Here is a 57,671-nt window from a genome sequence, read left to right as displayed (position 1 = left end):
AACACGATGGGAACGGGAATTACCGTGAGAAGCACGCTGCGCACCGAAGTTATGGCGTTTAATCGTACCAGCGAAACCTTTACCTTTAGAGGTACCGGTTACATCCACCAACTGACCAGCTTCGAAAATAGCAACAGTTACTTCATCGCCAACTTTCAGCTCAGCCAATTTTTCTTCAGACAAAGCAAACTCGCGCAAACCGCGACCTGCCTCAACACCCGCTTTCGCAAAATGCCCGGCACCCGCCTTATTCACATGGCTTGCTTTTTTCTGACCAAAGGTAACCTGAACGGCAGCATAGCCGTCGGTATCTTTGGATTTTACCTGAGTGACGCGATTAGGAGACATTTCCAACACGGTTACCGGCACGGAAACACCTTGCCCGGTAAACACGCGGGTCATCCCCACTTTGCGCCCAACCAGACCTAAAGTCATGATTTTTCCTTATATAACAAGGGGTCAGCTACGATTGGCCGACCAATGGACAAAACAAAAAACTCGGCTTTAAATGCCAAGTTGCGAACTATACTACATTTTCACTAATCTTTTCAAGAAGAACTTCCGTTTTCCTCATACTCTTTCCCTTTGGCAGCAACATACGCAACATTAAACTTCTGCAACCACGCATTCCTGTTACCTGTTTTCAGGTAGCCAATTCCTAGCATCTATAAAGAGGCTACCTGAAAATACCAAGCCATCCATCAAACAAAAAGCCGAACAACAAAAGTCGTTCGGCTTTTAATCTGCAAGCAGCGATTACTGAACTTTAATTTCCACATCCACGCCGGCAGGCAGATCCAGCTTCATCAGCGCATCAGTAGTTTTGTCAGTCCAATCCACGATGTCCATCAGGCGCAAGTGGGTACGGATCTCCAACTGCTCACGGGAAGTTTTGTTCACGTGCGGAGAACGCAGGATGTTGAAACGCTCGATCTTGGTCGGCAACGGAATCGGGCCTTTTACCACGGCACCGGTACGTTTGGCGGTTTCAACGATTTCCTGAGCCGAACGGTCGATCAGACTGTAATCATAAGCTTTCAGACGGATACGGATTTTTTGGTTTGCCATTTATTCGTTATCCTTCTTAAGCAATCACAGAAGCAACCACACCGGCACCTACCGTACGGCCACCTTCGCGAATCGCAAAGCGCAGACCTTCTTCCATCGCAATCGGGGCAATCAGTTCTACGGTAATGGTTACGTTCTCACCAGGCATTACCATCTCTACGCCGGGTTCGAGCTCTACGGCACCAGTTACGTCGGTGGTGCGGAAGTAGAACTGCGGGCGGTAGTTAGCAAAGAACGGTGTGTGACGGCCGCCTTCTTCTTTGCTCAATACATACACTTCGGCTTTGAACTTGGTGTGCGGGGTGATGCTGCCGGGTTTGGCCAATACTTGGCCGCGCTCTACTTCTTCGCGTTTGGTGCCGCGCAACAGTACGCCTACGTTGTCGCCTGCCTGGCCTTCATCGAGCAGTTTGCGGAACATTTCGACGCCGGTGCAGGTAGTTTTCTGGGTGGGTTTCAAACCGACGATTTCGATTTCGTCGCCAACGTGGATGACGCCGCGTTCTACACGGCCGGTTACCACGGTGCCACGGCCGGAGATGGAGAATACGTCTTCAATCGGCAGCAGGAAGGGTTTGTCAATGGCGCGCTCGGGGGTGGGGATGTAACTGTCGAGGGCGGCGGCCAGTTCGAAGATTTTTTCTTTGTAGCCGGCATCGCCTTCGAGGGCTTTGAGGGCGGAACCTTGTATGATGGGGCAGTCATCGCCGGGGAAGTCGTAGCTGGAGAGCAGGTCGCGGATTTCCATTTCTACGAGTTCGAGCAGCTCGGCGTCATCTACCATGTCGCATTTGTTCATGAATACGAGGATGTAGGGTACGCCTACCTGACGGGCGAGCAGGATGTGTTCGCGGGTCTGGGGCATGGGGCCGTCGGCGGCGGATACAACGAGGATGGCACCGTCCATCTGGGCGGCACCGGTAATCATGTTTTTCACGTAGTCGGCGTGTCCGGGGCAGTCTACGTGAGCGTAGTGCCGGGTCTCGGTTTCGTATTCTACGTGGGCGGTGTTGATGGTGATGCCGCGGGCTTTTTCTTCCGGGGCGTTGTCAATCTGGTCGTAGGCTTTAGCCTGTCCGCCAAATTTCTCGGCCAAAATGGTGGTCAGCGCTGCGGTCAGCGTGGTCTTACCATGGTCAACGTGACCAATGGTGCCAACGTTTACGTGCGGCTTGCTACGTTCGAATTTTTCCTTAGCCATGAGCTAATTCCTTTTCATATAAAAGATCGATTAAAAGAACAAAAGGCCACCTGAAAATCTTCAATCCAAACCTGAAATATTTTTCAGGTAGCCCATAAAGACTGCCCGTTTTAACGGACAGCCGAGGTGCAAAGTTAGCCTTTGCGGTCTGCTACTACTTTTTCTGCCACATGAGCCGGAGCTTCTGCGTATTTCTTGAACTCCATGGTGTAGGTGGCGCGGCCTTGAGTGGCGGAACGCAGGTCGGTTGAGTAACCGAACATCTCGGCCAGCGGCACTTCGGCGCGAACTTTCTTACCGCCGATGCCGTCGTCATCCATACCCAGCACGATGCCGCGGCGGCGGTTCAGGTCGCCCATCACGTCGCCCATGTACTCTTCCGGCGTTTCCACTTCTACAGCCATAATCGGCTCGAGCAGAACCGGAGAGGCCTTACGCATACCGTCTTTGAAAGCCATGGAAGCGGCCAATTCAAACGCGATTTGCGAAGAGTCCACATCGTGGTAAGAACCGAAGGTCAGGCGTACGCGCACATCCACCACCGGATAACCGGCCACGATACCGTTTTGCAGCGTATCGCGGATACCTTTATCCACAGACGGGATGAATTCGCGCGGAATCACGCCGCCTTTGATTTCGTCGATAAACTCGTAACCCGCACCGCCCGGCTCCATCGGCTCCATTTTGATCACAACGTGACCGTACTGGCCTTTACCGCCGGACTGTTTAACGTGCTTGGCTTCGGACTCGACTTCTTTGCGGATAGTTTCGCGGTAGGCCACCTGCGGCGCACCCACGTTGGCTTCCACGCCGAATTCGCGTTTCATGCGGTCCACGATAATTTCCAAGTGCAACTCGCCCATACCGGAAATAATGGTTTGGCCGGATTCTTCGTCGGTACGCACGCGGAAAGAGGGGTCTTCCTTAGCCAAACGGTTCAGGGCGATACCCATTTTCTCTTGGTCGGCCTTGGTTTTCGGCTCAACGGCAATGTGGATTACAGGCTCAGGGAATTCCATACGCTCCAAGATAATCGGGGCGTTTTCGGCACACAGGGTTTCACCGGTGGTTACGTCTTTCAAACCGATGGCGGCGGCGATGTCGCCAGCGCGCACCTCTTCGATTTCGGTACGGTCAGCGGCAGTCATCTGCACCAAACGGCCGATACGCTCACGAGTACCTTTTACAGAGTTCAATACGGTATCACCGGATTTCACCACGCCGGAATAAACACGGATGAAGGTCAGCTGGCCAACGTATTTGTCGTTCAACATTTTGAACGCCAAAGCGGAGAATTTCTCGTCATCGCTGGCTTGGCGGCTGTCGGCCTCTTCGGTATCGGGATTCACGCCCTGCACCGGAGGAATATCGGTGGGCGCAGGCAGCAATTCCACCACCGCGTCCAGCATACGCTGAACACCTTTGTTTTTGAACGCAGAGCCGCACAGCATCGGCTGGATTTCGCCGGCCAAAGTACGCTGGCGCAAAGCACCGACGATTTCTTGTTCGGTCAGCTCTTCGCCGCCCAAGTATTTGTCCATCAGCTCTTCGTTAGCTTCGGCAGCAGCTTCAATCATGTTCTGACGCCACTCTTCGGCAGTAGCTACCAAATCGGCCGGAACATCGCCATATTCGAAAGTCACGCCTTTATCGGCTTCGTTCCAAATAATGGACTTCATCTTCAGCAGATCGACCACGCCTTCGAATTTATCCTCGGCACCCACCGGAATCACGATCGGCACAGGATTGGCGCGCAAGCGGTTTTTCATCTGCTCAACCACGCGGAAGAAGTTGGCGCCCTGGCGGTCCATTTTATTCACAAACGCCAAACGCGGCACTTGGTATTTGTTGGCCTGGCGCCATACGGTTTCAGACTGAGGCTGAACGCCGCCTACCGCGCAGTAAACCATTACCGCGCCGTCCAACACACGCATAGAACGCTCTACCTCTACGGTAAAGTCCACGTGTCCGGGGGTGTCAATGATGTTGAAGCGGTGCTCGGGGAACTGCTTCGCCATACCGGACCAATAGGAAGTCACGGCAGCGGAGGTAATGGTAATACCGCGCTCCTGCTCTTGCTCCATGTAGTCGGTAGTGGCCGCACCATCATGCACCTCGCCCAGCTTGTGAGTCAGGCCGGTGTAGAACAGAATACGTTCGGTAGTGGTGGTTTTGCCCGCATCAATGTGGGCGGAAATACCGATATTACGGTACAGATTAATCGGGGTTTTACGAGCCATGTTGGTCGCCTTTCAAAATTAGAAGCGGAAATGAGAGAAGGCTTTGTTGGCTTCGGCCATGCGGTGAACTTCTTCACGTTTCTTCAACGCACCGCCGCGGCCTTCGGCTGCATCCATCAACTCACCGGCCAAACGCAAATCCATGGATTTTTCGCCACGTTTGCGGGCCGCATCGCGCACCCAGCGCATCGCCAGCGCCAAACGGCGGGAAGGACGAACCTCAACAGGAACCTGGTAGTTGGCACCACCAACACGGCGGCTTTTCACTTCCACGATCGGTTTGGCATTATCGATGGCTTCGTTGAACACTTCGATGGCTTCTTTGCCCTGTACTTTCTTGGCAATCTGCTCCAGCGCGCCGTATACGATGCGCTCGGCAACGGATTTCTTACCGTCCACCATCAGAACGTTCATGAATTTGGTCAGTTCAACGCTGCCGAACTTCGGATCCGGCAATACGTCGCGCTTGGGGACTTCTCTACGTCTTGGCATTTCAATTTCCTTTAATCTATTCAGCTGGGATTCATTCCCGCGAATGCCCATAGCAAGCATTCACTTACTCGGCCGTTATATCAACAAGAGCGGCCGACGTGCCTGTATTAAAAAATTATTTCGGGCGTTTGGCACCGTATTTGGAGCGAGCCTGTTTACGGTCTTTCACGCCGGCGGTATCCAGAGAACCGCGAACGGTGTGGTAGCGCACACCCGGCAAGTCTTTCACACGACCGCCGCGAATCAGCACCACGCTGTGCTCTTGCAGGTTGTGGCCTTCGCCGCCGATGTATGAAATCACCTCAAAGCCGTTGGTGAGGCGCACTTTGCATACTTTACGCAAAGCGGAATTCGGTTTTTTCGGAGTGGTGGTGTACACACGGGTGCATACGCCGCGTTTCTGCGGGCAGGCTTCCAGTGCGGGCACCTTGTTTACGTACTCGGGCTTTTTGCGGCCCTTGCGTACTAACTGGTTAATAGTTGGCATATTTTCTCGTCCTGTTGAGTTAAATATTTGCCGACACCATGCCGGCAAGAGCGGAATTATAGTTCTTTTGCAAGCGGTGGGTCAATGGTGGTGGCGGAATATACCTTAGCTTTTCGTGGTTTACGGGCGGCTCTGTTGTTTTCCGCACAACGCCGCGCTGCTTGCGGGCATGGCGCACATGGCGTGCGGCAGGGCAACACAGCCTGCCGTATCCCGTATTCGCACGCGCTTGAGGCTACTTGAAAATATAGCGCGTTGCTGCGGAGTGGAATTTTTCAGGTAGCCTCTTGCAAACCATGAAGCGTGGCAACAAAGAACAACAAAAGGAAAAGGCTACCTGAAATTGCCGGGCACGGTTTTTCAGGTAGCCTCTTGCAGCTATATATAAAGCATCGCTTTCAGGTAGCCGCTATTTGATTGCGTTGCGGATCACGCCCATGATGCTGCGGGTGATGGTGCGCGTGATTTGCTTGTTTACCTGGCTGCCGAGCGAATCGGCCAGGTCGTAGCCGAGGCCCTGGTTGGCGCGTTTGCGGCTGCCAAACAGGCCGCCGAGGAAGCCGTCCACCACGCCGCCCTGGCTGCGTTCAGCTTTTTGCGCGCTCGCGGCGGCGCTGCTTTGGGCTTTGGCTTCGGCGGCCGCTTGGGCGGCTGCGGCCTGCTCCTGCTCCAACTGTTGCAGGGCTTCATAGGCGGAGAAGTTGTCCACCGCGTCTTTGTAGTGGCGGTAGAGGATGTCGTTTTGGAAGCGGCTGTCGCGCTCGGCGGCGGCAAGCGGGGCGAGCTGGGATTGCGGCGGCAACACGAAGGCGCGTTCCACCACGCCGGGCATGCCTTTTTCATCAAGGAAAGACACCAGCGCTTCGCCCACGCCCAATTCGGTAATCACTTGCGCCACGTCGAGCGTGGGGTTGCTGCGGAAGGTTTCGGCAGCGGCGCGCACGGCTTTTTGGTCGCGCGGAGTGAAGGCGCGCAGGGCGTGCTGCACGCGGTTGCCAAGCTGGCCGAGCACGGTATCGGGCAGGTCGAGCGGGTTTTGGGTGACAAAATACACGCCCACGCCTTTGGAGCGGATGAGGCGCACCACTTGCTCAACTTGTTTGAGTAGGCTGTCGGCGGCGCTGTCGAACAGCAGGTGGGCTTCGTCGAAAAACATAACGAATTTGGGCTTATCCAAATCGCCGACTTCGGGCAGGGTTTCAAACAGTTCGGCCAGGAACCACAGCAAAAAGGCGCTGTAGAGGCGGGGCGATCGCATGAGCTTTTCGGCGTTGAGGATGTTGATCACGCCTTGGCCGCCTTCGGTTTGCAGCCAGTCTTGCAAGTTGAGCTCGGGCTCGCCGAAAAACACGTCGCCGCCTTCGCTTTCCAGCTGCAGCAGCTGGCGCTGGATGGCGCCGACGCTGGCGGCGGAAACGTTGCCGTATTGGGTGCGGTATTCTTTGGCGTGTTCGGCCACGTATTGCAGCATGCCGTGCAGGTCTTTCAAATCGATCAGGTGCCAGCCTTGGTCGTCGGCGGCTTTGAATACGAGGTTAAGCAGGCCTTCCTGGGTGTCGTTCAGGTTCATCAAGCGGGAGAGCAGCATGGGGCCCATTTCGGAAATGGTAACGCGCACGGGGATGCCGGTTTCGCCGTACACGTCCCAAAAGCGCACGGGAAAACCTTTCAGGTAGCCTTCCGCATCCAGCCCGAATTGGGCGATGCGCTCGCCCACTTTGCCTTGGCCGTCGCCGGGATTGGCGATGCCGGAGAGGTCGCCTTTCACGTCGCTCATGAATACGGGGATGCCGGCGGCGCTGAAGCTTTCGGCCATTTTGCGCAGGGTGACGGTTTTGCCCGTGCCGGTGGCGCCGGCAATCAGGCCGTGGCGGTTGGCCATTTGGCCGAGCAGGAATAACTCGCGGCTGTCGGCGATGCTGTGGGCGATGTGGAATTGCGCCATCGTGCTTCTCCAAGGGGATTGATAACGGGCGATATTGTAGCGGAATCGCGGGGTTTGACGGCAAATTTGTTGGGAGCAGCGCGCCGGGATGGTTTTCAGGTAGCCTTATCCTCGATGGTTGAAAGGCTACCTGAAAACCGTTGGCCTGATTGCAGGCTGCCTGCCTGGTAGCTCCAGCCAAAAGGCTACCTGAAAAACAGAAGCCGAGCCCCGCCAGCATTTTTCAGGTAGCCTCCACACCCCAAACAGCGCATAATACGCCCGTTTGCACCCGCCCGGAGACCACCATGCCAAACCCGCTTTACGGCCAGCACATCATTTCCATCCCCGACCTGAGCAACGAGCAGCTCGAATGCCTGCTGGATACCGCCCTGCGCCTGAAGCAGGCGCCGCGGCACGACTTGCTCGAAGGCCGCCTCATCGGCTCCTGCTTCTTCGAGCCCTCCACCCGCACCCGCCTCTCTTTTGAAACCGCCGTGCAGCGCCTCGGCGGCAAAGTAATCGGCTTTTCCGACGGCGCCAACACCAGCGCCAAAAAAGGCGAAACCCTGGCCGACACCGCCCGCATCATCTCCAGCTACACCGACGCCATCATCATCCGCCACCCCAAAGACGGCGCCGCCCGCGTGCTGGCCGAATTCTCCGCCGTGCCCGTAATCAACGCTGGCGACGGCACCAACCAGCACCCCAGCCAAACCCTGCTCGACCTCGTTACTATCCAAGAAACCCAAGGCAGCCTCGCCAACCTCACCATCGCCATGGTCGGCGACCTCAAATACGGCCGCACCGTCCACTCCCTCGCCCAAGCCATGAAACGCTGGAACGCCGAATTCATTTTCGTATCCCCGCCCAGCCTCGCCATGCCCGACTACATCACCGAAGAGCTCGATGCCGCCGGCTGCCGCTACCAAACCCTGCCCAGCCTCGAAGCCGCCATCGAGCGCGCCGACATCCTCTACATGACCCGCGTGCAACGCGAACGCTTCGACGAGCAAGAATTCGCCAAAATCCAAGGCAAATTCAACCTCGAAGCCGCCATGCTCCAGCATGCCAAACCCAACCTGCGCGTGCTGCACCCCCTGCCCCGCGTAGACGAAATCCACCCCAACGTGGATGACACGGTTTATGCTTACTACTTCGAACAAGCCAAAAACGGCGTGTTCGCACGTATGGCCATGCTCTCATTGGTGCTCAACGAAACCGTATAAATATCCGGCACTTCAGGCTACCTGAAAAACACCCGGCCAAGCCAAAGCCGGGCTTCGGCAACATAAACAATCCAGCCGAAACCCACAGCCTCATGCATGCACACGTCATTGGTTTATATCTATAAAACATATTGTTTAACAAAGGGATCAAACAATGCATGCAAAAACCATTTTGATGCTGATGTGCCTGGGCGCGCTGGCCGGCTGCGGCGGCAGCAGTAAAAACGGCGAAGGCCAAAACATCACTTCCATCAAATTCGGCAGCGGTAGCAATTATAGGCAATCTTCGACCATGTCCGTCCGTATGCGTGAACAGCCACAATCGCAGCCGCAAACCGACAACAATACGCCAAACCCCAATCCGTCGCCCAACCCCAACCCGACACCGAATCCGACCCCCACACTGGATCCGACTCCGGACCCCAATCCCGATCCAACCCCCAACCCGCCGCCCACGCCGGAGCCGCCTAAACCCACTCCGACCAACGGTTGCGAAAAAGCCACCGACACGAATCCGGCCAGTGGAAAAGCTTGCGATGCTTTGAGTTTAAAGAATCTACCGTACCGCAAGACTGGGAAGTCAAAAATATTCCCAACCACTTGGGCGGCCACCTCTCCTACCTCAGGGGCAATGTGGAGTTTGTGGAAAACGACTATGTGAAGATCACTACCCGCCGCCATTGTGTGCGGCAGCAGGGCGATTCCCTCACCACCACCAATGCCACTACCGGTCCATGTGCAGCAAACCAAGTTGCACAATACGCCAGCGGCCGTTTCGAATCCAAACCCATCGTGGATGCCAGCAAACCCTTCCGTGCGGAAATCCGCGCCCGTATCAACTGGAACGGATCCCAAGGCATGCGCACCGCCCTTTGGATGCGCAACAGCGAAAACCTGCAAAACTGCGCCCGTAACCCCGCCGCCAACGACCCCTACGGCGAGCTGGATATCGTTGAATGGTATTCCTCCGCCCGCGAGTATGCCTGGTCGTCCTCCCATGCCCTCTGCTATTACAGCCCTCAGAAAAATCTTGGGCCACCCGCCTCTTTGTGCACCGTTTGGAATACCGCCTCAACAAACAAGCCACCCCGATCGACGGCGCTTGGCATGTATGGGCTGTTGAATTTGACGGCCAGAAAGTACGCTACTTCCTGGACGGCAAGCTGATTCCCGTGGCCACCTACCGGGCGAACGACAACACCCGCGTCAGTGTGATCAATGAGCACGATACCGATGCAGACGGCGGCTATCCCTCTACCATGCCGGATGAAGACTATACGAAACTCAACATCACCAAAGAGATGCTGAGGCAGACATTCGTAGAGAAAGGCCCTTGGTATTTCATTATCAACGACTATGCCGAATGGGAAGAGCAGCTGAAGCCACCCAAACCCACCGACCCCTTCCCCATCCAAACCACCCTGATCGACTACGTGCGGCTGTATCAGAAAAACTAACCCCGCTCTTGCAGGCTACCTGAAATTTCAGGTAGCCTTTACTCCGTCTGAACCACCCGAAATCCGGAAACCCAAATGGACAACAAAAAACTCAGCGTCGAAGCCATCGAACACGGCACCGTTATCGACCACATCCCCGCCGGCCTCGGCCTCGCCATCCTGCGCCAGTTCAAACTGCTGCACCACGGCCACGCCGTTACCGTCGGCTTCAACCTCCCCAGCAAACGCCACGGCCGCAAAGACATCATCAAAATCACCGGCATTCAGCTCGACGAAGCCGCCGCCAACCGCCTCGCCCTCTTCGCCCCTGAAGCCACCGTCAACATCATCGCCAATTTCCGCGTCGAGCAGAAAATGCCCCTGAAGCTGCCCGACACCATTAGCGAAGTATTCCGCTGCCCCAACCCCAACTGCGCCAGCCACGGCGAGCCCGTGGCCAGCCGCTTCTACGTGCGCCGCCGCGGCAAACCCCGCCTCAAATGCCACTACTGCGAAAAAACCTACGACCGCGACCTCGTGGCCGAAGCCTAACCCCATTATCCGCAGGCAAACAGGCTACCTGAAAACCGGAACACTCGTTTTCAGGTAGCCTTTACCCCATCCCACCACCACCCAAACCGCCATGCCCTACCAATACCGCCAAACCCTGCCCCGCACCCCCTTAGACATCATCGGCGACATCCACGGCGAATTCGCTGCCTTCAAGCCCTGCTGCACCACCTCGGCTACCGCGACAACGGCCACCACCCGCAAGGCCGGCGGCTCGTCTTCGTTGGCGACCTGTGCGACCGCGGCCCCGACAGCCCCGCCATGCTCGACTGGTTCCAACAAGCCCACAGCCAAGGCTTCGCCCAAATGGTGCTGGGCAACCACGAACTCAACCTGCTCGCCAACGACCCCAAAGACGGCGCCGGCTGGTTTTTCCACTCCCGCGCCCAACAAGACGCCGCCAACTACGCCCCCTGGCAACACCAAGCCGAACACCGCAAAGCCGCCCTCACCGCCTAGCTATCCGAACAACCCCTGCTGCTCGAACGCCCCGACCTGCGCATCGTCCACGCCGCCTGGCTGCCCCAACACATCGAACGCCTCGAAGCCGCCAAAGGCGAAAGCCTGGTGGCGCAATACCACCGCTTCGATGCCGAACAAGACCACCGCATCCAAAGCGCCCCCTGGTATGCCGACTATTGCTACGAACAAGAACATTACGCCGCATTGGCTCACAACCCCCACCAAGCCCCGCCGCCCATGCCCGCCACCGCCCAATACGACCTCGAACGCAGCCGGCTCAACCCCATCCGCGCCCTCATCAGCGGCGTTGAACGCCTCGCCGACGCACCCTTTTTTGCCGGCGGGCGCTGGCGCGGCACCACCCGCTGCCCCTGGTGGGACGACTATCATGCCGACACCCCCGTTATCATCGGCCACTACTGGCGCAGCTGGCAGCCCTCCCCCGCCGCCCTTCCCGCCGAACACGGCCTGCTGCCGCCCCAATCCGACGCCTGGCACGGCGCGCGGCACAACGTATTCTGCGTCGACTTCTCCATCGGCGGCAGCTGGCGTGCCAGAAAATTCCCGCAGCAATATCAGCCGGAACAATTCCGCCTCACCGCCCTGCGCTGGCCGGAAAAAGAACTGGTCTTCAACAACGGCGAGCGCGCACCCACCCGCTAGCTGAACAAAAAAGGCTACCTGAAAATTTCAGCAAACTTTTTTTTCAGCTAGCCTCCATCTATGCAAGAGGCTAGCTGAAAAGAAAATCTCCACACCGCAAAAAAGCAAGCACCCAAGCCCAGACGGTAATCAAGCCAAACAATCACCCAACAAAAAGGCTACCTGAACTTTTTCAGGTAGCCTTCATCAATCCGGCAGCTTATTCTTCGCTCATAAAGCCGCGCAGCTTTTGGATGGCTTTGGCTTCAATCTGGCGGATGCGCTCGGCGGATACGCCGTATTCGGCAGCCAGCTCGTGCAGAGTAAGCCCGCCGTCGTCTTGCAGCCAGCGGCTTTCCACAATGCGGCGGCTGCGGTCGTCGAGCTGCGCCAGTGCGTTTTGCAGGCCTTCGGTCTGCATGGCATAGCGGGCTTTCTGGGCGATTTGCTGGGTGGGCTCGTTGTGCGTATCGGCCAGCCAGTCGATGGGGGCGTAGCTGTCGCCTTCGCCGTCGCTGTTGTCGGCGAGGAGAGCGACGTCTTTGCCGGTCATGCGCTGTTCCATTTCCAGCACTTCGTCCATCTTCACGCCCAAGTCGTCGGCGATGCTCTGTGCTTCTTCGGGCGAGAGGGCGTTCATGCTTTTGCGCATGCTGCGCAGGTTGAAAAACAGTTTGCGCTGCGGCTTGGTGGTGGCCACGCGCACCATGCGCCAGTTGCGCAGGATGAATTCGTGAATTTCGGCCTTAATCCAGTGTACGGCAAAGGAAAACAGGCGGGCGCCGCGGTTGGGCTCGTAGCGCTTTACGGCTTTCATCAGGCCGATATTGCCTTCTTGGATGAGGTCGGCTTGGTTGAGGCCATAGCCGTCGTAGCCGCGGGCGATAGACACCACCACGCGCAGGTGCGACAAAATCAGTTTTTTGGCGGCTTCCAAGTCGCCTTGCAGCTGGCGCACGGCCAGATTGTGTTCTTCCTCGGGCGTGAGCAGCGGGATGCTGTTCACGGTGTGAATATATTGCTCCAAACTGCCGTGGCCGCTGGGAATGGGTAAGGCAAAAGCGGTATTCATTATTTCTTATTTCCTTTTTTAATTTGTTCTTTTTCTGCCGCCATCGGGCGGATTCTTTTTGCTCTATCTTTTCTCTGAAGATGCCATTAAACACCTTTTTGTGTGAGTTTGTTTTATCGATAGGTAAATTTTTGTATTTTCCTAAATTTGATTTATTTTCTATATTGCAGCATCTGGCAACAAGTTCGCACAAGCTCGCCTATTCTCCATCATCTGCCTGCTCAACTGCTTCGCCAGACGCTGCATTTTCTTCTGCCGTCACGGGCGCACGATGGGTTTGCGCCGCCGAAAAATAGCCGGCCAGCAGCATAATCACGGCCACGCACAGCAAACCGTATATCAGCGGCAGCGAGCCGCCCATCTTCATATACGGGGTTTCGCCGCGATAGCCTTCGATGCTGCCTTCAAGCACGGTGCGGGTGTCGGCCGGGGCAAGTTTCACGATTTGGCCTTGCGGGTTGATGATGGCGGTGGCGCCGGTGTTGGTGGCGCGCACCATGTAGCGGCCGAGCTCCAGCGCACGGGTTTGCGACTGCTGCAAGTGCTGATACATGGCGGTGGAGCGGCCATACCAGGCCATATTGCTCACATTAGCCAGCAGACTGGCGCGTTTGGCTGAGGCAATCAGCTCGTCGCCGAAGCCATCTTCGTAGCACACGTTGAAGGCAACACGCTGGTTGGCGAGCAAGAGTGGGGCTTGAGCGCTGCCGCCTTGGCTGAAGCCGGCCAGCGGCATGTTCATCATGCGGTAGAGCGGCTCAGTGAGGGCGGGCAGTGGCTTGTATTCGCCGAAGGGGACGAGGTGGTTTTTGGCGTAAAACGGGATGTCGTCGGGCCAGTCGGGATGGAAGTTGCTCAGGTTGATGACGGCGTTCAGGTAGCCTGTGCCCTGCTGGTTGTATTGGGCGATGCCCATGGCCAGGGCGCTGCCGTTGCGCTGGGCTTCGTAGGCGAATTGGTCGAGGACGCCGGGGTGGTATTCCTGCAAATCCTGCCGCATGATGGGGAGGGAGGTTTCGGGCAGGATGGTGATGTCGGCCTGGCTGTTGGCCACCTGCTCGTAGTAATTTTGCATGATGGCGCCCAGCTGCTCGGGCTCCCATTTCAGGCTTTGTGCCACGTTGCCCTGCGCCAGCGCCACGGTGGCGCTGCTGCCGTCGGGCTCGGTGAAACGCGCTTGGCGCAGCTGCCAGCCACCGGCCAGCACACCTATCAACAGCAACACGGGCAGCACGCACCGCCGCCAGCCTTGATTGTGTACGGCCAGCACCAGCCATGCGCCGCAACAGGCACACAAGAGCGTGAGCAGGTGCAGCCCGCCCACCGGCGCATAACCGGCCAGCGGGGAATAGCCGGCCACCTGGCTGTAGCCCAGTGCGCCCCAGCCGAAGCCAGTAATCGCCCGCTCGCGCGCAAACTCGGTGAGCGTCCACAACACGGGCAACAGCAGGCCGATACGCCAGCCGCGCGGCAGGCGTGCTTTTTCCAGCAGCCAGAAGCAGGCGGCGGGATAGAGCGCCAGATAGGCAGGAAGCAGCAGGGTGAGCGGCAGGGCGTAGAGATTGGGCAGGCCGGATACGTCGTGCAGCGCGGTGTGTATCCAATAAAACTGCGCGGTGTAGCCTGCCAGCCCGAAGCAGTAGGCGCTGGGCACGCCGTTTTGCGGGCGCAGCTCGGTGAGCCGGATCAGCGCGCCAAACAGCAGCGGCATCAGCCAGAAGTGGTAATACGGGGCAAACGCCAGCGGCGTGGCGGCGGCCAACAACAGCAGCGCGGGCCAATACACATAGCGCCGGCGGAAGAAAGCCTCAAATTTTGCAACCCAATTCATGTTTTCAGGTGGCCTCATAAAGACGCGGTATTATAGTGGATTCGGACGGCGGGATGAGAGAAAAATACGATGGGCACGATTGCTTCGGCGGCACGACCGGCGAAGCAATGCCGCGTTTGGCTGCTGGTTATTTTTCAGGTAGCCTCAAGCTGTCCAAAGGCTACCTGAAAAATATTTGGGCAAAGCAAGCCGGATTGCATGCAAAAATGTGCCGCCAAGCCGCCGGCACCTTGCACCGCCGCTGCCAACAGGGTACCCTTCGCCCGCTTCCGTTTCTCCCGCCGGCCAGCCGGCATTTCCCGATAGGACACACCATGCACCACCCCCACCGCCGCGCCGTATACGCCGGCAGCTTCGACCCGCCCACCAACGGCCACCTGTGGATGATTCGCCGCGCACAGGCCATGTTCGACGAACTCGTCGTCGCTCTCGGCACCAACCCCGACAAACAGGCCACCTACACCCTGGAAGAGCGCACCGCCATGTTGCGCGCCATCACCGCCGAGTTCCCCAACGTGCGCGTTACCCATTTCCACAACCGCTTCCTGGTCGATTTCGCCGACAGCATCCAGGCCGACTTCGTGATACGCGGCATCCGCAGCGGCCCCGACTACGAATACGAACGTGCCATGCGCTATATCAACGCCGATTTGCAGCCCAGCATCACCACCGTGATCCTGATGCCGCCGCGCGAATTTGCCGAAGTCTCATCCACCATGGTCAAAGGCATGGTCGGCCCGCAAAACTGGCAGAAACCCATCCGCCGCTACGTGCCCGAAGCCGTGTACCGCAAAATCCTCGCCGACCACGGCTGCGAGCCGGAAGATAATTAAACTTCCCCTGCCCGCCTAGGCTAGGCTACCTGAAAATATTGCCGAAGCAGCCCCTGTTTTTTCAGGTAGCCTTTTCAGGTAGCCCCAATCGAACTGGTTAATAAAACAATAAAGCACGATAAACTCGTGCTTTATTCGTTTGCTGCTTGGGCGGCGCTTAGTGTTTCTTATGCAAGCGCAGATAATCGAGCGTTTTCAGTTCGGCAATCGCCACTGCCAACGCAGCTTGGGCTTTAGCCAAGGCTTCATCGTCTTTGGCTTGAGCCACGCTGGCTTCGGCCGTTTTCCGCGCCTCTTCCGCCCGCGCCTGATCCAACTCGGCACTGCGCACGGCCACGTCGGCCAAAATCATGATCTTATCCGGCTGCACTTCCAAAATACCGCCGGAAATAGCCACCAGCACCTCGTCTTCCTGATCCGGCACCTGCAAACGCAGCGTGCCGGGACGCACCAAGCTCATAATCGGCTCGTGGCGCGGCAGAATACCGAGCTCGCCGTTCAGCGTCGGCACCACGGCAAACTTCACCTGGCCGGAATAAATATTCTGCTCGTTGCTGACCACATCAATCTGCATGACATCCATGCTGCGTTCCTCAATTCAAGGTTTTGGCTTTTTCCACGGCCTCTTCGATACCGCCCACCATGTAGAAAGCCTGTTCCGGCAGGTGGTCGTATTCGCCGCTCAAAATCGCCTTGAAGCCGGCCACGGTGTCGCGCAGCGGAACGTATTTGCCGGGCGAGCCGGTAAACACTTCGGCCACGTGGAAGGGCTGCGACAGGAAGCGCTGGATCTTACGGGCGCGCATTACGGTCATCTTGTCTTCATCAGACAATTCGTCCATACCCAAAATAGCAATGATGTCGCGCAACTCTTTGTATTTCTGCAAAGTGGATTGCACGCCGCGAGCCACGTCGTAATGCTCCTGACCCAACACCATCGGATCGAGCTGGCGGGAAGTGGAGTCCAGCGGATCCACGGCGGGGTAAATACCCAGCGAGGCAATATCGCGGCTCAATACCACGGTCGCATCCAAGTGGGCGAAGGTGGTGGCGGGAGACGGGTCGGTCAAGTCGTCCGCCGGCACATATACGGCTTGGATCGAGGTAATAGAACCGGTTTGAGTGGAAGTAATGCGCTCTTGCAGACGGCCCATTTCTTCGGCCAGCGTCGGCTGATAACCTACGGCAGACGGCATACGGCCGAGCAGTGCGGATACTTCAGTACCGGCCAAGGTATAACGGTAGATGTTGTCCACGAAGAACAATACGTCACGACCTTTGCCGGTTTCGTCTTTTTCATCACGGAAATATTCGGCCATAGACAAACCGGTCAGGGCTACGCGCAAACGGTTGCCGGGCGGCTCGTTCATTTGACCATACACCATCGCCACTTTATCCAACACGTTGGAATCTTTCATTTCGTGGTAGAAGTCGTTACCCTCACGGGTACGCTCACCCACGCCGGCAAACACGGACAAACCGCTGTGTGCCTTGGCAATGTTGTTGATCAGCTCCATCATGTTCACGGTTTTGCCAACACCGGCACCGCCGAACAAGCCCACTTTACCGCCTTTGGCAAAGGGGCAGAGCAAATCGATCACTTTAATACCGGTTTCCAACAACTCGGTCATACTAGACAGTTCGTCAAATTTAGGTGCGAATTGGTGGATGGCACGCGTTTGATCAGAACCGATCGGGCCTTGCTCGTCTACCGGATTGCCAAGCACATCCATGATGCGACCCAAAGTGGCCTTGCCCACAGGTACGGTAATCGGTGCGCCGGTATTGTTTACCGCCAACCCTCGCTTCAGGCCGTCGGTGCTGCCCATCGCAATAGTACGAACAACGCCATCGCCGAGCTGCTGCTGCACTTCCAGCGTTAAATCGGTATCGACCAGCTTCAATGCGTCATAAATGCGCGGGATAGCGGCACGGGGAAATTCCACGTCGACGACCGCACCAATGATTTGTACGATTTTGCCTTGATCCATTTATCTATATCCTAATTTTTCAAATCTGCCTGCTTACCTAAACAGCGGCTGCACCGGCTACAATCTCTGACAATTCCGTAGTAATTGCAGCCTGACGAGATTTGTTATAAATCAAGCGCAATTCTTTAATCGCATTACTTGCATTATCCGTAGCGGCCTTCATCGCCACCATACGGGCAGACTGCTCTGAAGCCATGTTTTCGCACAAAGCCTGATAAACCACCGATTCCAAATAACGACGCACCAAATATTCCAGCACAGCAATCGGAGAAGGCTCATATTTGTATTCGCGACCGTATTCTTCGTCTTCCGAGATTTCGTTCAGCACATTATGGCCAATCGGCAGCAACATCTCGACATTCGGTTCTTGGCGCATAGTGTTGATAAATCTTGAGTACACCAAATGCACCACATCCAAACCGCCATCAGCATAGCGCTGGAAAACCTCGGTAAGTGAGCCGAGCAGCACTTCCATCTTCGGAGTATCGCCCAAATTTACCGCACTGGCCACTACATTGAGCCCCGCACGGTTACAGGTAGCCAACCCCTTGCTGCCAAAGCAGACCACTTCAACTTCAATGCCCTGCTGTTGGTATTCCTGAACCTTCAATAGGAATTTTTTCAGCAAATTGGCATTCAATCCACCGCATAAGCCCTTATCGGTTGTAATCAGAATAAACCCGGCTCGCCGGATATTCTCACGACTTTCCAAAATTGGCAGCTGCTTATGTTCGGTTTCAACCTGTGCCAAATGGCTCATCACTACCCGTACTTTTTCTGCATAAGGGCGTGCTAAACGCATTCTGTCCTGCGTTTTCCGCATTTTGGAAGTCGATACCATCTGCATGGCTTTGGTAATCTTCTGTGTGTTTTGCACACTACGGATTTTAGTGAGGATTTCTTTCCCTACTGCCATTTCAGATTTTCCCCTTACGAACTTTAGGCCGAATAATTACGAGATGCTTTGAACGTGTTAATTGCATCGGTCAAAACTTGCTCGTTTTCTTCACTCATCACGCCACTCTGGTTAATTTGATCCAGCACGTCGGCATGTTGGGTACGCACATAGCCCAAGAAATCAGCTTCAAACGCCAATGCCTTAGACACAGGAATATCTTCGTACGAGCCTTTATTGATTGCCCACAAAGTCAAAGCCATCTCAGCAATGCTCATAGTGCTGAATTGTTTTTGCTTCATCAATTCAGTAACCACTTCACCATGCTGCAGCTGCTTGCGGGTTGCCTCATCCAAGTCAGAGGCAAATTGGGAGAACGCTGCCAATTCGCGGTATTGAGCCAAAGCCAAACGGATACCACCACCCAGTTTCTTGATGACCTTAGTTTGAGCCGAACCACCTACGCGTGATACCGAAATACCGGCGTTAATCGCAGGGCGGATACCGGAGTTGAACAAGTCAGTTTCCAAGAAAATCTGGCCGTCAGTAATAGAAATCACGTTAGTCGGAACGAAGGCAGATACGTCACCTGCCTGAGTCTCAATAATCGGCAACGCAGTTAGTGAACCGGTTTTGCCTTTCACTTCACCATTAGTGAGTTTTTCCACCTCAGCCACATTGATGCGAGCCGCACGTTCCAGCAAACGGCTATGTAAATAGAACACGTCGCCAGGGTAGGCTTCACGACCAGGAGGACGGCGCAGCAACAAAGAAATTTGACGATATGCCACAGCCTGTTTAGATAAATCATCATACACAATCAGGGCGTCTTCACCACGATCGCGGAAGTATTCACCCATGGTGCAACCAGAGTACGGAGCAATAAATTGCAGTGCAGCAGCTTCTGAAGCTGTAGCAGCCACCACAATGGTATGCTCCATTGCACCGTGCTCTTCCAATTTACGCACTACGTTGGCGATAGAAGAAGCTTTTTGGCCTACGGCCACATAGATGCAGATAACGCCGGTACCTTTTTGATTGACGATCGCATCCAATGCTACAGCCGTCTTACCGGTTTGACGGTCGCCGATAATCAACTCACGCTGACCACGGCCAATCGGCACCATGGAATCCACAGACTTTAAGCCAGTCTGCATAGGCTGATCCACAGACTGGCGAGCAATCACGCCAGGAGCAATTTTCTCAATCGGTGCAGTTTCTTTTGCATTGATTGGTCCTTTACCGTCAATCGGCTGCCCTAACGCATTTACTACACGACCAACCAGTTCGCGACCAACCGGCACCTCAAGAATACGACCCGTACATTTGACTTGATCGCCTTCTTTGATGTGCTCATACTCACCCAGCACAATCGCGCCGACTGAATCTCGCTCCAAGTTCATGGCCAAGCCAAACGTATTACCAGGAAACTCCAGCATCTCCCCCTGCATCACATCTGACAGCCCATGCACACGCACAATACCGTCAGTCACAGAAATCACGCCACCATAAGTGTTCGCTTCCTGTTTTGTATTCAGGTTCTCAATTTTGGATTTCAACAACTCACTGATTTCAGCAGGATTAAGCTGCATGAAACTCTCCTAATTTATCATTGCCGCATACAGGCTTTTCAATTTCCCCTGCACGGACAAGTCTAAGACTTTATCTCCAACTTCGATCTTGATACCACCAATCAGCTCAGGAACAATTTCCAGCGTAGCATCTAGCTTATGGCCAAATTTCTGCTGGCAATCACTTACCACCTTAGCAAACTGACCTTCGCTCATTGGAAAAGCGCTATAAACAATAGCTTTTTGGATATGATCTTTCGACAGCAGAAACTCTTGATATTGGGCATAAATATCTGGCAAAACCATCAACCGCCCAGCTTCCGCCAACACATACAGAAAATTCTTAAATTCTGCATATTGCGGCGCATGAATGCCATCCAACAAACCAACCAGGGTATCCGCCTTAACCGAAGCAGCGACCCCTGCATCCTCAATAAACGTAGCAAGTTTAGGTTGGCTAACAGCCCAAGCCAGCTCTTTCAGCTTTTCCAGCCAAGCTTCAGCATAACCCTTTTCAATAGCCAATTCGAACAATGCTTTCGCATACGGCCTGGCAATAGTGGCAAGTTCAGCCATAGTCTCACAGCTCCTGCTTCAGCATACCCAAAAGCTGGGCATGTTTATCGGCATTAATCTCACTGCATAGAATCTGTTCGGCACCTTTAACAGCCAGCACGGCCACTTGCTCACGCAAAACCTCACGAGCCCGATTAAACTCCTGCTCCACATCAGCCTTAGACTGCGCAGCAATACGAGCAGCCTCAACGGCAGCCTGTTTTTTTGCCTCTTCAACAATTTGAGAAGCACGCTTTTCGGCATTGGCAATAATTTCTGCCACCTGCCCGCGGCCTTCAGACATAATTTCGGCTACTTTTTTCTCAGCCTGCTCGAAATCATGTTTTCCACGTTCAGCAGCAGCCAAGCCTTCAGCTATCTTGCTGGCTCGCTCATCCAAAGCCTTAGCGATGGGTGGCCACACAAATTTTACTGTGAACCACACCAGCAGGCAGAAGACAATAATCTGTATGATTAAAGCTGAATTAATATTCACTTTACTCAACCTTCACAGTTAGGGTTAAAACAAACGTAAAAAGTTTGTGTAATCTTAACCTGCAACTGCCGGAGCAAACGGATTCACGAACGCGAACAACAGGGCAACAGCCACACCGATCAGGAACGCCGCGTCAATCAAACCGGCAATCAGGAACAACTTGGTCTGCAACGGCTCGATCAGCTCAGGCTGACGAGAAGAAGCCTCCAGATATTTTGAACCTACGAATGCAATACTGGCCGCAGCAGCCACAGCACCAAAGGCAACAATCAGGCCGCAAGTGATGGCCAATACACTATTCAAATCCATTTGAAACTCCTTACAAGTGAAAGTTAAAAATACAACTACAAAAAACTACAAACTAGTGGGAACTATGCGCCTGCCCGATATACACAAAAGCCAACGCAACAAAAATAAACGCCTGCAACACAATAACCAGAATATGGAACACCGCCCATACGAACCCAGCCAAAATATGGAAGAACGCCAATACAGGATCCACCCAAGTAACCGCTTCGCCAGGCATTGCCCAAGCACCACCGAGCATCGCAATCAGCAAGAACACAAGCTCACCGGCGTACATATTACCGAAGAGTCGCATGCCGTGGGAAATGGTTTTAGAAGAAAACTCAACCAGATTCAAGACGAAGTTGAACGGAGCCAACCAGATGCCGAACGGCGCAGCAAACAGCTCATGAATCCAGCCACCCAAGCCTTTGAGCTTGATATTGAACATGAAACAGGTAAGCAACACGCCGATAGACATACCCAAAGTAATATTCAAATCAGCAGTCGGCACCACACGCAGCAGCGCATGATGATTGCCTGTAATATGCTGCCAAATCCACGGCAGCAAATCCACCGGCAGCAAGTCCATGGTATTCATCAGCACAATCCACACAAACAGCGCCAAACCCAGCGGCGCCACTGTCTTGCGAGATTGCTCGTTATGAATCATACCCTTGCAAAGATTATCGATAAACTCAAACAGAATTTCGATTGCAGCCTGAAAGCGCCCCGGCACACCAGGCGTTACCTTGCGGGCACCATACCACATCACCAGCGAGCCGATAACAGCCAAAACCGTTGCAATAAAAAGGGAATCTAAATTGACATAGGAAAAGTCGGCAATATTTTGCAGACCCTGCCCTTTGCTCACATCCGACAAACTGGTCAAGCTTTGCAAGTGGTGCTTGATGTAGTCGGCTGCACTCATGCTTTCACTGGCCATACTTTCTAGCTTTCCAAAATATCAGTAACACCGCATGACTCACCGCAATCAACCCGACAATAAACGGAACAAATACGATTCGTTGGCGATAAAAAACAAACACCAGCGTCATCAGAACGACCGCCAGTACTATTTTTAAGCCTTCTCCAATCCAAAACGCGCCATCCCGCCACTTGGGGAAGCGCCGAAGAAACCTTAAAACCAGTACCGCCAGCATGGTCGGCAGCAGATAGCTCAAGCAGCCCAACGCCGCAGACTTAGCCGCAGCCGCGCCGGAAAACGCCCAAAAAACAGCAGCCAACACCACCGTTACCGCCAATTGGAGATAAATTGCCGCTGCCATATGACCATCTTTATCAGCTAAACAATAGCCGCGCAAATATAAGCAAAAACAGGCTTAGTGTCAAGAAAAGTGTTAATCTTTGTCAAATGAGTTCAATTTAAACACACAGCCTGCCTGCCATACCTGCGCCAACGGCTTTTCGGCTTCAGGCTACCTGAAAGCGTGAGCTTCAACGAAGTGGACCGATGTCTTGGCGCAGCCAAGACTGAGTTTCTGCGAAGCTAAAACGTCAGCCTCCATGAAGCTAAAAATGATGCCTTATCAAGGCTTGCCGCAGAGCCAAACCAGCCTGCCCGCTCCCCCGTTTATTCAGGCAAATCCACATCCAGCTGCCGCATCAGGCGGGCGAAGGTTTCCGGGCTGTCAAAATGCAACACCACTTTGCCGCGCTTGCCGTTGCCGGTTTGCACTTCCGCGCGCACGCCCAGCTTTTCCGTGAGCGCTTCATTGAGATGAAGGATGTCGGGGCTGACGGTTTTCGGCTTTTTCTCCTGCTGCGCCTGTTGCGCCAGCTGGCTGCGCCGCTCCACTTCGCGCACCGACCAGCCGTTTTTCACCGCCTTTTGCGCCAGCGCCAGCTGCTCCATCACCGGCAACGGCAGTAGCGCGCGCGCGTGCCCCATTTCCAGCTGGCGCAGAAACAGCATTTCCTGCACCGGCTCGGGCAGAGCCAACAGGCGCAGGCTGTTCGATACCGCGCTGCGGCTGCGCCCCACGGCCTGAGCCACGGTTTCGTGCGTGAGGCCGAACTCGTCCACCAGCCGCCGCAAGCCCTGTGCCTCTTCAATCGGGTTGAGGTTTTCGCGCTGGATGTTTTCAATCAAGCCCATGGCCAGCGCGGCTTCGTCACCGATGCTTTTGATCACCACGGGGATTTCGGCCAAACCGGCCAGCTGGCTGGCACGCCAGCGGCGTTCGCCGGCAATCAGCTCGTATTGCGAGAGGCCGTGTTCGCGCACAATCACGGGCTGGATCACGCCCTGCGCCTTAATCGAATCGGCCAGCTCTTGCAGGCTTTCGTCGTCCATTTGCGAGCGCGGCTGGTAGCGGCCGGGCTTGATGTCGCGCACCGGCACGCTGGTGAGCCGGTCGCCGCTGCTGTCACCGATGGCGCCGGCCAGCAGTGAATCCAAGCCCCGACCGCCGAGGCCGCTTTTGGGTTTTGCCATATTGTTGTTTCCTAATCCGTTTTATTTTTCAGGTAGCCTCAAGCCAGGGGGAGGCTACCTGAAAACCATTGGGGCTACCTGAAAATACTAATACATGCGGTTTCAGCCAGGATGTTTTCAGGTAGCCTTTACGGCTTGAAAGGCTACCTGAAAACGTGCGCTTCAACGAAGCCAAAACAGCGTATTCAAATCGCGCCTATTCTAACACAGCGCCGCGCCGCCCCCCCGCCGCTAAAAATCGCCCCACAGCGCCTGCATTGCCGCCAGCGCCGCCAGCGCCGCCGTTTCCGTGCGCAACACGCGCGCGCCGAGCCGCACCGGCTGAAAGCCGTGCGAACGCGCCAGCGCTTCCTCCTCCGCAGTCAAACCGCCTTCCGGCCCAATCAGCAGCACCGCGTTTTGCACTTTCGGCAGGCTGCGCAGCGGCACGCCGTCGTGCGGGCTCAGCAGCAAGCGCGCGCCCGCTTCCGCCGGCAAAGCCGCCAGCGCCTGCGCCAAATCGGCAATCGGCGCCACTTGCGGCACTTGGTTGCGCCCGCATTGTTCGCAGGCCGAAATGGCGATATCCTGCCAGCGCCGCACTTTTTTCTCCGCCCGCCCGGCAGGCGCACATTGGAACGCGCGGACAACACCGGCACAATCCGCCCCACGCCCAATTCCGTGCTCTTCTGCACGGCAAAATCCATCTTTTCCGAAGCCGACACCGCCTGCATCAGCACCACCTGAAGCGGCGATTCGCGCGATTCCGCCAGCAGCTTATCCACCCGCGCCAGCGCCTGCCTGCGCCCGATTTCCAGCAACACCGCCTGCACCGCCCCGCCCCGCCCGTCGAACAGCACCAACGGCGCGCCCGCCTGCAAACGCAGCACCTGGATATGCCGGCAGACATTTTCAGGTAGCCTCAGCACCCCGCCCTCGGCAAAAGTTTGCGCAACATAAAAACGCGGCATTTGTTGTTTACCCCGAAAAATGGTTAATATCCCGTTTCTATTTCTATCAGAAAACCCATTGGGAAGGAAAGATTTTGCTAACCCGTTTGACGGAACTGGTGCGCGAAGTAGCGCAAACCGCCGTGATGCCGCGCTTTCTCAACGCCGCCGTCAGCACCAAAAGCGACGGCAGCCGCCTCACCGAGGCCGACCTGCACGCCCAAGCCCTGTTTGCCGAACGCCTGCCGCAGCTCATCGCCTGCCCGATGCTCGGCGAAGAAATGAGCGCCGACGAGCAGCTCGCCATGTGGCGGCGGCATGCCCAGAGCGGGCTGTGGGTGGTCGACCCCATCGACGGCACCAACAATTTCATCAACGGCCTGCCGCATTTCGCCCTCTCCGTGGCCTATGTTCGGCACGGCCGCAGCCGGCTGGGCGCAATATTCCACCCCATGATGCGGGAAATGTTTGCCGCCGAACACGGGCGCGGCGCCAGCCTCAACGGCCAAAGCCTGCCGCTGCGCCACGCGCCCAAGCGGCTGAAAGAAGCCATCGCCGGCGTAGAAGTGAAATACCTGCGCTCCGGCAAACTCGCCAGCCGCATGCAAACCCTCCACCCCTTCGGCTCGCAGCGCAGCATGGGCGCCAGCACGCTCGACTGGTGCTACCTGGCCGCCGGCCGCTACGACCTTTATCTCCACGGCGGGCAGAAACTGTGGGACTACGCCGCCGGCGCCCTGATTTACGAAGAAGCCGGCGGCCGACTCGCCACGCTGGAAGGCGACAGCTTCTGGAGCGGCGAGCACGTGTTCAAACGCTCCGTGATTGCCGGATTGCAGCCCGACCTGTTCGAGCGCTGGCTGGCTTGGATTCGCGCCAACCAGTAAGCATGGAGGCTACCTGGAAATAAAGGCTACCTGAAAAACCCGCCCATTTTTAGCTTCGCTGGCGCCGACACTTTAGCTTCGCAGAAATTCAGCCTTGGCTGCGCCAAGACATCGGCCCACTTCGTTGAAACTCACGCTTTCAGGTAGCCTCATCCGCCATCACGGCTGCTGCGCCGCATTCATCAGCTCCTGCCAGCGCATCATCATCTGCTCCATCTGCGCCGTGTCCACCACCCCCAGCGTCACAAACAACACCCACAGCAGCCCCGCCACCACAAACAGCACGCAGAAACTCAGCACATAGCCCAGCAACACCTGCCACACCCGCACCCCGCCCAGCCGAGCAAAGCCGATTATCGTGGCCACCGTGCCCCACATCGACCAAATATTGCCCAGCAGCGCCAAATGCGGCACATACACCACCAGCAGCAGCGGCACCGCCAGCACCTCCGACACCAGCACAAAGCCCCACAGCCACACCCGACGGCCCGACATCGCGCCCAACAGCTTGTCCATCACCGTGCTGAACACCGGCCACTTCACCAGCTGCAGGCAAAACATCAGCGCCATCAAGCCGTATTGCCCGCTCACCAGCGGCGTCATCATCGCCGTGTTCACTGCCGCCACCACCACCAGCGCGCCCAGCATATCGTGCAGCGGATACACATATTCATCGGCGGGGCGCAATTGCAGCCGCATCAGGTTGGCGGCGTCGGAAATCAATCGGTACATGACAGGCGGCTCGGAGCAACAAAAGGCCGCATTATAGCCAAAGCCCCGTGTTCTTCCTACGGCGCAGGCAGCGACCGGAGGCTACCTGAAATTTGGCAAGCTGCCGGAAATTCCGTGCCGGATAAGCAGGCAGCCCATCATCCCCATTTCCATCCGCGCACACTTTTTCAGGTAGCCTGTCCGCCGAGGCTACCTGAAAACCCCAGCGCCTCCCAAACAGCCAAACATTTTTATAGTAAACCAACTTTAACTTTCGCTACGGCGTTAGCTCGCCTTGCCGTACTCCTGTACTGCCTGCGGCTCGCTGCCTGGTATCGAAAGCCAATTTGGTTCGCTATAGCTTCGCAGAAACTCAGCCTTGGCTGCGCCAAGACATCGGTCTACTTCGTTGAAGCTCGCGCTTTCAGGTAGCCTCATCCGCCCCGCGCGAAAGCCCCGTTTGAGCAAGACGCAAGCCAAACAAGCATTCCCCCCGCCCCGCCCTTGCGGTAAACTGGCGCCCGTTTTATCCACAGGTATAGAAAAGCATGAACCTTCTCGGAGCCCTGGCCAGAATCGGCAGCATGACCATGCTCTCGCGCGTGCTCGGCTTTGTGCGCGATGCAGTGTTGGCGCGGATTTTCGGCGCGGGCATCGCCATGGACGCCTTCGTGGTGGCCTTCCGCCTGCCCAACCTGCTACGCCGCATTTTTGCCGAGGGCGCGTTTTCGCAGGCTTTCGTACCGATTTTGGCGGAATACCGGCAGAAGAAATCGCCCGCGGAAACGCAGCGTTTTGTGCAACACGTGGCCGGGATGCTGATGTTTGCGCTGCTCATCGTTACCGCCATTGGCGTGCTGGCAGCGCCAGCGGTGATTTGGGCCACGGCCAGCGGCTGGGGCGGCAAGCCGGAAAAGTTTGTGCTGGCTTCGCAGCTTCTGCGGATTATTTTCCCGTATATCCTGCTGATTTCGCTGTCGTCTTTGGTGGGCAGCATTTTGAACACCTACGGCAAGTTTTCCGTGCCGGCCTTCACGCCGGTGCTGCTCAATGTGTCGCTAATTGGCTTTGCGCTCTTGGGGGCGCCGCATTTCGAAGAGCCGGTGATGGCGCTGGGCTGGGGCGTGTTTTGCGGCGGGGTGCTGCAATTGGTGTTCCAGCTGCCGTGGCTGTTTAAGCTGGGCTTTTTCCAGCTGCCGAAGCTGCATTTCGGCGACCCGGCGGTAAACCGCGTGATCAGGCAGATGGCGCCGGCAATTTTGGGCACCTCGGTGGCGCAGGTGTCGTTGGTGATCAACACCAATATCGCGTCTTACCTGCAAAGCGGCAGCGTGTCGTGGATGTATTTTGCCGACCGGCTGATGGAGCTGCCCACGGGCGTGCTGGGTGTGGCGCTGGGCACGATCCTGCTACCGGGGCTTTCCAAACACGCGGCCACGGGCGACCAGCGCGAGTTTTCGGCGCTGCTGGATTGGGGCCTGCGCTTGTGCCTGCTGCTCACGGCGCCGGCGGCGGTGGGCATGGCGGTACTGGCCTTCCCGCTGGTGGCCACGCTGTTTATGTATAACAAAATCGGCGTGCACGATGCGCTGATGACGCAGCAGGCGCTGATTGCTTATGCGGTGGGGCTCTTGGGGATGATTTTGATCAAGGTGCTGGCGCCGGGGTTCTACGCGCAGAAAAACATCAAAACGCCGGTGAAGGTGGCGATTGTGACCTTGATTTGCACGCAGCTGATGAACCTGATGTTTGTGTGGAAGCTGCATCATGCGGGGCTGGCGCTCTCCATCAGCCTGGGGGCGTGCATCAATGCGGCGTTTTTGTATACACTGCTGCGGGTGAAGGAGATGTATCAGCCCAAGGCGGGCTGGCGCAAGTTTTTGCTGAAGCTGGCGGTGGCGCTGGCGGTGATGGGCGGCGGGCTGCTGGCGGCGCAGCATTATGCGGCGCTGGAATGGGTGCAGGTGGGCGGACTGCGGCGCACGGTGCAGCTGTTTGCGCTAATCGGCTTCGGCATGGTGCTGTATTTTTCCACGTTGGGGCTGCTGGGCTTCCGGCCGCGCGATTTTAAGCGGCGGGAGGTGTAGCGCTTTGGTTTTCAGGTAGCCTCTTTAGCCTGGCAGCAGGCTACCTGAAAAATATCCACGATAAAAAAACCATCAGCCGGCAAGCCCGTTTGCTTGCCGGCTGATGGTTTGGCCTGAAGAATGCTTAATCTTCCTCGTCTTCTGCCAAGGCGGGCTGCGCTTCCTGGTTGCGGCCGATCAGCCACAACACGCCGCCCACCACCACAAAGGCAATCTTAATGCCCCAGGCGATGCCGTCGCCCCAATTAATGGTTGATGAAGCTGCGGGATTTTACACAAAGCATACATTTTTTCAAGCAATCGGCGGAAATGGTATGATTACGCCTTCCCGCAAACCCATCCCAAAGGAAACCCCATGCCCCTGCTCGACAGCTTCACCGTAGACCACACCAAAATGCACGCCCCCGCCGTGCGCGTGGCCAAAACCATGCGCACCCCCAAAGGCGACGACATCACCGTGTTCGACCTGCGCTTCTGCGTGCCCAACCAAGAAATCCTGCCAGAAAAAGGCATCCACACGCTGGAACACCTATTTGCCGGCTTCATGCGCAATCATCTGAACGGCGCAAATGTGGAAATCATCGACATCTCCCCCATGGGCTGCCGCACCGGCTTCTACATGAGCGTGATCGGCACCCCCAGCGAAGAAGCCGTGGCCGCCGCCTGGCAGGCCGCCATGCAGGATATTTTAAACGTGCAAAGCCAGAGCCAAATCCCCGAGCTGAACGAATACCAATGCGGCACCTACCGCATGCACTCCCTCGAAGAAGCCCAAGACATCGCCCGCCATATCCTCTCCCGCAAAATCGGCATCAACAAAAACGCCGAGCTTGCCCTGAGCGAAGACATCCTCGGCAAACTCTAAGCCCCAAACCAAAAGGCTACCTGAAAACCATTTTTCAGGTAGCCTCTATCGCCCGCCACACCAAATATTTGACACGAGCTATGCAAACTTTCTCCCTCAACGGCCACGAACACATCGCCCTGTGCGACCTGCTCAAACTCACCGGCCTGGCCGATAGCGGCGGCCAAGCCAAAGCCTGGATCGCCGAAGGCCGCATCCGCCGCAACGGCACGCCCGAAACCCGCAAAACCGCCAAAATCCGCGCCGGCGAAATCATCGAGCTGGACGATGGCAGCGCGATTGAAGTACAGGAATAAAACCGCCGGATACCGCAGCAAATGAAAAGGCTACCTGAAATTCAGGTAGCCTTTATCGCAGGCAATCCGCTAATCAATCAAACGATTCCTGAGGATTGCAAGCCAATCATTCCCGCGAAGCCTCGTCTGCTGCCGGAGAATCCTCCGCATCCTCCGTTTCCGCCTCTTCCTGCGCGGCCTCTTCGGCTTCGATCAGCACGGAGGGCGGCGGGGTAGCAGCCGCTGCGGCGGCTTCGCGCGCCTGTTTGTAGGCCAGGGCGGCTTCGCGGTCGCGTTTGTTCACACGGCGCATCATCAGGTAGTTGCCCACAATCACCAGCGTGCCGATGATGGCGATCAGCAGGGTGGCGAGCACGTTCATCTGCGGGTTCACGCCGCGTTTCACTTTGGCGAAAATCAGCTGCGGCAGGGTGGTGTATTCGGGGCCGCTGAGGAAGGAGGTGATCACCAAATCGTCCATGGAAAGGGTCATGGCCAGCAGGAAGCCGGAGGCGATGGCGGGGGCGATCAGCGGCAGGGTGATCACCCAGAAAACCTTCCACGGCTTGGCGCCCAAATCCTGCGCGGCTTCTTCCAGCGATTGGTCGAGCTCGTTTAAGCGGGTGCGGATCACCACGGTTACATAGGCCATGCACAGCGTGGCGTGGCCGAGCCAGATGGTGAACCAGCCGCGCTCGAATTGCAGCCAGCTGAAGCTGGAGCCGCGCAGCAGCGCCTGCACCTGCAAAATCAGCATCACCAGCGAAATACCGGTGATGATGTCGGGCATCACCATCGGGGCAGACACCATGCCGGTGAAGAGCGTGCTGCCGCGAAAGCGCTTGATGCGCGCCAGCGCGTAGGCGGCCATGGTGCCGAGCACCACGGCGGCGGCGGCGGAAATCAGGGCGATGCGGATGGAAAGCCAGGTGGCTTCCAGGATTTCGCTGTTGTTCAGCAGCGCGCCGTACCATTTGGTGGAGAAGCCACCCCACACGGTAACCAGCTCAGAGCGGTTGAAGGAGTACACCACCAACACCACGAGCGGAATATAGAGGAAGCCCAGGCCCAGCAGCAGGCAGCCGCGCAAAAACCAGGCAGACCATGAAGATTTTCTAGCCACGGCGTGCTCCTTCCAGTTGTTTGGTTTCGTGGCGGTGGAACAGGCCGATGGGCACCACCAAAAGCAACACCATCACCACGGCCATGGCCGAAGCCAGCGGCCAGTCGTTTTGCGTGAAGAAGGCCTGCCACAGGGCTTTGCCGATCATCAAATGCTCGGGCCCGCCCACCAAATCGGGAATCACGAATTCGCCCACCGCCGGAATAAACACCAGCATCGAGCCGGCGATGATGCCGCTTTTGGAGAGCGGCAGAGTGATGGAGAAAAACGATTTTACCGGCCCCGCGCCCAAATCGGCCGAGGCTTCGAGCAGGCGGCCGTCCAGCTTCAAGAGCTGGGTGTAGAGCGGCAGCACCATGAAGGGCAGGTAGGTATAGACCATCACGATATTGAGCGAAAAGCTGTTGTAAAACATATCCAGAGGCTCGTTAATCCAGCCCCAGCGCAGGAGCAGGTTGTTGATGATGCCGTTTTGTGACAGCAGCCCCATCCAGGCATACACGCGCAAGAGCAGCGAAGTCCAAAACGGCAGCATGATGGCCAAGAGCAGCGGGTTGCGCCATTTTTCACGGCTGCGCGAGATGGCGTAGGCGATGGGGTAGCCGGCCAAGAGACAGATCAGCGTGGTGGTGAGCGCGGTTTTGATGGAGAGCAGGTAGATGTGCACATACAGGTTGCTGCCGGATTTATCGGCAAAGGGGTTGAGCCCGAGCCACAGCGACGACCAGAAATTGTCGAAAATGCCGGTGTAGTTCAGGTAGCTCAGGGAAATGTTCACACGGCCGGCCGCCTCGTCCACGGTGTAGAGCGGGGTGTAGGGCGGAATCGACGTGGCCTGCTCGGCCAGGCTGATTTTCAGCACGAAGAAGAAGGGGATCAGAAACAAAACCAGCAGCCACAGGTAGGGAACGGCAATCACCCATCCCTGCCCCGGCCGCAGCCTGTCTTTCAACGCCTGCCATTTCATTTTTCAGGTAGCCTCTTTCATATTCGGCTGCCGGCAAATTTGCCTGCTGCAGCCATGCTTGTATTTTTCAGGTAGCCTTTAGCGGGTGAGCGGCACGGGCTGGTTGGCCGGCCAGCTCAGATACACGGTTTCGTCCCATGTGGGCGGCTCGAGGTTGGCTAGATACCAGTAAGACGACAACACTTGGCTTTTCACCATGCGCCCGCTGGGCAGCTGCACATGATAGATGCCGAAGCTGCCCAAATAGGCGATTTCCTTCACTGTACCGATGGTCCAGTTGTGCTCGCCCAGGTTGGCGGGCTTTTCTTTGTGCATATTGATGTCTTCGGGGCGGATGCTCACCCACATGGTTTGCTCTTCCGGCCCGGCCACGCTGTGGTCGATGAGGATATTCTGCGCCAGCTCAGGGCAGTCGATTTCGGCGTGGTCGGCTTCGTCGGCCACCAGCTGGCCTTCGAAAATGTTGGTTTCGCCGATAAATTCGGCGGTGAAGCGGCTGTTGGGGAAGTCGTACACTTCGCGCGGGGTGCCCACCTGTTGCAGATGCCCTTCCGACATGATGGCGATGCGGGTGGCCATGGTCATGGCTTCTTCCTGGTCGTGCGTTACCATGATGCAGGTTACGCCCACTTTCTCTAGCGTATTCACCAATTCGAGCTGGGTTTGCTGGCGCAGGTTTTTATCCAGCGCGCCCAAGGGCTCGTCTAGGAGCAGGAGTTTGGGCTGCTTGGCCAGGGCGCGCGCCAAAGCGATGCGCTGCTGCTGGCCGCCGGAGAGCTGGTGCGGCTTGCGCTTGGCGTATTTGCTCATCTGCACCAGGCGCAGCATTTCTTCCACGCGCTCGGCAATCTGGTCTTTGGGCATTTTGTCCTGCTTCAGGCCGAAGGCGATATTTTGCTCTACGGTCATGTGCGGAAACAGGGCGTAGCTTTGAAACATCATATTGATGGGGCGGTCGTACGGCGGCAGGCGGGTGATGTCTTGGCCGTCCAAAATAATCTTGCCCTGATCGGGGGTTTCCATGCCGGCGAGCATGCGCAGCAGGGTGGATTTGCCCGAGCCGGAGCTGCCCAAGAGGGCGAAGATTTCGTGGCGGTCGATATCCAAATCGATATGGTCCACCGCATAGTTTTCGCCGTAGGTTTTCACCACGTCTTTAATTTGCAGGTAGGGCTTGGTTTGGGGGGGCGTGTATTTTTCAGACATGGGCGAAAAGCTCCGCATCGGTGCCTGCCGTTTGGTGTGGCGGCGGGCAGGGTTCAAGTTTAAAGCCGGTTGGATTCAAACACGCGGCGCGGCGGCGACGCCATGCCTTTTCAATCAACCGGCTATACGACAATATTTTGTGAGGCGTGATTGTAGGATAGCAGGCAGGCGGGGGCAACGAAAAAAAACGTCAGGCCGCATTTTTACCTAGCATGAGACCTTGGCAAAACCTCAGATTTGAGCGCAGTTCAAAGCGATAGCATCGCGGAATGCACAGACATAACATATAGTTAGGCAAGCATTCGAGAAGCGCATCGCGAAGAAATGCGCCAAAGATGAGGATTTTGCCAATGTCTCAACTTAACAGATAAGTGTTGCCCGCAGGCAATTTTCTTGCCAGCACAAGAGGCTACCTGAAAACAGTTTGCCAGATTTTAGCTTTGCTGAAGCCGATGCTTTTCAGGTAGCCTCACACATAGCGCATCACATATTTCAACCAGCGTATCAGCGCCGCCACCAGCAGGCCGATCAGTGCACCGACCAAAGCCTGCCGCCAGCCGAAGCCGATCAACAGCGCGCACACCAGGCCGCCCACCGCGCCACAAAGGTATTGATCACGCCGCTTGAAACCGAAGACGGGCTCCGGGTCGGCCAAATCTTCTTCGATAAACCAAAGCGCCAGCAGCGTGCCGATGCCCAGACCGACGCCGATCACGGACGGCCAGGGCGCAGCGGTGCGGCCGAGCAGCTTGTCTAAAATCAAGCCGCCGGCATACAGCAACCCGCACAGCGCGGCAAACGCCAACACAAACACACGGCCGGCCGCCTCGCTGCCGCCGAACCAATCCCAAAAGCGGTGGCTGAATTTACCGAAGAATTTCATGCTGCTGCCCTCTGTTTGGATGCGGTGAAAGGCTACCTGAAAGCGTGAGCTTCAACGAAGTGGACCGATGTCTTGGCCAAGGCTGAGTTTCTACAAAGTAAAACCGATACCTTGCGGAGCCAGGCGGAATTTTTGCGAAGCTAAAAACGAGGCGGGCTGCTTTTGGCCGGCTTCATCCGCCCGATATTTTTCAGGTAGCCTGCAACCGGCTTCGAGGCTACCTGAAAAATTTACCGCCATTCGGCCAATGCGGGCGGGCGTATCAACGCAGTTTCTGCAAAAACGGATTAAACGCGATTTCCCACAAAAAGCCGTCGGGGTCGGCGAGATAGCCGCTGTATCCGCCCCAAAACACTTTCTGTGGGGCTTTGATAATGTTCGCATTTTTGGCGGCAAACCCGGCAAACAGCGCGTCCACTTCGGCTTCGCTGGCCACATTGTGCGCCAAGGCAAAACGCGGGAAGCCGCTGCCCTGCGCCGGCACCTGCGCGTCTTGCGCCAAGGCTTCCCGGCCGAACAGGGCGAGCAGCAGCGCGCCGCCTGTTTGGAAAAACGCGATGTTTTCGTTGCTCTGTTCCGTTTCCTGCCAGCCGAACACGTCGCGGTAGAAGCGGCGCGATTCGGCCAGGTCGGCCACGCCGAGCGTGATGTAGTTGATGTGTTGCTGCATATCCATTTCCTTTAATTTGGAGGCTTTGAGGCTACCTGAAAACCTAAGCCGCAACAAAGGTATTTTGCCAACCTACAAAATGCAGGCTGCTTTTATATTTTCAGACGGCCTTTGGCGGCAGGTATTTCCCCGCTTCGCGCAGGCTCAGTTTGGCCATTTCGTGCCCGTGGCGGCCGATAAAGCCTTACACCCATGCAGGGTTGGTTTTGCTGTAATCGCGCAATGCCCAGCCGATGGCTTTGTTGATGAAAAATTCTTTCTGCCCCAGATTGTTGCAGATGCTTTTTTCCAGCAGCGCGGTGTCGGTGTGTTGTTTGCGGAGCAGTTGGTGGTCGATGGCGACGCGGCGCAGCCAGATGTTGTCGTCCGTGCTCCATGCCAACAGAACGGCATTGACTTCGGGGTGGTGCAGGGCAATGCCGCCGACAATGCGGTCGAGTACGTCCGAGCTGTCCCACCATGATTTTTCGGTAATCAGCGTCTGCAAACGCGGGATGTCCTGCGGGGTCAGGTATTGCTGCATTTTTTTCAGGTATTCGAGCGCGGCGTATTGCAGTTCGCGGTGCGGGTCGTCCCAGCAGCGGCGCACGAAATCCCAATCGGGCGGCTGTTTGGCGGCCTCTTTGAAAAACGGGCGGCACAGGCGGGCAAGCTCGGGTTTGCCGATGCCCAAATAGGCAAAGCGGTGTTTCATGTAGGCCTGCATCGGCGTGGCGCGTTCGGGGTCGGCGTGTTGTTGCAGGACGGCAAGCAGGGCGGGGTAATCCATAGGATTTCCTTGTCTTGGGAACGGGCGGGGTTGGGGCGGTTTGAGGGGTTTTGATGTTGGATGCAGGCTGCTTTATAAGGTTTCAGACGGCCTTTCAGACGGCATTCAGGCTACCTGAAACCTCACCCCGCGCCGCCCTGTTTCGCCTCCAACGCTTCCCACCGTTCCAATTTCTCCAACAGCAGCATTTCAATCTCTTCCGCCCGCGCTTGCAGGCTGCCTGCCTTTTCATAATCCTTAAAGATTTCCGGGTCGGAAAGCTGCGCGTTCAAATCCGCCTGTTCGGCTTCCAGCGCGGCGATTTCGTCGGGCAGGGCGGCGAGTTCGCGCTGTTCTTTGTACGACAGTTTCACGCTGCGGTTGGCTTTGGTTTTTTCTTTTTCAGGCAGCCTTTCGGGCTTGGCGGCGGGGGCGGAGGCAGCCTGCACTTTCTCTTCGCGCGCCTTCGCGTCGATGTAGTCCTGATAGCCGCCGATGTATTCTTTCAGGCTGCCGTTTCCTTCAAATACAATGGATTGCGTAATCACATTGTCCAAAAACATACGGTCGTGGCTGACGAGGAACACCGTGCCGGCGTAATCGCGCAGCAGTTCTTCCAACAGCTCCTGCGTGTCGATGTCCAAATCGTTGGTCGGCTCGTCCAGCACCAGAATGTTGGCGGGGCGGGTGAACAGTTTGGCCAGCAGCAGGCGGTTGCGCTCGCCGCCGGAGAGCGACGACACAGGGCTTTGCGCGCGGGCGGGGTGGAACAAAAAGTCTTCCAAATAGCCCATCACATGCCGCTTTTTGCCGCCGATTTCCACATAATCGTTGCCCTGTCCGAGCGTGTAGAACACCGTGTCGTTTTCGTTCAGCGCGCTGCGGAACTGGTCGAAATACGCCACTTCCTGCTTGCTGCCGAGGCGGATTTTGCCGCCGGTAGGCGCGAGTTCGCCCAAAATCAGCTTTAAAAACGTGGTTTTGCCGATGCCGTTCGCGCCGATGAGTCCAATCTTGTCGCCGCGCTGAATCACGGCGGAAAAATCGTTCATAATCATCTTGTTGCCATACGCAAACGAAGCGTGTTCCAGTTCGGCGACGATTTTGCCGCTTTTCTCGCCCGAATCCAGCTTAAACGATACCTGCCCCTGCCGTTCGCGCCGCGCCGCACGCTGTTTCCGCAATTCTTCCAAACGCTTAACCCGCCCTTCGTTGCGTGTGCGCCGCGCCTCGATGCCCTTGCGAATCCACGCCTCTTCCTGCGCGTGGAATTTGTCGAACAGGCGGTTGTGCTCGGCTTCCACGGCCAGTTCCTGCGCCTTTTTCTCGCTGTATTTGGCGAAACTGCCGTCATACGAACGCAGCACGCCCCTGTCCAATTCCACAATGCGGGTGGCGATATTGTCCAAAAAACGGCGGTCGTGGGTGATGACGATGAGGCTACCTGAAAAGTTTTTCAGCAGGTTTTCCAGCCACAAAATCGCGTCAATATCCAAATGGTTGGTCGGCTCGTCCAGCAGCAGGATGTCGGGCTTCTGCACCCACGCCTGCGCCAGCGCGACGCGTTTTTTCTGCCCGCCGGACAAATTGTCGATTTTCTCGTTTTCAGGCAGCCCCAGCTCGCTCACGGTTTGGCTGATGAGCGCGTCGAACTGCCAGCCGTCTTGTGCTTCGATTTGGTTTTGCAGCTCATTCAACTCTTTGATTAAATTATCGTCCTGCCCGTTTTCCAGCGCGCGGCCGATTTCGTGGTAACGCCGCAGCACGTCGCGCAGGCTGCCCAGCCCTTCGGACACAATATCGAACACACTGGCCGCGCCGTCAAAAAAGCTCTCCTGCGGCACATACACGGTTTTCAGCCCGTTTTGCAGGATGAGCTGGCCGTCATCAGGCTTCTGCACGCCCGCCAAAATTTTCAGCAGGCTGGATTTGCCCGCGCCGTTGCGCCCGATGAGCCCGACTTTTTCGCCGGCTGCAAGTTGGAAGGAGGCTTTGTCGAGCAGCGGCACATGGCCGACGGCGAAGGAAAGGTTTTCGGCTTGGAGGATGGTCATGGGATTCCTTGTGTTTGGTGGTTTCAGGCTACCTGAAAATATCTATGCCCATTCGGGGAAATGCCGTTGCAGCTGCTCGGGCGTTAGGCAGGGCGCGGTCAGGCTTTCGTCTTCATCGCAGACGACGGCAATAAAATCGGGCGGCACGATGTTTTGCCGCAGCAAATCATGCGTGGCGCGGCGGCAGGCGCGGGGGAAGCATCGGCAGAAGCGGCCGTATAAACCGTCCCAATCGGCTTCTTGGCGCACGGCAGCCTGCACGCTTTGCGCTGCCGCATGGCCCGCCGCGCCGCCGTCAAACATGTATTCCGCCAAATCCGCGCCCGACCAGCGCAGCGACTGCTCCAATTCGGCACGGCTTTCGGCATAGCCGTATTCCTGCCGATATTGCTCCGCCACGCGCGCGAGCAGCTCTTCCGTGCCGACCGACAGCGAGGGGAAATAGAGGTTGGCGTTGTCGCAATAGAAATTGTGGAAAATGGCGGCGTACACGGTTTCGCGCGGGTGCTGCCTGCGGATGCTGTGCACGGTATCCATGATGATTTGATAAGCGGTGTTTTCGATATGCTGCCAATCGGGTTGCGGCATGGGGTGTCCTTTCAGGCTACCTGAAAAGCGGCAACCCGCTTCCGCGGCCACGATTCCGTGGCCCAAACGCGTTCCAATTCTTCGGCGAAACCGTGTTGCGCGGCGTGAGCACGCAGTTGTTGTAGCCAGGTTTGCGGGGCGGTGTCGGCGGCGGCGCGGGTGAAGTATGCCAGGTCTGGCCGCGTGTCGAAGACGTGGACGATGTGCTGGCTGACGGCGTTTAGGGCTTTCGGGTTGCCGCCGGTTTGGCGGGCGGTTTTTTCGTATTGCGACAGGGTGGCGGCCTGTATGCTTTCGCGTTCGGCGGCGGTTTCGCGACTGGGGCGGGCGGTGGCGGCCTGAATCACAATCAGCGGCGGCAGTTGCCCTTCGGCGAGGGCGGCGGCAAGGCGCAGGTGTCCGTCTAAAATCAGCCAGCGGTCGGACAGGGCGGTGATTTCGTATGCCAACACGGGCGGCAGTTGGTGCTGCCGTGCGCGTTTGCGCCAGTATTTTAACCTGCCGTCTTCGGCATGGTGGGTTTTCAGGGCGATGAAGCGTTCGGATTCGGAGAAAAAATCGTTGTCCAACGCGTCGAAGCGGCTACCTGAAAACAGCCATTGGCGGTAGTTCTCGCCGGTTTCAGGCTGCCCTAGGGCGGTGTCGTGCCAGCATTCGCCCCATTGCGGCGGCAGGGTTTGGGCGGGGCGGTGGCGGAAGTGCCATTCGCCGATGCCGAGCAGCCCTGCATTGTGCTCGGCGAGTTGTGCGATGAAATATTTGCCCCACAACAGGCCTTGTTCTGCGGCACTTTGGCGGGCGATGTGTTCGTTGATGCGGCTGCATATGTGCCCTATGGGCTGGTATGCCTGCCAGCTTTCGGCGTAGCTGCGGACGAGGTAAACGTCGTATAAATCGTGGCTGTGGAACGACCAGAATACGGGCTCGCCGCGGCAGGTGAGGCTGAGGCTGATGCCGTCGGGGCTGTGGAGTTTCAGGCTGCCTTGCGGCTGCGCGGTGATGCTCAGGGCAAGGCCGTCGGGGTGGGGCTCGGAGCGGCCGCTGTATTGCGCCAATGCGGTGTCGAGCGATTGGTAGTGCATGAGGTTCCTTTTGCAACTGCGGTTGTTTTTTCAGGTAGCCTTCAACTGAAAGGCTACCTGAAAGTCAGGTTTTAATGCAGACCAAGCTGCAACTTTTCAGGCTACCTGAAAATTATCCAAGAATGCCACGTATTCCTCACGCAGGGGCAAATCGAAATTGCGCGTAATGATGCGGCGGGTGGTTTCTGTGGTTTCACCTGTTTGCGGGTTAAAACCCTGTTTGGCAACGGTTTGCCAATATATGCCGAAGCCGCGCTTCTGCCAGGCGGGCAGGTCGTTGAAGTTGATGCTGTGCTCAAACAAAAAATCGTGTTTCTGCTGGCGCGAGAGATGGGCGAGCTTTTCGGCAGCGGCATTGGGCGATATGCCGTGTTTGCGTTGCAGCCAGTAGCAATGGGCATTGAGGGCGTTGCGGTGCGCGTCTTCTTGGCGCCAGGCGAAGTAGTCCCGCACCAATCCCCAATTTGGCAACACGCAAACGCGTGCATCGAAGGTGGCACGGGAGCCTTGTGCGAGAGAAAAGTGCGCGCTGGCTTCGGCGGCGAGCGTGGTGATGATTTTGCGGACTTTACGCTTGAAAGTGTACTCGTCGTGTTGAAACAGCAGGGAGATTTCGTCGCTTTGAGAAAAGCCATACGCGATGTTGAATCCGCAATCGAGCAGGGCGGCAGTCGTGTCGGCCATACGGTCACGGAAGCGGATATCGAACGGGGCTTCAAACTGCCAGATTTCTTTGGTGAGGCGAGTGAAACCGCGCCCGTCGAGGCGGACAACGATGTGGTTTTGTTCGGGAATGCAGAAATCGTAGGCGGTTTCGTATTGGCGCATTCGGGCGTCTAAGTCGTCAAATCTCATGGTTTTCCTTTGGGATAAGTTGGCAGTTGAAGCCGCCGTTCGGGTTGATTTGAACCCGATAAATTTCGGCAAACCCTTCCTCGTATTGCGGCGATTGCAGTTTTTTGAAGGTGGCGCGTACGCCGACCTCGGGAATATTGGCTTTGCCTGTACGCTGTGCATTACGTGCGAGGGCAGCATTCAAATCGCTGTCGAAATAGTAGGCAACAATTTGAAAACGGGCGGCTTGGGCGGGAACAATATAGCGGGCTCTGTCTTCAACGGTGGGATTGGTATTATCAATAACAAGCTTTTGCTTGGCCTGCAAACAGGCATTGAACAGGATTTGCTCGCGATGCCGGGTTTGGAGCATGTCGAGATTCAAGCGGATATGGCTATCGGCAAAGTGTTGTTTGTAGAAAGTGGATTTGCCGGAGGCTTGTGCACCGATAAATAAGATGAGCTGCATATTTTAATGTTTCGTATGTTGTGGCTTGGCCGAATCTGCTTTTTATTTTTCAGGTAGCCTTCCGGCCTGATTTGCGGATTTTCAATTTATGCGGTTTGGCCGCTTTGGGCATCGGCGGCGGTGGAGGATAAAACAGGTGGTATACGCCGCGCACGCACAAGAATAACAATGCTGCCGCCAGCAGCAGCCCCAGCGTGAGCGCCACGGGGTTGGGCCTGATGCGCCACCATACTACGGCGGCACTGATCCACAAGGCGGAAAACGGCAGATACCAGCAGACCAACACCAGCAGCTTCCACCATAGCGGGGTTTCATCGGGCACGGTTTCGCCGTTGTCCAACGCTTCCCGCCAATCGTCGAAGCGGCGGTGGAACCACATCAGCGGCAGGGCAAACAGCGGCACGGCGATGAGCGAGTCCAGCAGGGCGGCTTTGCGGCCGCGGGCAAAACCGGCGGACTGGTCGGCATAGCGGTAGATTTTCACGCCGTCCACTTCCATTTCATACAGGCGCGAGCCGCTGTATTTCACGCTGGCTTCTTTGCCTGCGTGGGCGTAGGCTCGGTCGCAGCCGTCTCTCAAATCGGCTGCGCAGCTCAGATGCAGCGTTTCGCTGCCGTTGGGGAAGGGGAGGTAATCAAAACTGCTGGTGTGGCGACAGGGGTCGTAGAAGCTTATGCGGTCGAGCAGGCTTTGCTCTTTGCCTGCCTGCGCGGCGCGGCATTCGCGCGATTCGTTGTAGGGCTCGGCGGGCACGATGCCGCGTGCTTCGCGCAATTCACCGTATGAAGCCGCCGTGCCGCCATAAAAGGCAACGGCCATGCCCATCACCGCAATTATCAGATACATAATCTCCCATGCAAACACGCCGTTTTTGGCACAATCCCCTCCGCGTGAAAAGCGTTTTTCGCCGCGTGCCAGCGCGCGGATGCGCAGATACAGAATCAGCGCGAGCATCAGCAAGATGCTCCAGATTCCGACGTTCACCGGCAAAAACCAACCGATACCGAATGCGGCCACGATATAGAGAAACATCAGGCGGTAGAGCGCATGCGGGGTTTTGGGGATGGGAATAGGCAGGGCAATCACGATAAACCTTCCAATGGCGGACACAGGCTACCTGAAAACGCAGCGCAGCGAAGTTTCTGCGAAGCTAAAAACACTCCGGCACCATTCAAACCCTTCAAGCCGCTGTCCGCACACCATTTTGTGGTAAGATGGGCTGGCAATTTTAACACTTTAGGAGACCGTTATGCTGTGGATAATCATCCTATTGCCTGCCGCGCTCATTGTGGTGGGCGTGATGGTGTACAACCGGCTGGTGATCGCGCAAAACCAATACCGCAACGCCTTCTCCCAAATCGGCGTGCAGCTGCAACGGCGGCACGACTTGATTCCCAACTTGGTGGAAACCACCAAAGGCTACCTGAAACACGAAAGCGACACCTTCACCCAAGTAACCCAAGCGCGCAGCCAGGCCGCCGGCGCACTGGGTAGCGCCCGCCCCGAAAACGCCGAAGCCGTGCGCCAGCTTTCCGCCGCCGAAGCCCAGCTCACCCAAGCCATCCGCAGCCTGATGGTGCAGATAGAGGCCTATCCCGAATTGCAGGCCTCCGCCAATATGCAGCAGCTGGCCGAAGAGATCACCAGCACCGAAAACCGCATCGCCTTCTCCCGCCAGGCCTACAACGACGCCGCTATGCACTACAACACCCTGCGCCAACTCTTCCCGCACAGCCTGATTGCCGCCAACTTCGGCCACCGCCAGCCCGCACAGCTGCTGGAATTCCCCGACCGCGCCAAACACCAAGCGCCGCCCGCCGTGCGCTTCTGATGCGGCCAGGCAAAGCAAAAGGCTACCTGAAAATTTCAGGTAGCCTCATTTATGGCCGGGCAGGCAATCGGGTGATACTCAAAATCGCGCAGGCAATCGGCAGCTTCTTCCTCTAAGCCACAAAAGGCTACCTGAAAACGAACGCAGTGAATTTCGCCAAAACGCAGCGCAGCGAAGTTTCTGCGAAGCTAAAATTTTCAGGTAGCCTTTTGCTTTGCCGGCCTACTCCTGCCCTTGCAGCTTCTCCTGCTGCCGCTTGCGGTAAAGCAGCTGATAGAGCACCGCGCACGCCGCAAACCACAGCGGCATACACATCAGCCCCAGCCGCGTATCCTCATCGCGCGAAAACAACACCAGCACAAACGCCAAGAAAGCCAAACACACCCAAGCCATCGCCACTCCGCCGGGCAGCTTGTAGATGGAGCGCTCGTGCAGCTGCGGGCGCGTTTGGCGATATTTGATATAAGCCAGAAGGATGATCGCCCACACAAAAATAAAGCCGATGCTGGAAAGCGTGGTCACCACCGTAAACATATCCATGATGTTCCCCTCCTGATACAGCAGGAACACCCCTACCAGCAGGAAGGCGCAGGAGTACAGCAGCCCCACCGCCGGCACGCCGTTACGGTTGAGGTGGCCAAACAGGCTCGGCGCCACCTCCGCCTCCGCCAAGCCGTAGAGCATACGCCCAGTGGAAAACATCCCGCCGTTGGCCGAAGAGAGCGCCGAAGTGAGCACCACCAAATTCACCAGCCCGGCGGCAATCGGAATGCCGATTAGCGTAAACATGTTCACAAACGGGCTCTTGGCCGGATCCACCACATCCCACGGCGTCACCACCATAATCGCGCCCAGCGCCAGCACATAAAACACAATCACGCGCACCGGAATGCGGTTGATGGCCTTGGGCAGATTGGTTTCCGGGTCTTCCGCCTCCGCCGCCGCCGTGCCCACCAACTCAATGCCCACAAAGGCAAATACCGCAATCTGGAAAGCCGAGAAAAAGCCGCCGATGCCGTTGGGAAACCAGCCGCCGTGCCGCCACAAATGCGTGATCGAAGCCTGCTCGCCCGAAGTGGGGTCCACAAAGCCGCTTAGCGCCAAAAAGCCGCCCACGCAAATCAGCGCCACAATCGCCACAATCTTAATCAGCGCAAACCAAAACTCCATCTCGCCGAAGAGCTTCACCGTGAGCAGATTCATGCCCGCCATAAACACGATGCACAGCAGCCCCGGCAGCCACAGCGGCACATCCGGCCACCAAAACTGCGTGTAGCCCGTGATGGCGATGATGTCGGCCATGCCGATCACCACCCAGCAAAACCAATAAGTCCAGCCCACAAAAAAGCCGGCCGCCGGGCCCAGCAGATCATGCGTGAAATCGGTGAACGACTTGTATTCGAGATTAGAAAGCAGCAGTTCGCCCATGGCGCGCATGATGAAAAACAGAAAAGCGCCAATCACGATATAGGCCAACACCACCGAAGGCCCGGCCAGATGGATGGTTTTGCCCGAGCCCATAAACAGGCCGGTGCCGATGGCGCCGCCGATGGCGATGAGTTGCAGGTGGCGGTTTTTCAAGTTGCGCTGCAAGCCGTGCTGGTGGTCGTGATTCGTGCTCATGGATGCCTTTCGTGCTGCGGTTTGGCCGGGCGCTTTCCCGCTCCGGATCTTCAAATCAATCGGCCGCCGCACCCTGGCGGCAGACCCGGGACGCAATATAACCCAGCAAGAAGCATGCAGGCAACTGATTTTCATGGGAAATACCCAATCAGGCTACCTGAAAAATCTGCCAGAAGCGTTTTTTGGCAGCGATATTCCCTGTTAAAACGCAACCACGCAAAGAAAAGGCCGACCAGGCAGACTGGTCGGCAGAGATTTCCTATGCTGCAAAAATTACATCAATCTATGCGCTGGAGCAAATCCAGCAGAATGCGCCAGCATTCTTCCACGGTGCTGATTTCCACCTTTTCTTTCGGCGAATGCGCGCCCTTGATGGTGGGGCCGAAGGAAATCATCTCGGTGTGCGGCAGATGTTTCTGCATCAGGCCGCACTCCAGGCCGGCGTGCACCACTTCGATTTGCGGCTGCTCACCGCGCACGGCGGCAAAGGCTTCGGCGGTTTTCTTCAGCAGCACGGAAGACATATGCGGCTCCCAGCCGGTGTAGTCCTGCTCGGTGTGCAGCGCGGCGCCGGCCAGGCGGGCCAGCGAGCCCAGCAGGCGGCACACGTCGTCTTTCGGCCGCTCACGCAGCGAACGCAGCAGCATGGAGGCGGTGAGCTTGCCGTTTGCCGTGTGCACCACGCTCAAGCAGTTAGAAGTGTCCACCACGCCGTCAAACTCTTCGCTCCATTTGAGCACACCGTTGGGAATCACGGCCAGCAGGTCGGCGATGCGGCGGCTGTCGGCATGGCTGGCGGCCTGCCCGCCCTGCCCGGCTGGGGCTACCTGAATGGTGAGGCTGTCGGCAAACTGGCCGAGCTCGTTTTGCGTTTCGGCGCGCACGGTGTCGGCCAGCTGCACCAATTGGTCGGCAAAGGCCTGGGGCAGCACGATTTCGGCTTCGGCCTTGGAGGGGATGACGTTGCGCAATTCGCCGCTGTGGATGGCGGCCAAACGCCAGCCGCTCTCTTCGGGCAGGCGCGCCAGCAGGTCGGCCAGCACCTTGATGGCGTTGCCGTAGCCGCGGTGGATGTCGATGCCGGAGTGGCCACCGTGCATGCCGGCCACTTCAATGCGGAAACGCTGTCCGTCGGCGGCCTGGGTGGCGAAGGGCAGGCTCAAATCGGCATCGCGCCCGCCGGCGCAGCCCACATACACGCAGCCAGCTTCTTCGGTGTCTAAGTTGATGAGATAGCGGCCTTGCAGCCAGTCGCCGCGCATCTTGCGTGCGCCGTCCATGCCGATTTCTTCTTCCAGCGTGAGCAGCACTTCCAAGGGCGGGTGTTCGATATCGTCGGCAAAGGCCACGGCCAGGCCCATGGCGGCGCCGATGCCGTTATCCGCGCCGAGCGTGGTTTGCGTGGCGTGCACCCAGCCGTCGATGATTTGCGGGCGGATGGGGTCGGTGGCGAAATTGTGCGGCGAATCGGGGGTTTTCTGCGCCACCATGTCGATGTGTCCCTGCAAAATCACGCCGGGTTTACCGGCCATGCCTGCGCCCTGCGCCGGCTTGCGGATATAAACGTTGCCTTTTTCGTCTTGCCGCACATCCAGACCTTTCTCCTTGGCGCGGTTCACAATCATTTTGGCCAGCGCGGCTTCCTGATAGGTGGGGTGCGGGATGGCGCAAATATCGGCAAACCACTGCCAAACGGCCTGCGGCTGCAAAGCATGAAGCGGGTGCATACAAATCTCCTTTGATGAAATTGGAAACGGTGGGGCTACCTGAAAACGTGGCGGCCTGAAACCAACCAAACCCAAGCCGGCAGGGTGCGGACATCTGCCGCGCCGGCGTGAAAAAGCGCTTTGAGTTTACCCCCGCGCCCGCAGTGAGGCAAGCACGAAGCCCCGCCGTTTGCCCCGTGCTGCCAAAGCAAAATAGTGAATGACCTCTGATGCGCACCCCGCATACTGGCTACCTGAAAGCGCCAGCTTCAGCGAAGCTAAAACGTGAGCTTCAGCGAAACTAAACGCCGGCTTCAGCGCAATAGAAACGAAGCCTGCACGAAATGAAATCCACATTTCCACCCAGTCAAAACACAAGCCTCCATTTTTCAGGTAGCCTCTTCCCCGCATAAAGGCTACCTGAAAAACCAAGGCTGAGTTTCTGCGAAGCTAAAAATCACATTCCGCCTTCCACCCCTGCACCGCCGCCGCATTTCAGCCGCGCCAACGCCCGCCGTTGGCTTGCCCGCCCCGTTTTCCATTACAATACCGCCCAAGTCCCTTGCCCACAGCCCAGCCATGCGCACCCTCGCCTTCTTCCTCTTCCGCCGCCTCGCCGCCCTGCCCCTCTCCGTGCTGCACTGCCTCGCCAACTTCGCCGGCAGCCTGCTCTACCATTTCGCCCGCGCCGACCGCGAACGCATCCGCAACCACCTGCACACCGCCGGCCTGCCCGCCGATGCCGAGCACGTCCGCGCCGTGTTTCGCGAAACCGCCAAAGGCGCGCTCGAACTGCCACTCGCCTTCTTCCGCTCCCCCGAGCAAGTGGCCGCCCTATTCGCCGAAACCCACGGCTGGGAGCACATCCAAGCCGCCCTCGATGCCGGCGAAGGCCTGCTGCTCATCACCCCCCACATCGGCAACTACGACCTCGCCGGCCGCTACATCAGCCACCGCCTGCCCTTCCCCCTCACCGCCATGTATAAGCCGCCAAAAATCAAAATTTTAGACGACATCATGCAGGCCGGCCGCGTGCGCGACAAAGGCCGCACCGCCCCCACCTCCCTGCAAGGCGTGAAGCAAATCATCCAAGCCCTGCGCCAAGGCGAAGCCACCATCGTTTTGCCCGACCACGTGCCTGACGAACACGGCGACGGCGTATGGGCGCCCTTCTTTGGCCGCCCTGCCTACACCATGACCCTCGCCGGCCGCCTCGCCCAAGTGAAAAACGTGCGCCCCCTCTTCTTCGCCGGCATCAGGCTACCTGAAAACCGCGGCTTCGCCCTGCACATCGAGCCCGTGGCCGGCAGCTTCAACGGCAACAAAGCCCACGACGCCGAAATCATCAACCGCAACGTGGAAAGCTGGGTACGCCGCTTCCCCGATCAATACCTCTTCGCCTACAACCGCTACAAACACCCCGCCGGCGCCCCCCTGCCGCCGCAGGAGTAATTAAGCAGCATCACCTCTAGGCAAACCAAAGGCTACCTGAAAACCACCCATCCCGTTTTTCAGGTAGCCTTTATCCGCAGCCATGCCATTTAGAGGCTACCTGAAAATTTGGCTCCAAAGAACTCAATCTTTCTTTGCAAAACATTTTTTTAGCTCCGCAGAAACTCAGCTTGGGCTACGCCCAAACATCGTTTTAACTCCGTTGAAGCCGCACTTTCAGGTAGCCTTTCACTCCCCATCCCGCCGCCAACCAAACCATCGCTTTTTGCTATAATCACACCCTTTGTTTTCCCTCAGATTTTCTCCAGCGCCATGCCCCGTCCCGACTTCTCCCAAACCCTCTCCAAAGACCGCCACTTCCTGCAATCCGCCTTCAAAAACCCCAACAAATACGGCGGCTTGTCCAAAGTCGAAGAAAAATACCGAAAATCGCACGAAATCTTTTTGAAGCGTTTGGCAGCCCTGCCCAAACCCGAATTCGACAACACCCTGCCCGTTCACGAGAAGCTCGAAGAAATCAAAAAAGCCATTGCCGAGAATCAGGTAACGATTATTTGCGGCGAAACCGGTTCAGGCAAAACCACGCAGTTGCCCAAGATTTGTTTGGAACTCGGACGCGGGGCGGCGGGGCTAATCGGGCATACCCAGCCGCGCCGTTTGGCCGCGCGCTCGGTGGCAGAGCGGATTGCCGAAGAGCTGAAATCGGAAATCGGCAGCGCGGTCGGCTATAAAGTGCGCTTTACCGACCACACCTCGCGCGAAGCCAGCGTCAAGCTGATGACCGACGGCATCCTGCTGGCGGAAACCCAGACCGACCGCTACCTCGCCGCCTACGACACGATTATCATCGACGAAGCGCACGAACGCAGCCTGAACATCGACTTCCTCTTGGGCTACCTGAAACAGCTCCTGCCGCGCCGCCCCGACTTGAAAGTCATCATCACATCAGCCACCATAGACGCAGAACGCTTTTCCCAACACTTCAACGGCGCGCCCGTGCTGGAAGTGAGCGGGCGCACCTACCCCGTCGAAATCCTCTACCGCCCGCTGCACGAGAAAAACGAAGACGATGCCGAAATCGAACTGACCGACGCGATTGTCGATGCCGCCGACGAACTGGCGCGATACGGCGAGGGCGACATTCTCGTCTTCCTGCCCGGCGAACGCGAAATCCGCGAAGCCGCCGAAGCCCTGCGCAAATCCACACTGCGCCGCAACGACGAAATCCTGCCCCTGTTCGCCCGCCTGTCGCACGCCGAACAGCACAAAATCTTCCACCCCTCAGGCGCAAAACGCCGCATCGTCTTGGCAACCAACGTCGCCGAAACCTCGCTCACCGTCCCCGGCATCAAATACGTCATCGACACCGGTTTGGCACGCGTCAAACGCTATTCCGCCCGCGCCAAAGTCGAGCAGCTTCATGTAGAAAAAATCTCCCAAGCCGCCGCCCGCCAACGCTCCGGCCGCTGCGGACGCATCTCTGCAGGCGTGTGTATCCGATTGTTTTCAGAAGAAGATTTCAACAGCCGCACCGAATTCACCGACCCCGAAATCATCCGCAGCAACCTCGCCGCCGTCATCCTGCGCATGGCAGCGTTGAAACTCGGCGACGTGGCGGCATTCCCGTTTTTGGAAATGCCCGATTCTCGGTATATCAATGATGGGTTTCAGGTGTTGTTGGAATTGGGGGCGGTTAACGAACACAACGGACTGACCCGCCTCGGCGAACAAATGGCGCGTCTGCCCATCGACCCGAAAATCGCGCGAATTTTGTTGGCGGCGAAGAAACACGACTGTATGTCGGAAATATTGGTGATTGCGTCCGCGCTGTCGATTCAAGACCCGCGCGAGCGGCCACTGGAAGCGCGCGATGCCGCCACCAAGGCGCACGAGCGTTTTACCGACAAGCAGTCCGATTTCCTTGCCTATCTGAACATTTGGGACAGCTTCCAGCGCGAGCGCGACAAAGGCTTGTCCAACAAGCAGTTGGTGCAGTGGTGCCGCCAATATTTCCTGTCGCACCTACGGATGCGCGAATGGCGCGAGCTGCACCACCAGCTTGCCCAAACCGCGATTGAAATGGGTTTGACCACTAAGGAAGCCGCTTTCAGACAGCCTCCCGAAGTCAAACAACTGACGTCGTCTGAAAGCCAAGGCGACCAAGACCTGTCCGCCAAACTCAAACAAAAACAACTGGATAAGAAGCAACACCGCGCCCAAGTCCGCGCCGCCAAAGAAGCGGGCTACGAACAAATCCACCGCGCCCTGCTCACCGGTTTGATTGCCAACGTCGGCATGAAATCGCCCGACGGCAACGACTACACCGGCGCGCGCGGCAGCCGCTTCCACCTGTTCCCCGCCTCCGCCCTGTTCAAGGCGAAGCCTAAATGGGTGATGGCGGCAGAACTCGTTGAAACGACAAAACTTTATGCCCGCGACGTGGCCGCCATTCAGCCCGAACGGATCGAGCAGGAAGCACCGCACCTCGTCCGCTACCATTATTTCGAGCCGCACTGGGAACAAAAACGCGGCGAAGTCGTCGCCAGCGAGCGGGTTACGCTCTACGGCCTGACCGTCCTGCCGCGCCGCCCCGTGTCCTACGGCAAAATCGCCCCCGAAGAAGCCCGCGAAATCTTTATCCGCAGCGCGCTGGTGGCGCAGGAATGCGATTTGAAAGCGGACTTTTTTGCCCACAACAAAAAACTGATTAAGGAAATTACCGAACTCGAACACAAATCGCGTCGGCAGGACGTATTGGTCGATGACGAAGCCCTGTTTGCGTTTTATAACGAACGGCTGCCCGATTTTTATACGGCGGACGCGGTTTCAGGCAGCCTGCACACCGAAAGCAGCCTGCGCTCAAAAAGGCTACCTGAAAATTCCCAGCAAACTACCCCCTCCCCCGCGGGGGCGGGCTGGGGAGAGGGCAAAACAATTGCCGCACAAACCAACTTTTCCGCAACCTCAGCAAGCCCTCTCTCTAACCCTCTCCCTCAGGAGAGGGAACAGAGTACCGCAGCCTCAACAGTTTCAGGCAGCCTGCACAATGTAGGGTATGTGGCACAAGCCACGCACGCGGATTCCAAAGATACGGACAACCGCGTGCGTGAACCGAGTTCACACACCCTACAAAATGTTTCAGACGACCCCAAACCCAAAAAGCAGCCTGCACCCCCAAAAGGCCGTCTGAAACCCCTCCCCCTCGCCGACATCCGCACCTTCCAAGCCTGGCTCAAAACCGCCGAGCGCGACAACCCGCGCCTGCTGTTCCTCAGCCGCGACGACCTCATGCAGCACGCCGCCGCGCACATTACCGAAGAACAATTCCCCAAACACTGGCAAACCGCAGACGGCAAATTCAAACTCAGCTACCGCTTCGAGCCGCACCACCCGCTCGACGGCGTTACCCTCACCCTGCCGCTCACCGTGCTCAACCGCATCAGCCCCGCCGCCCTCGAATGGCTCGTGCCCGGCATGATACGCGAAAAAATCCAGCTACAAATCAAAGCACTGCCCAAAAAAGTCCGCCGCATCTGCGTGCCCGTGCCCGAATTCATCACCCAATTTCTAAGCCAAAACCCCGACCGCAACGCCCCCATCCTGCCCCAGCTCGCCCAAGCCATCGCCAAAACCGCAGGTGACATCCGCATACTGGAGCAAATCAACCAAGACGAATGGGCCGCGTTCAGACTGCCCGAACACTGCTATTTCAACCTCCGCATCATCGACGACGGCGGGCAAGAATTAGCCATGGGGCGCGATTTAATCCAAATCCAACAACAACTTGGCAAAGCCGCCGCCACCACCTTCCGCGACAACACCCAAGAATTCGAGCGCAACAACGTTACCGCATGGGACATCGGCACCCTGCCCGAATCCATCAAATTCGCCCGCGGCAAACAACAGCTCACCGGCTACCTCGGCCTGCAAAAAGAAAAAGACGGCAGAATCGCCCTGCGCCTGTTCGACACGTCCGCCGCCACCGAACAAGCCCACAGATTAGGCGTAATCGAACTCATGAAGCTACAACTGAAAGAACAAGTTAAAGACCTGAACAAAGGCATCCAAGGCTTCACCCAAGCCGCCATGCTGCTCAAACACATCAACGCCGACACCCTGCGCGACGACCTCACCCAAGCCGTCTGCGACCGCGCCTTTATCGGCGAAGACGAGCTGCCGCGCAATGAAAAAGCCTTCAAAGAACAAATCAAACGCGCCCGCAGCCGCCTGCCCGCCGTCAAAGAAGCCCTCAGCCGCTACCTGCAGGAAACCGCCGCCGCCTACGCCGAACTCAATGGCAAACTCGGCAAACACCCGCTGACGCACTTATTGCGCCAACGCCTGCAAACCCTGCTCGCCGCAGGCTTCGCCACCCGCACCCCGTGGGCACAATGGCCGCGCCTCCCCATCTACCTCAAAGCCATGACCCTGCGCCTCGAAAAATACAGCAGCAACCCCGCCCGCGACGCAGCCTGCGAAGCCGATATTCAGGAGCTGGAACAAATGTGGCAGGAAAAAACCGACGGCTTGGTGAAACAAGGACAACCCGTTTCAGACGACCTCGCCGCGTTTAAATGGATGATTGAAGAATTGAGGGTATCGCTGTTTGCGCAGGAATTGAAGACACCGTATCCGGTGTCGGTGAAAAGGTTGGGGAAGGTGTGGGAAGGGTTGAAATGAGTGAAGGCTACCTGAAATTTTTCAGGTAGCCTTCCAACTAAGCAATCTTCCTAATTAAATATCGGTTTCCAGATAGACGACTTGGGTTTGCAGGTATTCTTCCAAGCCGTGTTTGCCGTCTGCGCCGCCGATGCCGGATTTTTTCCAGCCGGCGTGGAAGCCTTGCATGGCTTCAAAGTTTTCGCGGTTGATGTAGGTTTCGCCGAATTGCAGGCGGCGGGTGATGTAGAAGGCTTCGTTGAGGTTGGTGGTGTAAACGGAGCTGGTCAGTCCGAATTCGCAGTCGTTTGCCAGGGCGACGGCTTGGTCGAGGGTGTCGAAGGTGGCGACGGGCAGGACGGGGCCGAAGGTTTCTTCTTTCATGATGTCCATGCTGTTGTCGGTGTCGGTCAGCAGGGTCGGTTCGAAGAAGTAGCCGCGTCCTTGGGCGCGTTTGCCGCCGCAGACGAGGGTTGCGCCTTGTTTGACGGCGCGTTCGACTTTTTCGGCTACGGCTTTGACGGCGCGTTCTTCAATCAGCGGGCCCATTTCCAGCGCGCCTGCTTCGGCTTCGGCGGGGTTGCCGTAGCGTACGCTTTTCATGGCGGCGGTCATTTTTTCGATAAATGTGTCTTTCAGGCTGCTGTGGACGTAAACGCGCTCGGCACAGTTGCAGATTTGTCCGGTGTTGCCGACGCGGGAGGTGAGGATGGATTTGACTGCCAAGTCCAAATCGGCGTCTTTCAGGACGATGGCGGGGGCTTTGCCGCCGAGTTCGAGCGAGACTTTGGTGATGTTGGCGGAGGCGGCTTCCATGACTTGCCGTCCTGCTTCGACGGAACCGGTGAGGCTGACCATATCGACTTGGGGATGGGCGGACAGGGCGTTGCCGATTTCCGCGCCGGGGCCGTTGACGACGTTGAACACGCCGGCGGGCAGTCCGACGCTCTCCACGATTTCGGCGAAGATGTGGCAGTTTATCGGGGTAACGCTGCTGGGTTTGACGACGATGGTGTTGCCCGTTACCAAGGCGGGGCCCATTTTGCGGGCGATGAGGAAGAAGGGGAAGTTCCACGGCAGGATGCCGGCAATGACGCCGAGCGGGCGTTTGAAGAGCAGGATATTTTCGCGCGGGCGGTCGCTTTGGATGATTTCGCCTTCGTAACGGCGCGCCCATTCGGCTTGGTAATCGAGATAGTCGGCGGTGAACATGACTTCTACGCGCGCGAGGTCTTTGGTTTTGCCGCCTTCGGCAACGATGGTGTCGGTCAACTCGTCGGCGCGTTCGCGTATGCCTTGGGCGATTTTGCGCAAGTATGCGCCGCGCTCGACGGCGGGCAGGCGTTCCCATGCGGGTTGCGCTTTGCGGGCGGCGGCGACGGCGCGGTCAACGTCTTCCCTGCTGCCTTTGGGTTCGCGGGCGATGACTTCTTCGGTGGACGGATTCAATACATCGCGCCATTCGCCTTGAAAACCGGTTTCAAAACGGCCGTCGATATACATGGATAATTGTTTCATTTTGCTCTCCTTTAATTTGTTTTTATGCCAAATGTCGGCAGGTTCAGTTTATGCCTGCGGGGGATGGACGGCAAGTATATTTTGCTATAGCGAACCAACTTAACTTTCGCTACGGCGTTAGCTTGCCTTGCCGTACTCCTGTACTGCCTGCGGCTCGCTGCCTGGCATCAAAAGCTAATTTGATTCGCTATATTATTTGCCGACTCGGCAAACGATTAAGGCTACCTGAAAATCTGCCGAAGATTTTTCAGGTAGCCTTTTGCACGCTTATCCAATCAGCCGTTCATGCCGTCATCAAAACGACCGCCCAAGCTGGATGAATACATTGCCTTTGCTGAAGGAGAACAGAGGGTTGTTGCTGTTGGTACGCTGCCATATCCCCACCAGTTGCGGCGTGATGCCGGCAAACTGGATTTTACGGTGCGACACCAGCACGCTGGCATTCAATTCGCGGTCTTGCCGAGGAGCCGAGCCGCCCCACCAGGGCGCATCATAATCGCGAAGCCCGCCGCCGAACGAGGCCGAAGTGGTCAAGCCCCAGCCCCACTGCTGCGTCCAGCCGGCGCGAATCCCCTTGCGGGTATACGATTCTGCCGGGCTTCGCTCTGCCAGCTTGCGCGACCAGTCCACGCCGAAGGTGAAATATTGGGTGGATTTGCGCACGTAGAGCCAGGTGCCGGAAGCGGCATAGCTGTCGCCGTCGAGCCGGTCTCGGATATCGTACTTCTGCCCGCCCAGCTCCAAGGCAGTCAATACTTTATGCCGCGGTGTGAGCCAATACTGCCATTCGGTGCGCACACCCGTTTCCCGCAAATACTTGCGCGTTTGATGCCGGGCATAATCGGTTCCCGCCCATTGGCGTTCGAAATAAGGCATAACGGAAACCTCGGCACGGGCGGTTTTGTAGGCCGGGCCGGCGGCAACACGGGCAACATGGAAATCATATTTGTGGTTGTCCCAGTAGTACCAGCCGTAATGATTGAAAGCGAGCCGCCAATAAAGGTTGCCGTGCAGATTCCAATCGCGCGAAGCACCGGCGCGGTAGGCGAGACCTTGCGCCGATTCGGGCGTGTCCACACGACTCCAGGCTGCGCCTTTGCGGTTGTTGGAGTTGTTCACATTGCTGTCGCGCACATAGTTCACCGAGCCGTAAAACGACCATCTGTCGCGCTTGTCCAGCGCTTGCAGATATTGGTCGCCGAGCTGCTTCAGCTCCGGCGCTAGGCCGGGCGTTTGCTGGAAGCGCTCGATTTCCTGCCGTGCGTCTTTATCCGCCATGTTTTCAAACAAGGCCTGCGCCAGCACCAGCCGCACGGGCGGCATATCAGGATGGGCATCCAGCGCGGCGCGGTAGAGGCTGATGGCGCGGTGGTAATCGCCTTCCGCACGCGCCACAATCGCCTGCGCCAGCGCCACCAGCAGCGCATCGTGCGGCTCGGGCGTTTCCAAATAAATCGGCAGCAGCAGCGCCACGCCTTCACTGTTGTTGGTGAGCACGGCATAGCTCAAGGCCTGTTGCAGCAGCTCGGGCTGGCGCAGCAGCTCCTCGCGGCTCATATTGAGCCGGCCGTCTTTCGGCGCAGCGGGCGCGGGCGGGCTCTCCGCCTTGGGCGCGGCCACCGGCGTGATGTCGAAGCCAGTATCCGGCTCGGCTTCCGGCGGCGCGGCTAGGGCTACCTGAAAAGGCAGCGCCAGCAAACACACGCCCCAGCCATACTTTCTTTTTATGCTCATCAAACAGCTTTCCTTGGCAACAAATCTTAAAACGGGCGGATTATAGCCGATTCCGCTCATACCAACCGCCTCCCGCCCAACCTGTTCTAACGTTTGTAAAATTAAGAAAAGAATCTATTTTAGACAAATCGTCGCTTGCTTTATGGGTTTATTGTGAGCAATGCAGGCGAATTTTTACTGATTGTCCACAAACTTAGCCTTGCTGCCAGCAATTTTAATTTATATAAAATGCCAATTTTATTTGTATAAAATCACGAAATATTGCTTGCAAAAGCTAACATTTATTCTTTACTAATCACAAAACTAGCAATTTGATATTCATCAGAATTCTTATTATTTCCACTGATATACTATAACTGTCTCAACAGCAGTCTTCTGCAAAGAACGAAAGGAACTTGTTATGAGAAAGCATCATGCCCTTTACATTGCACTGGCCGCCTTTACGCTCGGCGGCTGCGGCGCAGGTGGCGGGTTGGCTCTGGCGTTGACGGATCCGTTCACGCCCAAGCCTGGTGGCAAACGCAGCATCACCGTTACTAACGATGCCCGTAACGGCATCCTACATACCAACGGCCAAACGGCCGATACCATCGATATCAACGGGCACACTTATCGCAACGGCAGCAGCCTCGATATCGGCTACAACTTCCAAAATCGCCTCTCTGATTTCACCTATGTGCTGAAAACAGACAACGGCACCAGAGCCTTTGAGGATGGTCAGTTAGGCATATACAAGCGTGCCTACACCGCCGTAGTCGGCACCAGCATTCAGCACCGCTATGACGACCACGGCAACCAACTACCCAACCAGCTCAACGAGTTCAGAATCCGAAGCATCCAAGGCGATGCCACGCCCGTTGCCCAACTGCCCACCAGCGGCATCATCAACTACCAAGGCCACGCCTTCTCCGGCCTAGATGACCGGCACGGCAACGGCGAGCCGCACGGCAGGCTGAACTACAACATCAATTTTGGCACCCAGAGAGGCTCCGGCTCCATCACCGGCCTGCGCGGCTTCGGCGACATCAATCTGCGCGAAGGCAATCTGAGCTCCGGCGTGGGCATTCGCGGCATAGCCGATTCCGCCAACAAAGGCTCCGGCCACTATGAGCTCAACATCTACGGCCCGAACGGCGCGGAAATCGCCGGCAAAGCCTACAATTTCACTGACGACCAAAAGCACGATATCGGTTTTGCCGGCAGCCGAACCAACTGATTTCCCAAGCCCCTAACGCTTAATCTATCTGGCATTATCTGGCAAAAGAAAGGCTACCTGAAAACGCAACGCAGTGAAGTTTCTGCGAAGCTAAAATTCAGGTAGCCTTTCTGCATCCAAACAGCGGTTTATTCTCCGCCAGCATTTTTCAGGTAGCCCCAAAGGCTACCTGAAAACTCACAGCTCAATCCCCTTCAGCTTCGCCACAGTATTGATGTCCTTATCGCCGCGCCCGGAGAGGTTCACCAAAATCACTTGGTCTTTTCCCATCTTCGGCGCGTTTTGCACCGCCCAAGCCATAGCGTGCGCGCTTTCCAGTGCGGGGATGACGCCTTCGTATTGACACAGCAAATCAAAGGCTTCCAGCGCAGCATCGTCGTTGGCGGCTTGGTATTCCACGCGGCCGATGTCGGCCAGATGGCTGTGTTCCGGGCCGATGCCGGGATAGTCCAGCCCTGCGGAGACGGAATGCGTGCCGAGCACCTGGCCGTCTTCGCTCTGCATCAGGTAGCTGCGGAAACCGTGCAGCACGCCAACAGGCGCGCGGCTGCTGATCGGCGCGGCGTGGCTCGGCGTGTCCACCCCCAAGCCGCCCGCTTCCACGCCGATGAGGCGCACGCCCGCTTCTTCGATATACGGGTGGAACAGGCCGATGGCGTTGCTGCCGCCGCCCACGCAGGCCACGGCCACATCGGGCTGGCGGCCGATGGCTTCCTGCATTTGCGCCTTGGCTTCGTTGCCGATCACGCATTGGAAATCGCGCACCATTTCGGGATACGGCGCGGGGCCTGCGGCGGTGCCGATGATGTAGAAGGTGTCATCCACGCGGGCGACCCATTCGCGCATGGCTTCGTTCATCGCGTCTTTCAGCGTGCGGCTGCCGTTGTCCACGCTGACCACGTTTGCGCCCAAGAGCTTCATTCTAAACACGTTCGGCGCTTGGCGGATGATGTCGTCCGCACCCATATAAACATGGCATTCCATGCCGAAGCGGGCGGCCACGGTGGCGGAAGCCACGCCGTGCTGACCCGCGCCGGTTTCGGCAATCACGCGCTTTTTGCCCATGCGGCGGGCAAGCAGGGCTTGGCCGATGGTGTTATTTACCTTGTGCGCGCCGGTGTGGTTCAGGTCTTCGCGCTTCAACCAGATTTGCGCGCCGCCCAAATGCTCGGACAAACGCGCGGCGTGGTAAACGGGGCTGGGGCGGCCGACATAGTGCTGCAAATCGTTGTGGAATTCCGCCCAGAAGGCCGGGTCTTTCTTGGCTGCCTGGTAGGCGGCGGCCAGCTCTTGCAGGGCGGGAATCAGGGTTTCGGAAACATATACGCCGCCGTGCTCGCCGAAAAAGCCTTTTTCATCGGGCGCGTGGTAGTTTTGCATGGGGAGTCCTTTGTAAAATAATTTGGCTGATCAATGCCTTGAGGCTACCTGAAAACGGATTCGGCTTCCCTTGGAAACCTGCTTCAGCTTTTTTCAGGTAGCCTCACCGCCGGTAGGGAAGAGGTGCATTCTAACCCGCTATCTGCCCGAACCCAAGCCCGAAGCCCCAACTTGCCGTTTCGCCGCACCCCACTCCGAAGCCCCAATCCCCGCCGCCACCAGCAACAGCGCCGTCAGCACATAGCCGCCCTGCCCGCGCCAATCGCAATCACGCTCTCCATATAAAACAGCTTCGACAAAATCGCAATAAACACCGCCACATACAGCAACAGCAGCCAAGCCTGCCACGGCGGCAGCCGGAAGCCCTTCTCCAACCCCTCCCACACATAAAACGGCGCACTCACCGCCACCGCCGCCACACACATCGCCCACAAC

The 57,671-nt window shown here is 57.1% G+C and carries 53 protein-coding genes and 3 pseudogenes (1 of these 56 running past the window's edge); 15 read left to right on the top strand and 41 right to left on the bottom strand.

From position 1 onward, the window contains the following. From rplC to LG371_RS09230, 7 genes are all read right to left on the bottom strand, one after another. Positions 1-435 carry the 5' portion of a 50S ribosomal protein L3 gene (gene rplC / locus LG371_RS09260; RefSeq protein WP_225748335.1) on the bottom strand. Its footprint begins 210 nt before the window's first position, so 435 of the gene's 645 nt are visible here — the first part of the coding sequence; its start codon is at positions 433-435; its stop codon lies off the left edge, out of view. Between the two features lie 321 nt (positions 436-756). Continuing rightward, positions 757-1,068, bottom strand: a complete 312-nt coding sequence (gene rpsJ, locus LG371_RS09255) for a 30S ribosomal protein S10 (protein ID WP_002642322.1) — start codon at positions 1,066-1,068, stop codon at positions 757-759. A gap of 16 nt (positions 1,069-1,084) precedes the next feature. Beyond that, positions 1,085-2,269: an elongation factor Tu gene (gene tuf / locus LG371_RS09250; protein ID WP_067589334.1), complete on the bottom strand. Its 1,185-nt coding sequence runs from the start codon at positions 2,267-2,269 to the stop codon at positions 1,085-1,087. A 134-nt stretch (positions 2,270-2,403) separates the two neighbouring features. Then, entirely contained in the window at positions 2,404-4,509 is a 2,106-nt protein-coding gene (gene fusA / locus LG371_RS09245) for an elongation factor G (protein WP_067593110.1), read from the bottom strand. A gap of 18 nt (positions 4,510-4,527) precedes the next feature. Further along, positions 4,528-5,001, bottom strand: coding sequence for a 30S ribosomal protein S7 (gene rpsG, locus LG371_RS09240; protein WP_067593114.1), 474 nt, complete (start codon positions 4,999-5,001; stop codon positions 4,528-4,530). 115 nt (positions 5,002-5,116) lie between these two features. Next, positions 5,117-5,488: a 30S ribosomal protein S12 gene (gene rpsL / locus LG371_RS09235; RefSeq protein WP_003824684.1), complete on the bottom strand. Its 372-nt coding sequence runs from the start codon at positions 5,486-5,488 to the stop codon at positions 5,117-5,119. Between the two features lie 409 nt (positions 5,489-5,897). Then, positions 5,898-7,433, bottom strand: coding sequence for a helicase HerA-like domain-containing protein (locus LG371_RS09230; protein ID WP_225748334.1), 1,536 nt, complete (start codon positions 7,431-7,433; stop codon positions 5,898-5,900). Positions 7,434-7,720: 287 nt separating this feature from the next. Here LG371_RS09230 and pyrB point away from each other — a divergent pair, with 287 nt between their 5' ends. The 5 genes and pseudogenes from pyrB to LG371_RS09205 all read left to right on the top strand — a co-directional run bounded on the left by pyrB (position 7,721) and on the right by LG371_RS09205 (position 11,772). After that, positions 7,721-8,641 (top strand): aspartate carbamoyltransferase, encoded by a 921-nt coding sequence (pyrB, locus tag LG371_RS09225; RefSeq protein ID WP_067593120.1) that lies wholly within the window; start codon positions 7,721-7,723, stop codon positions 8,639-8,641. A 531-nt stretch (positions 8,642-9,172) separates the two neighbouring features. After that, positions 9,173-9,808, top strand: coding sequence for a hypothetical protein (locus LG371_RS09220; RefSeq protein ID WP_225748333.1), 636 nt, complete (start codon positions 9,173-9,175; stop codon positions 9,806-9,808). A 5-nt stretch (positions 9,809-9,813) separates the two neighbouring features. Next, positions 9,814-10,098, top strand: coding sequence for a hypothetical protein (locus tag LG371_RS09215; protein ID WP_156503536.1), 285 nt, complete (start codon positions 9,814-9,816; stop codon positions 10,096-10,098). Between the two features lie 75 nt (positions 10,099-10,173). Next, a complete protein-coding gene (gene pyrI, locus LG371_RS09210; RefSeq protein WP_225748332.1) occupies positions 10,174-10,629 on the top strand; it encodes an aspartate carbamoyltransferase regulatory subunit in 456 nt (151 codons plus the stop codon). 91 nt (positions 10,630-10,720) lie between these two features. After that, positions 10,721-11,772, top strand: a pseudogene (locus LG371_RS09205) (metallophosphoesterase). 199 nt (positions 11,773-11,971) lie between these two features. Here the strand turns inward: LG371_RS09205 and rpoH are convergent. Then, positions 11,972-12,823, bottom strand: coding sequence for an RNA polymerase sigma factor RpoH (gene rpoH / locus LG371_RS09200; protein WP_225748331.1), 852 nt, complete (start codon positions 12,821-12,823; stop codon positions 11,972-11,974). Positions 12,824-13,022: 199 nt separating this feature from the next. Continuing rightward, complete coding sequence (lnt, locus tag LG371_RS09195) at positions 13,023-14,654, bottom strand: apolipoprotein N-acyltransferase (RefSeq protein WP_082890765.1); 1,632 nt, start codon at positions 14,652-14,654, stop codon at positions 13,023-13,025. A 314-nt stretch (positions 14,655-14,968) separates the two neighbouring features. Between lnt and coaD the strand changes: the two genes are divergently transcribed. Next, the gene (gene coaD, locus LG371_RS09190; RefSeq protein WP_225748377.1) at positions 14,969-15,487 is read left to right on the top strand and encodes a pantetheine-phosphate adenylyltransferase; all 519 of its coding nucleotides are present in this window, start codon (positions 14,969-14,971) and stop codon (positions 15,485-15,487) included. A 157-nt stretch (positions 15,488-15,644) separates the two neighbouring features. On the opposite strand, the gene LG371_RS09185 is transcribed toward coaD, so the two are convergent. From LG371_RS09185 to LG371_RS09135, 11 genes and pseudogenes are all read right to left on the bottom strand, one after another. Beyond that, the gene (locus LG371_RS09185; RefSeq protein ID WP_067593136.1) at positions 15,645-16,070 is read right to left on the bottom strand and encodes a F0F1 ATP synthase subunit epsilon; all 426 of its coding nucleotides are present in this window, start codon (positions 16,068-16,070) and stop codon (positions 15,645-15,647) included. 10 nt (positions 16,071-16,080) lie between these two features. Next, positions 16,081-17,478, bottom strand: coding sequence for a F0F1 ATP synthase subunit beta (gene atpD / locus LG371_RS09180; RefSeq protein ID WP_067593139.1), 1,398 nt, complete (start codon positions 17,476-17,478; stop codon positions 16,081-16,083). 37 nt (positions 17,479-17,515) lie between these two features. Continuing rightward, a complete protein-coding gene (gene atpG, locus LG371_RS09175; protein ID WP_067593141.1) occupies positions 17,516-18,394 on the bottom strand; it encodes a F0F1 ATP synthase subunit gamma in 879 nt (292 codons plus the stop codon). A 23-nt stretch (positions 18,395-18,417) separates the two neighbouring features. Next, on the bottom strand, positions 18,418-19,965 hold the full coding sequence (gene atpA, locus LG371_RS09170; RefSeq protein ID WP_067593143.1) for a F0F1 ATP synthase subunit alpha: 1,548 nt from the start codon (positions 19,963-19,965) through the stop codon (positions 18,418-18,420). Positions 19,966-19,974: 9 nt separating this feature from the next. Further along, positions 19,975-20,520 (bottom strand): F0F1 ATP synthase subunit delta, encoded by a 546-nt coding sequence (locus tag LG371_RS09165; protein ID WP_067593145.1) that lies wholly within the window; start codon positions 20,518-20,520, stop codon positions 19,975-19,977. Between the two features lie 4 nt (positions 20,521-20,524). Next, positions 20,525-20,995: a F0F1 ATP synthase subunit B gene (locus LG371_RS09160; RefSeq protein WP_067593147.1), complete on the bottom strand. Its 471-nt coding sequence runs from the start codon at positions 20,993-20,995 to the stop codon at positions 20,525-20,527. 54 nt (positions 20,996-21,049) lie between these two features. Further along, entirely contained in the window at positions 21,050-21,304 is a 255-nt protein-coding gene (gene atpE, locus LG371_RS09155) for a F0F1 ATP synthase subunit C (protein WP_067593149.1), read from the bottom strand. Positions 21,305-21,356: 52 nt separating this feature from the next. Further along, on the bottom strand, positions 21,357-22,226 hold the full coding sequence (atpB, locus tag LG371_RS09150; RefSeq protein ID WP_067593151.1) for a F0F1 ATP synthase subunit A: 870 nt from the start codon (positions 22,224-22,226) through the stop codon (positions 21,357-21,359). After that, complete coding sequence (locus LG371_RS09145) at positions 22,216-22,569, bottom strand: ATP synthase subunit I (RefSeq protein ID WP_067593153.1); 354 nt, start codon at positions 22,567-22,569, stop codon at positions 22,216-22,218. The genes atpB and LG371_RS09145 overlap by 11 nt, the downstream gene beginning before the upstream one ends. A gap of 305 nt (positions 22,570-22,874) precedes the next feature. Continuing rightward, a complete protein-coding gene (locus LG371_RS09140; protein ID WP_067593155.1) occupies positions 22,875-23,738 on the bottom strand; it encodes a ParB/RepB/Spo0J family partition protein in 864 nt (287 codons plus the stop codon). Between the two features lie 231 nt (positions 23,739-23,969). Next, positions 23,970-24,688, bottom strand: a pseudogene (locus LG371_RS09135) (16S rRNA (uracil(1498)-N(3))-methyltransferase). A 74-nt stretch (positions 24,689-24,762) separates the two neighbouring features. Here LG371_RS09135 and LG371_RS09130 point away from each other — a divergent pair. Then, the gene (locus LG371_RS09130; protein ID WP_225748330.1) at positions 24,763-25,554 is read left to right on the top strand and encodes an inositol monophosphatase family protein; all 792 of its coding nucleotides are present in this window, start codon (positions 24,763-24,765) and stop codon (positions 25,552-25,554) included. A 159-nt stretch (positions 25,555-25,713) separates the two neighbouring features. Here LG371_RS09130 and LG371_RS09125 read toward each other — a convergent pair whose 3' ends face one another. After that, a complete protein-coding gene (locus tag LG371_RS09125; RefSeq protein WP_067593164.1) occupies positions 25,714-26,286 on the bottom strand; it encodes a hypothetical protein in 573 nt (190 codons plus the stop codon). 527 nt (positions 26,287-26,813) lie between these two features. Between LG371_RS09125 and murJ the strand changes: the two genes are divergently transcribed. The 3 genes from murJ to LG371_RS09110 all read left to right on the top strand — a co-directional run bounded on the left by murJ (position 26,814) and on the right by LG371_RS09110 (position 29,513). Beyond that, on the top strand, positions 26,814-28,352 hold the full coding sequence (murJ, locus tag LG371_RS09120; protein ID WP_067593166.1) for a murein biosynthesis integral membrane protein MurJ: 1,539 nt from the start codon (positions 26,814-26,816) through the stop codon (positions 28,350-28,352). A gap of 355 nt (positions 28,353-28,707) precedes the next feature. Then, positions 28,708-29,217: an S-ribosylhomocysteine lyase gene (gene luxS, locus LG371_RS09115; protein WP_225748329.1), complete on the top strand. Its 510-nt coding sequence runs from the start codon at positions 28,708-28,710 to the stop codon at positions 29,215-29,217. 80 nt (positions 29,218-29,297) lie between these two features. Next, positions 29,298-29,513 (top strand): RNA-binding S4 domain-containing protein, encoded by a 216-nt coding sequence (locus LG371_RS09110; protein ID WP_067593172.1) that lies wholly within the window; start codon positions 29,298-29,300, stop codon positions 29,511-29,513. 106 nt (positions 29,514-29,619) lie between these two features. Here the strand turns inward: LG371_RS09110 and LG371_RS09105 are convergent, their stop codons facing one another. From LG371_RS09105 to LG371_RS09045, 13 genes are all read right to left on the bottom strand, one after another. Continuing rightward, a complete protein-coding gene (locus LG371_RS09105; protein WP_067593175.1) occupies positions 29,620-30,615 on the bottom strand; it encodes an ABC transporter permease in 996 nt (331 codons plus the stop codon). After that, entirely contained in the window at positions 30,608-31,582 is a 975-nt protein-coding gene (locus tag LG371_RS09100; RefSeq protein ID WP_067593177.1) for an ABC transporter permease subunit, read from the bottom strand. Before LG371_RS09100 ends, LG371_RS09105 begins: the two co-directional genes overlap by 8 nt. A gap of 78 nt (positions 31,583-31,660) precedes the next feature. Next, positions 31,661-32,788, bottom strand: a complete 1,128-nt coding sequence (locus tag LG371_RS09095; RefSeq protein ID WP_067593321.1) for an ABC transporter ATP-binding protein — start codon at positions 32,786-32,788, stop codon at positions 31,661-31,663. Between the two features lie 469 nt (positions 32,789-33,257). Next, on the bottom strand, positions 33,258-33,671 hold the full coding sequence (locus LG371_RS09090) for a hypothetical protein (RefSeq protein WP_067593179.1): 414 nt from the start codon (positions 33,669-33,671) through the stop codon (positions 33,258-33,260). A 90-nt stretch (positions 33,672-33,761) separates the two neighbouring features. Then, entirely contained in the window at positions 33,762-33,911 is a 150-nt protein-coding gene (locus LG371_RS09085; protein ID WP_156503537.1) for a hypothetical protein, read from the bottom strand. A 22-nt stretch (positions 33,912-33,933) separates the two neighbouring features. Beyond that, the gene (locus LG371_RS09080) at positions 33,934-34,341 is read right to left on the bottom strand and encodes a VOC family protein (protein WP_067593181.1); all 408 of its coding nucleotides are present in this window, start codon (positions 34,339-34,341) and stop codon (positions 33,934-33,936) included. Between the two features lie 184 nt (positions 34,342-34,525). Then, the gene (locus LG371_RS09075) at positions 34,526-35,110 is read right to left on the bottom strand and encodes a DNA alkylation repair protein (RefSeq protein WP_370632679.1); all 585 of its coding nucleotides are present in this window, start codon (positions 35,108-35,110) and stop codon (positions 34,526-34,528) included. A gap of 122 nt (positions 35,111-35,232) precedes the next feature. After that, positions 35,233-37,143 carry an ATP-binding cassette domain-containing protein gene (locus LG371_RS09070; RefSeq protein ID WP_067593186.1) on the bottom strand — a complete coding sequence of 637 codons (1,911 nt, stop codon included), beginning with the start codon at positions 37,141-37,143 and terminating at the stop codon, positions 35,233-35,235. A gap of 42 nt (positions 37,144-37,185) precedes the next feature. Then, on the bottom strand, positions 37,186-37,731 hold the full coding sequence (locus tag LG371_RS09065; RefSeq protein WP_225748328.1) for a DUF4303 domain-containing protein: 546 nt from the start codon (positions 37,729-37,731) through the stop codon (positions 37,186-37,188). 11 nt (positions 37,732-37,742) lie between these two features. Further along, positions 37,743-38,813, bottom strand: coding sequence for a hypothetical protein (locus LG371_RS09060; RefSeq protein WP_225748327.1), 1,071 nt, complete (start codon positions 38,811-38,813; stop codon positions 37,743-37,745). 96 nt (positions 38,814-38,909) lie between these two features. Next, positions 38,910-39,668, bottom strand: a complete 759-nt coding sequence (locus LG371_RS09055; RefSeq protein WP_225748326.1) for a tRNA(His) guanylyltransferase Thg1 family protein — start codon at positions 39,666-39,668, stop codon at positions 38,910-38,912. After that, on the bottom strand, positions 39,658-40,116 hold the full coding sequence (locus LG371_RS09050; protein ID WP_067593203.1) for an ATP-binding protein: 459 nt from the start codon (positions 40,114-40,116) through the stop codon (positions 39,658-39,660). The genes LG371_RS09055 and LG371_RS09050 overlap by 11 nt, the downstream gene beginning before the upstream one ends. A 49-nt stretch (positions 40,117-40,165) precedes the next feature. Beyond that, positions 40,166-41,203, bottom strand: coding sequence for a hypothetical protein (locus LG371_RS09045; RefSeq protein WP_225748324.1), 1,038 nt, complete (start codon positions 41,201-41,203; stop codon positions 40,166-40,168). A 163-nt stretch (positions 41,204-41,366) separates the two neighbouring features. Between LG371_RS09045 and LG371_RS09040 the strand changes: the two genes are divergently transcribed. Continuing rightward, complete coding sequence (locus tag LG371_RS09040; RefSeq protein ID WP_225748323.1) at positions 41,367-41,948, top strand: LemA family protein; 582 nt, start codon at positions 41,367-41,369, stop codon at positions 41,946-41,948. 222 nt (positions 41,949-42,170) lie between these two features. Here the strand turns inward: LG371_RS09040 and LG371_RS09035 are convergent, their stop codons facing one another. Continuing rightward, a complete protein-coding gene (locus tag LG371_RS09035; RefSeq protein ID WP_067593212.1) occupies positions 42,171-43,571 on the bottom strand; it encodes an amino acid permease in 1,401 nt (466 codons plus the stop codon). Between LG371_RS09035 and LG371_RS09030 the strand changes: the two genes are divergently transcribed. After that, positions 43,570-43,776, top strand: a complete 207-nt coding sequence (locus tag LG371_RS09030) for a hypothetical protein (RefSeq protein ID WP_156503538.1) — start codon at positions 43,570-43,572, stop codon at positions 43,774-43,776. The genes LG371_RS09035 and LG371_RS09030 overlap by 2 nt on opposite strands. A 73-nt stretch (positions 43,777-43,849) precedes the next feature. Here LG371_RS09030 and pepD read toward each other — a convergent pair whose 3' ends face one another. Together pepD and LG371_RS09020 are read right to left on the bottom strand one after the other, a co-directional pair. Beyond that, the gene (gene pepD, locus LG371_RS09025) at positions 43,850-45,298 is read right to left on the bottom strand and encodes a beta-Ala-His dipeptidase (protein WP_067593214.1); all 1,449 of its coding nucleotides are present in this window, start codon (positions 45,296-45,298) and stop codon (positions 43,850-43,852) included. A gap of 126 nt (positions 45,299-45,424) precedes the next feature. Beyond that, positions 45,425-45,709 (bottom strand): hypothetical protein, encoded by a 285-nt coding sequence (locus LG371_RS09020; protein ID WP_156503539.1) that lies wholly within the window; start codon positions 45,707-45,709, stop codon positions 45,425-45,427. 147 nt (positions 45,710-45,856) lie between these two features. Between LG371_RS09020 and LG371_RS09015 the strand changes: the two genes are divergently transcribed. Beyond that, the gene (locus LG371_RS09015) at positions 45,857-46,729 is read left to right on the top strand and encodes a lysophospholipid acyltransferase family protein (protein WP_225748322.1); all 873 of its coding nucleotides are present in this window, start codon (positions 45,857-45,859) and stop codon (positions 46,727-46,729) included. Between the two features lie 312 nt (positions 46,730-47,041). Then, entirely contained in the window at positions 47,042-51,409 is a 4,368-nt protein-coding gene (gene hrpA / locus LG371_RS09010) for an ATP-dependent RNA helicase HrpA (protein ID WP_225748321.1), read from the top strand. Between the two features lie 54 nt (positions 51,410-51,463). Here hrpA and aldA read toward each other — a convergent pair whose 3' ends face one another. Together aldA and LG371_RS09000 are read right to left on the bottom strand one after the other, a co-directional pair. Further along, positions 51,464-52,906 (bottom strand): aldehyde dehydrogenase, encoded by a 1,443-nt coding sequence (gene aldA, locus LG371_RS09005; protein WP_067593224.1) that lies wholly within the window; start codon positions 52,904-52,906, stop codon positions 51,464-51,466. A 294-nt stretch (positions 52,907-53,200) separates the two neighbouring features. Then, positions 53,201-54,640, bottom strand: coding sequence for a surface lipoprotein assembly modifier (locus tag LG371_RS09000; RefSeq protein ID WP_225748320.1), 1,440 nt, complete (start codon positions 54,638-54,640; stop codon positions 53,201-53,203). Positions 54,641-55,040: 400 nt separating this feature from the next. On the opposite strand from LG371_RS09000, the gene LG371_RS08995 reads away from it, so the two are divergent. Further along, on the top strand, positions 55,041-55,856 hold the full coding sequence (locus tag LG371_RS08995) for a factor H binding family protein (protein ID WP_225748319.1): 816 nt from the start codon (positions 55,041-55,043) through the stop codon (positions 55,854-55,856). Between the two features lie 177 nt (positions 55,857-56,033). On the opposite strand, the gene trpB is transcribed toward LG371_RS08995, so the two are convergent. Both trpB and LG371_RS08985 read right to left on the bottom strand, forming a co-directional pair. Further along, the gene (gene trpB / locus LG371_RS08990; RefSeq protein ID WP_225748318.1) at positions 56,034-57,236 is read right to left on the bottom strand and encodes a tryptophan synthase subunit beta; all 1,203 of its coding nucleotides are present in this window, start codon (positions 57,234-57,236) and stop codon (positions 56,034-56,036) included. Positions 57,237-57,469: 233 nt separating this feature from the next. Next, a pseudogene (locus tag LG371_RS08985) lies at positions 57,470-57,671 on the bottom strand (EamA/RhaT family transporter); the annotation flags it as partial.

Source organism: Eikenella sp. Marseille-P7795, from assembly GCF_916618725.1.
Lineage (GTDB): Bacteria > Pseudomonadota > Gammaproteobacteria > Burkholderiales > Neisseriaceae > Eikenella > Eikenella longinqua.
This window is presented reverse-complemented; position numbering and strand designations above follow the sequence as displayed.

Coding starts and splice junctions, on each gene's coding strand:
- LG371_RS09125 (WP_067593164.1), bottom strand. CDS start 26,286: ATGTACCGATTGATTTCCGACGCCGCCAACCTGATGCGGCTGCAATTG.
- rpsG (WP_067593114.1), bottom strand. CDS start 5,001: ATGCCAAGACGTAGAGAAGTCCCCAAGCGCGACGTATTGCCGGATCCG.
- fusA (WP_067593110.1), bottom strand. CDS start 4,509: ATGGCTCGTAAAACCCCGATTAATCTGTACCGTAATATCGGTATTTCC.
- LG371_RS09040 (WP_225748323.1), top strand. CDS start 41,367: ATGCTGTGGATAATCATCCTATTGCCTGCCGCGCTCATTGTGGTGGGC.
- LG371_RS09070 (WP_067593186.1), bottom strand. CDS start 37,143: ATGACCATCCTCCAAGCCGAAAACCTTTCCTTCGCCGTCGGCCATGTG.
- rpsL (WP_003824684.1), bottom strand. CDS start 5,488: ATGCCAACTATTAACCAGTTAGTACGCAAGGGCCGCAAAAAGCCCGAG.
- LG371_RS09055 (WP_225748326.1), bottom strand. CDS start 39,668: ATGAGATTTGACGACTTAGACGCCCGAATGCGCCAATACGAAACCGCC.
- LG371_RS09060 (WP_225748327.1), bottom strand. CDS start 38,813: ATGCACTACCAATCGCTCGACACCGCATTGGCGCAATACAGCGGCCGC.
- murJ (WP_067593166.1), top strand. CDS start 26,814: ATGAACCTTCTCGGAGCCCTGGCCAGAATCGGCAGCATGACCATGCTC.
- rpoH (WP_225748331.1), bottom strand. CDS start 12,823: ATGAATACCGCTTTTGCCTTACCCATTCCCAGCGGCCACGGCAGTTTG.
- LG371_RS09085 (WP_156503537.1), bottom strand. CDS start 33,911: ATGGCGGTAAATTTTTCAGGTAGCCTCGAAGCCGGTTGCAGGCTACCT.
- LG371_RS09075 (WP_370632679.1), bottom strand. CDS start 35,110: ATGGATTACCCCGCCCTGCTTGCCGTCCTGCAACAACACGCCGACCCC.
- rpsJ (WP_002642322.1), bottom strand. CDS start 1,068: ATGGCAAACCAAAAAATCCGTATCCGTCTGAAAGCTTATGATTACAGT.
- luxS (WP_225748329.1), top strand. CDS start 28,708: ATGCCCCTGCTCGACAGCTTCACCGTAGACCACACCAAAATGCACGCC.
- LG371_RS09100 (WP_067593177.1), bottom strand. CDS start 31,582: ATGAAATGGCAGGCGTTGAAAGACAGGCTGCGGCCGGGGCAGGGATGG.
- atpB (WP_067593151.1), bottom strand. CDS start 22,226: ATGGCCAGTGAAAGCATGAGTGCAGCCGACTACATCAAGCACCACTTG.
- LG371_RS09165 (WP_067593145.1), bottom strand. CDS start 20,520: ATGGCTGAACTTGCCACTATTGCCAGGCCGTATGCGAAAGCATTGTTC.
- lnt (WP_082890765.1), bottom strand. CDS start 14,654: ATGAATTGGGTTGCAAAATTTGAGGCTTTCTTCCGCCGGCGCTATGTG.
- LG371_RS09050 (WP_067593203.1), bottom strand. CDS start 40,116: ATGCAGCTCATCTTATTTATCGGTGCACAAGCCTCCGGCAAATCCACT.
- tuf (WP_067589334.1), bottom strand. CDS start 2,269: ATGGCTAAGGAAAAATTCGAACGTAGCAAGCCGCACGTAAACGTTGGC.
- LG371_RS09035 (WP_067593212.1), bottom strand. CDS start 43,571: ATGAGCACGAATCACGACCACCAGCACGGCTTGCAGCGCAACTTGAAA.
- atpE (WP_067593149.1), bottom strand. CDS start 21,304: ATGGATTTGAATAGTGTATTGGCCATCACTTGCGGCCTGATTGTTGCC.
- LG371_RS09015 (WP_225748322.1), top strand. CDS start 45,857: ATGCGCACCCTCGCCTTCTTCCTCTTCCGCCGCCTCGCCGCCCTGCCC.
- LG371_RS08995 (WP_225748319.1), top strand. CDS start 55,041: ATGAGAAAGCATCATGCCCTTTACATTGCACTGGCCGCCTTTACGCTC.
- LG371_RS09140 (WP_067593155.1), bottom strand. CDS start 23,738: ATGGCAAAACCCAAAAGCGGCCTCGGCGGTCGGGGCTTGGATTCACTG.
- LG371_RS09230 (WP_225748334.1), bottom strand. CDS start 7,433: ATGGCGCAATTCCACATCGCCCACAGCATCGCCGACAGCCGCGAGTTA.
- coaD (WP_225748377.1), top strand. CDS start 14,969: ATGCACCACCCCCACCGCCGCGCCGTATACGCCGGCAGCTTCGACCCG.
- pepD (WP_067593214.1), bottom strand. CDS start 45,298: ATGCACCCGCTTCATGCTTTGCAGCCGCAGGCCGTTTGGCAGTGGTTT.
- atpG (WP_067593141.1), bottom strand. CDS start 18,394: ATGGCAGTAGGGAAAGAAATCCTCACTAAAATCCGTAGTGTGCAAAAC.
- LG371_RS09000 (WP_225748320.1), bottom strand. CDS start 54,640: ATGAGCATAAAAAGAAAGTATGGCTGGGGCGTGTGTTTGCTGGCGCTG.
- LG371_RS09095 (WP_067593321.1), bottom strand. CDS start 32,788: ATGTCTGAAAAATACACGCCCCCCCAAACCAAGCCCTACCTGCAAATT.
- LG371_RS09110 (WP_067593172.1), top strand. CDS start 29,298: ATGCAAACTTTCTCCCTCAACGGCCACGAACACATCGCCCTGTGCGAC.
- hrpA (WP_225748321.1), top strand. CDS start 47,042: ATGCCCCGTCCCGACTTCTCCCAAACCCTCTCCAAAGACCGCCACTTC.
- pyrI (WP_225748332.1), top strand. CDS start 10,174: ATGGACAACAAAAAACTCAGCGTCGAAGCCATCGAACACGGCACCGTT.
- LG371_RS09090 (WP_067593179.1), bottom strand. CDS start 33,671: ATGAAATTCTTCGGTAAATTCAGCCACCGCTTTTGGGATTGGTTCGGC.
- LG371_RS09030 (WP_156503538.1), top strand. CDS start 43,570: ATGGATGCCTTTCGTGCTGCGGTTTGGCCGGGCGCTTTCCCGCTCCGG.
- atpD (WP_067593139.1), bottom strand. CDS start 17,478: ATGGATCAAGGCAAAATCGTACAAATCATTGGTGCGGTCGTCGACGTG.
- LG371_RS09065 (WP_225748328.1), bottom strand. CDS start 37,731: ATGCCGCAACCCGATTGGCAGCATATCGAAAACACCGCTTATCAAATC.
- atpA (WP_067593143.1), bottom strand. CDS start 19,965: ATGCAGCTTAATCCTGCTGAAATCAGTGAGTTGTTGAAATCCAAAATT.
- trpB (WP_225748318.1), bottom strand. CDS start 57,236: ATGCAAAACTACCACGCGCCCGATGAAAAAGGCTTTTTCGGCGAGCAC.
- LG371_RS09145 (WP_067593153.1), bottom strand. CDS start 22,569: ATGGCAGCGGCAATTTATCTCCAATTGGCGGTAACGGTGGTGTTGGCT.
- pyrB (WP_067593120.1), top strand. CDS start 7,721: ATGCCAAACCCGCTTTACGGCCAGCACATCATTTCCATCCCCGACCTG.
- LG371_RS09185 (WP_067593136.1), bottom strand. CDS start 16,070: ATGGATGTCATGCAGATTGATGTGGTCAGCAACGAGCAGAATATTTAT.
- aldA (WP_067593224.1), bottom strand. CDS start 52,906: ATGAAACAATTATCCATGTATATCGACGGCCGTTTTGAAACCGGTTTT.
- LG371_RS09080 (WP_067593181.1), bottom strand. CDS start 34,341: ATGCAGCAACACATCAACTACATCACGCTCGGCGTGGCCGACCTGGCC.